General features: G+C 71.4%; 54 protein-coding genes and 1 pseudogene (2 of these 55 cut by a window edge). 33 read left to right on the plus strand and 22 right to left on the minus strand.

What is annotated here, in order from left to right:
• From ACWEOE_RS15875 to ACWEOE_RS15895, 5 genes are all read left to right on the plus strand, one after another.
• Positions 1-724 carry the 3' end of a glycoside hydrolase family 30 protein gene (locus ACWEOE_RS15875; RefSeq protein ID WP_452009120.1) on the plus strand. Its footprint begins 791 nt before the window's first position, so 724 of the gene's 1,515 nt are visible here — the last part of the coding sequence; the start codon falls outside the window, past its left edge; its stop codon occupies positions 722-724.
• Positions 725-811: 87 nt separating this feature from the next.
• On the plus strand, positions 812-1,804 hold the full coding sequence (locus tag ACWEOE_RS15880; protein WP_452009447.1) for a zinc-binding alcohol dehydrogenase family protein: 993 nt from the start codon (positions 812-814) through the stop codon (positions 1,802-1,804).
• Between the two features lie 392 nt (positions 1,805-2,196).
• Positions 2,197-3,411 (plus strand): cytochrome P450, encoded by a 1,215-nt coding sequence (locus ACWEOE_RS15885; protein WP_452009123.1) that lies wholly within the window; start codon positions 2,197-2,199, stop codon positions 3,409-3,411.
• A gap of 216 nt (positions 3,412-3,627) precedes the next feature.
• Positions 3,628-3,888 carry a hypothetical protein gene (locus ACWEOE_RS15890; RefSeq protein WP_452009126.1) on the plus strand — a complete coding sequence of 87 codons (261 nt, stop codon included), beginning with the start codon at positions 3,628-3,630 and terminating at the stop codon, positions 3,886-3,888.
• A 115-nt stretch (positions 3,889-4,003) separates the two neighbouring features.
• Positions 4,004-4,693, plus strand: a complete 690-nt coding sequence (locus ACWEOE_RS15895; RefSeq protein ID WP_452009128.1) for a TetR/AcrR family transcriptional regulator — start codon at positions 4,004-4,006, stop codon at positions 4,691-4,693.
• Between the two features lie 27 nt (positions 4,694-4,720).
• Here the strand turns inward: ACWEOE_RS15895 and ACWEOE_RS15900 are convergent, their stop codons facing one another.
• From ACWEOE_RS15900 to ACWEOE_RS15910, 3 genes are read right to left on the minus strand one after another with little or no spacing between them, the layout of a single operon-like run.
• Positions 4,721-5,029 carry an ArsR/SmtB family transcription factor gene (locus ACWEOE_RS15900; protein WP_452009130.1) on the minus strand — a complete coding sequence of 103 codons (309 nt, stop codon included), beginning with the start codon at positions 5,027-5,029 and terminating at the stop codon, positions 4,721-4,723.
• Positions 5,030-5,084: 55 nt separating this feature from the next.
• Positions 5,085-7,499 (minus strand): glycoside hydrolase family 2 protein, encoded by a 2,415-nt coding sequence (locus ACWEOE_RS15905; RefSeq protein ID WP_452009133.1) that lies wholly within the window; start codon positions 7,497-7,499, stop codon positions 5,085-5,087.
• Between the two features lie 2 nt (positions 7,500-7,501).
• Complete coding sequence (locus ACWEOE_RS15910; protein WP_452009136.1) at positions 7,502-7,912, minus strand: winged helix-turn-helix transcriptional regulator; 411 nt, start codon at positions 7,910-7,912, stop codon at positions 7,502-7,504.
• A gap of 93 nt (positions 7,913-8,005) precedes the next feature.
• Here ACWEOE_RS15910 and ACWEOE_RS15915 point away from each other — a divergent pair, with 93 nt between their 5' ends.
• Positions 8,006-8,818: an NAD(P)H-binding protein gene (locus ACWEOE_RS15915; RefSeq protein ID WP_452009139.1), complete on the plus strand. Its 813-nt coding sequence runs from the start codon at positions 8,006-8,008 to the stop codon at positions 8,816-8,818.
• 4 nt (positions 8,819-8,822) lie between these two features.
• On the opposite strand, the gene ACWEOE_RS15920 is transcribed toward ACWEOE_RS15915, so the two are convergent.
• The 3 genes from ACWEOE_RS15920 to ACWEOE_RS15930 form a co-directional block, all read right to left on the minus strand.
• The gene (locus ACWEOE_RS15920) at positions 8,823-9,716 is read right to left on the minus strand and encodes an NAD-dependent protein deacetylase (protein ID WP_452009142.1); all 894 of its coding nucleotides are present in this window, start codon (positions 9,714-9,716) and stop codon (positions 8,823-8,825) included.
• A gap of 9 nt (positions 9,717-9,725) precedes the next feature.
• Positions 9,726-11,084, minus strand: a complete 1,359-nt coding sequence (locus ACWEOE_RS15925; protein WP_452009145.1) for a sugar porter family MFS transporter — start codon at positions 11,082-11,084, stop codon at positions 9,726-9,728.
• A 472-nt stretch (positions 11,085-11,556) separates the two neighbouring features.
• The gene (locus tag ACWEOE_RS15930) at positions 11,557-11,838 is read right to left on the minus strand and encodes a hypothetical protein (protein WP_452009147.1); all 282 of its coding nucleotides are present in this window, start codon (positions 11,836-11,838) and stop codon (positions 11,557-11,559) included.
• A 59-nt stretch (positions 11,839-11,897) separates the two neighbouring features.
• On the opposite strand from ACWEOE_RS15930, the gene ACWEOE_RS15935 reads away from it, so the two are divergent.
• Positions 11,898-12,236 carry a hypothetical protein gene (locus tag ACWEOE_RS15935; RefSeq protein WP_452009150.1) on the plus strand — a complete coding sequence of 113 codons (339 nt, stop codon included), beginning with the start codon at positions 11,898-11,900 and terminating at the stop codon, positions 12,234-12,236.
• Positions 12,237-12,463: 227 nt separating this feature from the next.
• Here the strand turns inward: ACWEOE_RS15935 and ACWEOE_RS15940 are convergent, their stop codons facing one another.
• Entirely contained in the window at positions 12,464-12,697 is a 234-nt protein-coding gene (locus ACWEOE_RS15940) for a hypothetical protein (RefSeq protein ID WP_452009153.1), read from the minus strand.
• Between the two features lie 518 nt (positions 12,698-13,215).
• Between ACWEOE_RS15940 and ACWEOE_RS15945 the strand changes: the two genes are divergently transcribed.
• The 6 genes from ACWEOE_RS15945 to ACWEOE_RS15970 are packed head-to-tail and all read left to right on the plus strand — an operon-like array spanning position 13,216 to position 18,750.
• On the plus strand, positions 13,216-14,163 hold the full coding sequence (locus tag ACWEOE_RS15945; RefSeq protein WP_452009156.1) for an ABC transporter ATP-binding protein: 948 nt from the start codon (positions 13,216-13,218) through the stop codon (positions 14,161-14,163).
• A 37-nt stretch (positions 14,164-14,200) separates the two neighbouring features.
• On the plus strand, positions 14,201-14,905 hold the full coding sequence (locus tag ACWEOE_RS15950; protein ID WP_452009159.1) for an ABC transporter permease: 705 nt from the start codon (positions 14,201-14,203) through the stop codon (positions 14,903-14,905).
• The gene (locus ACWEOE_RS15955; RefSeq protein ID WP_452009162.1) at positions 14,902-15,885 is read left to right on the plus strand and encodes an ABC transporter substrate-binding protein; all 984 of its coding nucleotides are present in this window, start codon (positions 14,902-14,904) and stop codon (positions 15,883-15,885) included. Before ACWEOE_RS15950 ends, ACWEOE_RS15955 begins: the two co-directional genes overlap by 4 nt.
• Positions 15,882-16,613, plus strand: coding sequence for an isochorismatase family protein (locus ACWEOE_RS15960; protein WP_452009164.1), 732 nt, complete (start codon positions 15,882-15,884; stop codon positions 16,611-16,613). Before ACWEOE_RS15955 ends, ACWEOE_RS15960 begins: the two co-directional genes overlap by 4 nt.
• Complete coding sequence (locus tag ACWEOE_RS15965) at positions 16,610-18,046, plus strand: UbiD family decarboxylase (protein WP_452009167.1); 1,437 nt, start codon at positions 16,610-16,612, stop codon at positions 18,044-18,046. Before ACWEOE_RS15960 ends, ACWEOE_RS15965 begins: the two co-directional genes overlap by 4 nt.
• Positions 18,046-18,750, plus strand: a complete 705-nt coding sequence (locus tag ACWEOE_RS15970) for a GntR family transcriptional regulator (RefSeq protein ID WP_452009170.1) — start codon at positions 18,046-18,048, stop codon at positions 18,748-18,750. The genes ACWEOE_RS15965 and ACWEOE_RS15970 overlap by 1 nt, the downstream gene beginning before the upstream one ends.
• Positions 18,751-18,869: 119 nt before the next feature.
• Here the strand turns inward: ACWEOE_RS15970 and ACWEOE_RS15975 are convergent, their stop codons facing one another.
• Genes ACWEOE_RS15975 through ACWEOE_RS15985 form a run of 3 tightly spaced genes read right to left on the minus strand, consistent with a single transcriptional unit; the run spans position 18,870 to position 21,205 of the window.
• Positions 18,870-19,634, minus strand: coding sequence for a GntR family transcriptional regulator (locus tag ACWEOE_RS15975; RefSeq protein ID WP_452009172.1), 765 nt, complete (start codon positions 19,632-19,634; stop codon positions 18,870-18,872).
• Complete coding sequence (locus tag ACWEOE_RS15980) at positions 19,631-20,539, minus strand: LysR family transcriptional regulator (RefSeq protein WP_366576601.1); 909 nt, start codon at positions 20,537-20,539, stop codon at positions 19,631-19,633. Before ACWEOE_RS15980 ends, ACWEOE_RS15975 begins: the two co-directional genes overlap by 4 nt.
• Positions 20,540-20,575: 36 nt before the next feature.
• Positions 20,576-21,205: a UbiX family flavin prenyltransferase gene (locus ACWEOE_RS15985; RefSeq protein WP_452009175.1), complete on the minus strand. Its 630-nt coding sequence runs from the start codon at positions 21,203-21,205 to the stop codon at positions 20,576-20,578.
• Positions 21,206-21,405: 200 nt separating this feature from the next.
• Here ACWEOE_RS15985 and ACWEOE_RS15990 point away from each other — a divergent pair, with 200 nt between their 5' ends.
• The 7 genes from ACWEOE_RS15990 (at position 21,406) to ACWEOE_RS16020 (ending at position 29,112) form a co-directional block, all read left to right on the plus strand.
• Positions 21,406-22,440, plus strand: coding sequence for an amidohydrolase family protein (locus ACWEOE_RS15990; RefSeq protein WP_452009178.1), 1,035 nt, complete (start codon positions 21,406-21,408; stop codon positions 22,438-22,440).
• Complete coding sequence (locus tag ACWEOE_RS15995) at positions 22,437-23,240, plus strand: alpha/beta fold hydrolase (protein ID WP_452009181.1); 804 nt, start codon at positions 22,437-22,439, stop codon at positions 23,238-23,240. Before ACWEOE_RS15990 ends, ACWEOE_RS15995 begins: the two co-directional genes overlap by 4 nt.
• Complete coding sequence (locus ACWEOE_RS16000) at positions 23,237-24,118, plus strand: FAD binding domain-containing protein (protein WP_452009183.1); 882 nt, start codon at positions 23,237-23,239, stop codon at positions 24,116-24,118. Before ACWEOE_RS15995 ends, ACWEOE_RS16000 begins: the two co-directional genes overlap by 4 nt.
• Positions 24,111-24,629 (plus strand): (2Fe-2S)-binding protein, encoded by a 519-nt coding sequence (locus ACWEOE_RS16005; protein ID WP_452009186.1) that lies wholly within the window; start codon positions 24,111-24,113, stop codon positions 24,627-24,629. Before ACWEOE_RS16000 ends, ACWEOE_RS16005 begins: the two co-directional genes overlap by 8 nt.
• A complete protein-coding gene (locus ACWEOE_RS16010; protein ID WP_452009189.1) occupies positions 24,626-26,971 on the plus strand; it encodes a xanthine dehydrogenase family protein molybdopterin-binding subunit in 2,346 nt (781 codons plus the stop codon). The genes ACWEOE_RS16005 and ACWEOE_RS16010 overlap by 4 nt, the downstream gene beginning before the upstream one ends.
• Before the next feature lie 10 nt (positions 26,972-26,981).
• Positions 26,982-27,671, plus strand: coding sequence for an SRPBCC family protein (locus tag ACWEOE_RS16015; RefSeq protein WP_452009192.1), 690 nt, complete (start codon positions 26,982-26,984; stop codon positions 27,669-27,671).
• 85 nt (positions 27,672-27,756) lie between these two features.
• Complete coding sequence (locus ACWEOE_RS16020; RefSeq protein WP_452009194.1) at positions 27,757-29,112, plus strand: uracil-xanthine permease family protein; 1,356 nt, start codon at positions 27,757-27,759, stop codon at positions 29,110-29,112.
• 6 nt (positions 29,113-29,118) lie between these two features.
• Here ACWEOE_RS16020 and ACWEOE_RS16025 read toward each other — a convergent pair whose 3' ends face one another.
• Entirely contained in the window at positions 29,119-30,468 is a 1,350-nt protein-coding gene (locus ACWEOE_RS16025) for a tannase/feruloyl esterase family alpha/beta hydrolase (protein ID WP_452009196.1), read from the minus strand.
• Positions 30,469-30,623: 155 nt separating this feature from the next.
• Here ACWEOE_RS16025 and ACWEOE_RS16030 point away from each other — a divergent pair, with 155 nt between their 5' ends.
• The 5 genes from ACWEOE_RS16030 to ACWEOE_RS16050 all read left to right on the plus strand — a co-directional run bounded on the left by ACWEOE_RS16030 (position 30,624) and on the right by ACWEOE_RS16050 (position 37,547).
• Positions 30,624-31,577, plus strand: coding sequence for an extracellular catalytic domain type 1 short-chain-length polyhydroxyalkanoate depolymerase (locus tag ACWEOE_RS16030; RefSeq protein ID WP_452009198.1), 954 nt, complete (start codon positions 30,624-30,626; stop codon positions 31,575-31,577).
• 49 nt (positions 31,578-31,626) lie between these two features.
• Complete coding sequence (locus tag ACWEOE_RS16035) at positions 31,627-32,424, plus strand: IclR family transcriptional regulator (RefSeq protein ID WP_452009201.1); 798 nt, start codon at positions 31,627-31,629, stop codon at positions 32,422-32,424.
• A gap of 86 nt (positions 32,425-32,510) precedes the next feature.
• Positions 32,511-34,112, plus strand: coding sequence for a thiamine pyrophosphate-dependent enzyme (locus ACWEOE_RS16040; RefSeq protein ID WP_452009202.1), 1,602 nt, complete (start codon positions 32,511-32,513; stop codon positions 34,110-34,112).
• A gap of 421 nt (positions 34,113-34,533) precedes the next feature.
• Positions 34,534-35,829: an MFS transporter gene (locus ACWEOE_RS16045; protein ID WP_452009204.1), complete on the plus strand. Its 1,296-nt coding sequence runs from the start codon at positions 34,534-34,536 to the stop codon at positions 35,827-35,829.
• A 227-nt stretch (positions 35,830-36,056) separates the two neighbouring features.
• On the plus strand, positions 36,057-37,547 hold the full coding sequence (locus ACWEOE_RS16050; RefSeq protein ID WP_452009206.1) for an alkaline phosphatase family protein: 1,491 nt from the start codon (positions 36,057-36,059) through the stop codon (positions 37,545-37,547).
• Position 37,548: 1 nt separating this feature from the next.
• Here ACWEOE_RS16050 and ACWEOE_RS16055 read toward each other — a convergent pair whose 3' ends face one another.
• From ACWEOE_RS16055 to ACWEOE_RS16065, 3 genes are all read right to left on the minus strand, one after another.
• Positions 37,549-37,947 (minus strand): nuclear transport factor 2 family protein, encoded by a 399-nt coding sequence (locus ACWEOE_RS16055; protein ID WP_452009209.1) that lies wholly within the window; start codon positions 37,945-37,947, stop codon positions 37,549-37,551.
• Positions 37,948-38,063: 116 nt separating this feature from the next.
• Positions 38,064-38,588, minus strand: a complete 525-nt coding sequence (locus tag ACWEOE_RS16060) for a CHAP domain-containing protein (protein WP_452009211.1) — start codon at positions 38,586-38,588, stop codon at positions 38,064-38,066.
• A gap of 137 nt (positions 38,589-38,725) precedes the next feature.
• Positions 38,726-39,613 carry an XRE family transcriptional regulator gene (locus tag ACWEOE_RS16065; RefSeq protein ID WP_452009214.1) on the minus strand — a complete coding sequence of 296 codons (888 nt, stop codon included), beginning with the start codon at positions 39,611-39,613 and terminating at the stop codon, positions 38,726-38,728.
• 119 nt (positions 39,614-39,732) lie between these two features.
• Between ACWEOE_RS16065 and ACWEOE_RS16070 the strand changes: the two genes are divergently transcribed.
• Complete coding sequence (locus ACWEOE_RS16070; protein WP_452009216.1) at positions 39,733-40,755, plus strand: DUF3152 domain-containing protein; 1,023 nt, start codon at positions 39,733-39,735, stop codon at positions 40,753-40,755.
• Positions 40,756-40,797: 42 nt separating this feature from the next.
• Here ACWEOE_RS16070 and ACWEOE_RS16075 read toward each other — a convergent pair whose 3' ends face one another.
• The 3 genes and pseudogenes from ACWEOE_RS16075 to ACWEOE_RS16085 form a co-directional block, all read right to left on the minus strand.
• On the minus strand, positions 40,798-41,175 hold the full coding sequence (locus ACWEOE_RS16075) for a hypothetical protein (RefSeq protein ID WP_452009222.1): 378 nt from the start codon (positions 41,173-41,175) through the stop codon (positions 40,798-40,800).
• A gap of 140 nt (positions 41,176-41,315) precedes the next feature.
• Positions 41,316-42,089, minus strand: a complete 774-nt coding sequence (locus ACWEOE_RS16080; RefSeq protein WP_452009225.1) for a cytochrome P450 — start codon at positions 42,087-42,089, stop codon at positions 41,316-41,318.
• Positions 42,090-42,238: 149 nt separating this feature from the next.
• A pseudogene (locus ACWEOE_RS16085) lies at positions 42,239-43,050 on the minus strand (sigma-70 family RNA polymerase sigma factor); the annotation flags it as partial.
• A 67-nt stretch (positions 43,051-43,117) separates the two neighbouring features.
• On the opposite strand from ACWEOE_RS16085, the gene ACWEOE_RS16090 reads away from it, so the two are divergent.
• Positions 43,118-43,771, plus strand: coding sequence for an FMN-dependent NADH-azoreductase (locus ACWEOE_RS16090; RefSeq protein ID WP_452009227.1), 654 nt, complete (start codon positions 43,118-43,120; stop codon positions 43,769-43,771).
• Positions 43,772-43,839: 68 nt separating this feature from the next.
• Here the strand turns inward: ACWEOE_RS16090 and ACWEOE_RS16095 are convergent, their stop codons facing one another.
• The 4 genes from ACWEOE_RS16095 to ACWEOE_RS16110 all read right to left on the minus strand — a co-directional run bounded on the left by ACWEOE_RS16095 (position 43,840) and on the right by ACWEOE_RS16110 (position 48,707).
• Positions 43,840-46,497: a glycoside hydrolase family 3 protein gene (locus tag ACWEOE_RS16095; RefSeq protein ID WP_452009230.1), complete on the minus strand. Its 2,658-nt coding sequence runs from the start codon at positions 46,495-46,497 to the stop codon at positions 43,840-43,842.
• Positions 46,498-46,717: 220 nt separating this feature from the next.
• Complete coding sequence (locus ACWEOE_RS16100; protein WP_452009232.1) at positions 46,718-47,635, minus strand: acetamidase/formamidase family protein; 918 nt, start codon at positions 47,633-47,635, stop codon at positions 46,718-46,720.
• A gap of 24 nt (positions 47,636-47,659) precedes the next feature.
• Entirely contained in the window at positions 47,660-47,800 is a 141-nt protein-coding gene (locus ACWEOE_RS16105) for a hypothetical protein (RefSeq protein ID WP_452009235.1), read from the minus strand.
• Between the two features lie 70 nt (positions 47,801-47,870).
• The gene (locus tag ACWEOE_RS16110) at positions 47,871-48,707 is read right to left on the minus strand and encodes a DUF4436 family protein (RefSeq protein WP_452009237.1); all 837 of its coding nucleotides are present in this window, start codon (positions 48,705-48,707) and stop codon (positions 47,871-47,873) included.
• 103 nt (positions 48,708-48,810) lie between these two features.
• Between ACWEOE_RS16110 and ACWEOE_RS16115 the strand changes: the two genes are divergently transcribed.
• From ACWEOE_RS16115 to ACWEOE_RS16125, 3 genes are read left to right on the plus strand one after another with little or no spacing between them, the layout of a single operon-like run.
• Entirely contained in the window at positions 48,811-49,866 is a 1,056-nt protein-coding gene (locus ACWEOE_RS16115) for an agarase (protein WP_452009240.1), read from the plus strand.
• Entirely contained in the window at positions 49,859-50,416 is a 558-nt protein-coding gene (locus tag ACWEOE_RS16120; protein WP_452009242.1) for a TetR/AcrR family transcriptional regulator, read from the plus strand. Before ACWEOE_RS16115 ends, ACWEOE_RS16120 begins: the two co-directional genes overlap by 8 nt.
• 36 nt (positions 50,417-50,452) lie before the next feature.
• A complete protein-coding gene (locus tag ACWEOE_RS16125) occupies positions 50,453-51,199 on the plus strand; it encodes a dienelactone hydrolase family protein (protein ID WP_452009244.1) in 747 nt (248 codons plus the stop codon).
• A gap of 39 nt (positions 51,200-51,238) precedes the next feature.
• On the opposite strand, the gene ACWEOE_RS16130 is transcribed toward ACWEOE_RS16125, so the two are convergent.
• Complete coding sequence (locus tag ACWEOE_RS16130; protein ID WP_364058448.1) at positions 51,239-51,502, minus strand: GlsB/YeaQ/YmgE family stress response membrane protein; 264 nt, start codon at positions 51,500-51,502, stop codon at positions 51,239-51,241.
• 234 nt (positions 51,503-51,736) lie between these two features.
• Here ACWEOE_RS16130 and ACWEOE_RS16135 point away from each other — a divergent pair, with 234 nt between their 5' ends.
• The 3 genes in view from ACWEOE_RS16135 to ACWEOE_RS16145 are tightly spaced (at most 55 nt apart) and all read left to right on the plus strand, a layout consistent with a single transcriptional unit that may run on beyond the window.
• A complete protein-coding gene (locus tag ACWEOE_RS16135; RefSeq protein WP_452009247.1) occupies positions 51,737-52,978 on the plus strand; it encodes an ATP-grasp domain-containing protein in 1,242 nt (413 codons plus the stop codon).
• A 34-nt stretch (positions 52,979-53,012) separates the two neighbouring features.
• Positions 53,013-55,028 carry a hypothetical protein gene (locus ACWEOE_RS16140; protein ID WP_452009250.1) on the plus strand — a complete coding sequence of 672 codons (2,016 nt, stop codon included), beginning with the start codon at positions 53,013-53,015 and terminating at the stop codon, positions 55,026-55,028.
• Between the two features lie 55 nt (positions 55,029-55,083).
• Positions 55,084-55,134, plus strand: partial view of a TetR/AcrR family transcriptional regulator gene (locus ACWEOE_RS16145; protein ID WP_452009252.1) — the 5' end (the start) only. The gene runs 525 nt beyond the window's last position; only the first 51 of its 576 coding nucleotides appear in the window; it begins with the start codon at positions 55,084-55,086; the stop codon falls past the right edge of the window.

The raw sequence follows: 55,134 nt of genomic DNA on the forward strand, positions 1-55,134 counted from the left end.
GCCGTGGCAGCAGGAGGCGAAGGTGATCGAGGCCCTCGGCCCGGCCATCCACGCGGCGGGGCTCGACACGAAGATCCTCGGCTTCGACCACAACTGGAGCGAGCACCCCGGTGACATCGCCTCGCACCAGCGGGCGGGGGAGGACCCGCAGCCGGCGTACCCCTACGACCTGCTGTCCACCCCGGCCGCGAAGTGGCTGGCGGGCACCGCCTACCACTGCTACTACGGCTCGTCCGACGCGCAGACGCCGCTCAAGGCGTCGTTCCCCGGCAAAGACATCTTCATGACCGAGTGCGAGGGCGGCGACTCGTCCACGATCCTCGGCGTGATGAAGAACTGGGGCCGCAGCTCGATCGACTGGAACATCGCGCTCGACGAGAACCACGGCCCGCACCTCGGCGGCTGCGGCACCTGCAACGGCACGATCACCGTGAACTCGCAGACGAAGGCCGTGACCTACAACGACCAGTACCGCGACATCGAGCACTTCTCGAAGTTCGTGCCACCGGGCGCGGTGCGCATCGCCTCGTCGGTGGTCTACACCAGTGGGGACAGCACGCCGATCGAGGCCGTGGCGTTCACGAACCCCGACCGCTCGACGACCGTGGTCGCGCTGAACACGGCGAAGGCCGAGCAGAAGTTCACGGTCGTCTCGGGTGAGCGCTCGTTCGACGCGACCGTGGGCGCCGGCGCCACCGCCACGTTCCAGTGGAGCGGCCGTTGACCGATCGCGGGAGAGCGGGGCGGCGGACGACCTGCCGCCCCGCGCTCCACGCGCTACGTTCGGGTCATGACGGGACTGCCGGCCACGATGCGGTCGTGGCGGGTCACGGCGCCGGGGCCGGTCGCCACCGGGCCGTTGCGGCGCTGCTGCGGGCCAGTGCCCGAACCGGCGCCGGGTGAGCTGCTCGTGCGCGTGCTCGCGTGCGGGGTGTGCCGCACGGATCTCCATGTGGCGGAAGGGGATCTGCCGGTGCACCGGCCGGCGGTCACGCCGGGCCACGAGGTGGTCGGCGAGGTCGTCGCCACACCCGGCGCCGGGTTCGCGATCGGTGACCGCGTGGGCATCGCCTGGCTGCGCCACACGTGCGGCACGTGCGAGTTCTGCTTGCGGGGCACGGAAAACCTCTGCCCCGGATCGCGGTACACGGGCTGGGACGCCGACGGCGGCTACGCCGAGTACGCAGTGGTCCCGGCGGACTACGCCCACCGGCTGCCCGCCGGCTACTCCGACGACGAGCTCGCACCGCTGCTGTGCGCCGGGCTCATCGGCTACCGCGCCCTGCTCCGGGCGGAGGTCCCCGAGGGCGGGCGCCTCGGCGTGTACGGCTTCGGCGGCAGCGCGCACCTCGCCGCGCAGGTGGCGATCGCGCAGGGCGCCCGGGTCCACGTGGTCACCCGCAGCCGCGCGGCGCAGCGGCTGGCGCTCGACCTCGGTGCCGCGTCGGCGGGTGATGCGGGGGAGCCGCCGCCCGAGCCGCTCGATTCGGCGATCCTGTTCGCCCCCGCGGGCGGGCTGGTGCCGGTCGCGCTGGCGGCGCTCGACCGCGGGGGCACTCTCGCCATCGCGGGCATCCACCTCACCGAGGTGCCCGCGCTGGACTACGCGCGGCACCTGTTCCAGGAACGGCAGGTCCGCAGCGTCACGGCGAACACGCGCGCCGACGCCCGCGAGTTCCTCGCGTTCGCCGGCCGGCACCGGCTGCACGTGACCACGCGCCCGTACCCGCTCGACCACGCCGACCGGGCGCTGGCCGACCTCGCGGCGGGGCGGTTCACCGGCGCCGCCGTGCTGCGGACGTGACGGGATTTTCCGTCCGGGTCACCGTGGTGGCCGTTGTCGGGTCAGGAGAACCCACGTTACGGTGACCGGGATGTGGATCGACGTCCTACTGCGCGGGCACCCCGCGCGGGTCGAGGAGTCGAGCGGCCGGCCGTTGTCCGACAACTCGGTCTGCCCGGCGCTGAAGCGCTTCGCCGCTTCCGGTGCCGTCGGGCGAGGCTCACTCGAGCCGGCGGATCGGCTCCGGGCGCTCGCTGCGAGGGAAAGCGCTCTTGCGGCGCGGGCCGAACGGTTGACGAAGCCGGCGCAGGCACAAAGAGGACCCGTGGCGCCCGCCGGCCGAGCAGGAACCGAGCCGGCCCGCGAGTGCGTGTGCGGGGCCCGAACCCCCCACCCGACAAGGAGTGTTCGCCATGACCACCACCGAGCGTGCGCCGCGGCTGCCCTTCGACCGGCCGAACGTGCTGGAGATCGCGCCCCTGTACCAGGTTCTGCGCCGTGAGGGCCCGATCTCGCCGGTGACGACGCCGGCGGGTGACCCGGCCTGGCTCGTGACCCGGTTCTCCGAAGCCCGCGCGGTGTTCGGCGATCCGCGGTTCGGCCGTTCGCACCCGAAGCCGGAGGAGGCCTCGGTGGTGTCGGACGCGGCCGTGCTCAGCGGCCCGCAGGGCACCCACGACAACGAGCAGGCCGAGCACGCCCGGCTGCGGCGGCTGCTCGTGCCGGCATTTTCTGCCAACCGCATGCGCAAGCTCGGCGAGCACATCCAGGAGCTCACCGACCGGTGTCTCGACGAGCTCGAAGCCGCGCACGACGCGGCCGGCGGCGAACCCGTGAACCTGCACGAGCACCTGTCGTTCCCGCTGCCGGTGCTGGTGATCTGCGAGCTGCTCGGCGTGCCGTACGCGGACCGTGAGAAGTTCCGCGGTCTGTCCGACCGCATCGGCGTGCTCGACAGCGGGGGCGACGCGAAGCTGGCCATGGACGAGTTCGCGGCCTATCTGGGCGAGCTGGCCGCGAAGAAGCGCGCGGAGCCGGCGCAGGACGTGGTGTCCGACCTCGTCGCCGCGCAGGCCGACGACCCGACCTTCACCGACGACGACCTCGCCCGGCTGGGTGCGGGCCTGCTGTTCGCCGGCCACGAGACCACGTCGAACCGCATCGACCTCGGCGTGCTGTTCCTGCTCGCCGACACCGCCCGCCGCGACGCGCTCGCCGCCGACCCGGACGGCCGCACGCACAGCACGGTCGAGGAGATCCTGCGGATGTCCGCTCCGGGCGGGCTGGGCCTGCTGCGCTACGCCCACGAAGACGTCGAGCTCGGCGGCGTCACCCTCCGCCGCGGCGACGCCGTGATGATCTCCACCGCCTCGGCCAACCGCGACGCGGAGGCCTTCGCCGACCCCGACGAGTTCGACGCCGACCGCAAACCCAACAACCACATCGCCTTCGGCTACGGCGGCTACTTCTGCATCGGCGCGAGCCTCGCGCGCACCGAGCTGCGAGTCGTCTTCAGCACGCTGTTCCGCCGCTTCCCGGGCCTGCGGCTCGCGGTGGACGTCTCCGACCTCGACGTGCGGTCCAACCGGCTCACGGGCGGGGTGGCGAACGTGCCGGTCACCTGGTGACGTGAACGGACGGTGAAACTGCCCTCGCGCGCCGTCGGGGCATGTTTAAGGGTCGGGCGTGAACTTCTTCGCGCGGGCGGTGCTGGGGTCGGGGCGGCTGCCCGAACCGGTGCGGGCGGGGCTGACGGCCGAGGGGGTGGTGTACCTGGCGGAGGGCTCACCGGCTCCGTCCGCTACCGCGGGTACCGCGCCCCGGGGGTGTGGCGGTTCGGCGCCGTGGACGCCACCGCGGGCGCTCTCGTGGTGACGCGGCAGCGGCTGCTGGTGTGGCTCACCGCCGGCGAGCAGAAGGGCAAGCACATCGACGTGCCGCTGCGCGCGGGCCGGCCCTTCGGCGTCGCTGTGCTGGCGCAGGAGCGGCGGCTGGTCCTCGGGTACGAACCGGGGACCTTCCACGCCGACCGCGGCGGTCACGTCGAGGTGCGGTTCAAGACGGCCGAGGCGCCGCGGATCGCGGCGCTGCTCGGAGCCGGCTGAACCACCCGAGCCGCACACTCCCGAACGGGTTATCATCGGTAGAGAAATCCCGTATCAACGCTATGACGTGCGTAACATTGATACGCGAGCGCGATATCCGGAGTACACTGGCGGTATGGACATCCGCACCCAAATGCTGGAGGCCGCCGAGAAACTGCTCGACGCCTCGCCCGATCGGGACATCTCCACGCGCGCCGTGTGCGAGGCGGTGGGGGTGGGGGCGCCGATGCTGTACCGACTGTTCGGGGACAAGAACGGGTTGATGTCGGCGGTGGTGGACCACGGGTTCGAGCGGTACCTGGCGGGGAAGCGGGCGGCCCAGCCGTCGGCCGACCCGGTCGCCGATCTGAAAACCGGCTGGGACAACCACATCGCCTTCGCCCGGGCTCACCCGGCCGTGTACCGGCTGATGTACTCGCCCGCGTTCGCCGAGGTGCCGGGTGCCGCCCAGGAGGCGCTGCGGCTGCTGCGCGAGTCGCTCGTGCGGATCGCCGCCATCGGGCGCCTGCGCGTGGACCCCGACGCCGCCGCGCAGCGCGTGATGTCGGCGAACATCGGCGTGGCGCTCAACATGGTCACCCAGCCCGACATCTACACCGATCCCGAACTGTCCACCCGCGTGCGAGACGCGGTGCACGACAGCCTGCTCACCCCGGAAAACGGCACCGCCACCGCCGGCACCGAAGCGCAACTGCCCACGACGGCGTTGCAGCTCGCCGCGCTGCTGCGGGCCGAGGACGCGCCGCTGGGCGCCGAGGAGACGCAGCTGATGCTCAAGTGGCTCGACGGGCTGGCCAAGGACTGACGCGTCCGAAGTGGACGATCGACCGCGTCACGGCTCCGTGAGCACCAGGTCCAGCAGCCCGGGGAACCGCGCGTCGAACTCCGTGCGCCGCAGGCGGTTGTAGCGGCGGGGGCCGCGGTCGAGCTGTTCGAGCAGGCCCGTGGAGCGCAGCACCGCGAAGTGGTGGCTCGCCGTGGCCTTGGACACCGGCAGGTCGAAGGTGCCGCACGTGCGGGAGAAGTCCGGCTCGTCCGACAGCTCGCGCAGGATGGTGCGGCGCACCGGGTCGGTCAGCGCGTCGAGCGCCTGCTGCAACGTGACCTCGGCCGGATCCGTGTGGGTCAGCGTCCGCGCCATGCCGCCTCCCAAGCGTTTTCTCGTGGCGCTGCCGATGGTACCCGCGCGCGCCGGCTCAGACCGAGGAGATCGTGGCCGTTCCCGTGTCCAGGAACGGGTGCGACGCGGTCACGGTGATCGTCCCGGGCGTGTCGCGCATCGAGCGGACCCACACCGCCGCCGCGCCGCCGAGGGCGCCGAAGTCCAGGAACGGGTCTCCGATCAGGATTCCCGGCCCCTCGACCGCTACGCTGAGCACCCCGCGGGCGTGCGGGCGCGGCGCGCCGTAGCGGTCGACCGACCGGAGCGTGACGCGCGTGGTGTCCTGGCCGTCGGCCGTGATGGCGCCGTCGTCGGCAGCCACGGCGAGCGTGTCGAACGTCGGGTCGGCGCTGAACCGGCGGCGCAGCACCGTCTGCCCCTTCACCCGGCCCTCGATCGTGAGGTCCGGCCGCGCCCGCCCGGTCACGGTGAGGTTCACCAGGAACGGCGGGTGCTTCAGGTGCGGGAACCGCGCGTGGTCGGGCTGCACGGTGACCGGCCGCCGCCCCGCGACCGTGACCACGAGCTGGTCGCAGTTGGACCAGATCAGCGCGTTGCGCCCGGGTCCGCCGCGGGGTGAGCCGGGCCCGAAGTCCCAGTAGAACGCGGGCTCGATCACCGCGCCGCGCGACGGCGCGCGCTGGGCGCGGTAGAACCCCGCACCCAGCTTGGGAATCCGGAAGAAGTCGACCACACCGGGGTACTTCACGCCCCGCAGCGAGTGGTACCAGCCCGACGGGTAGTCGAAGCCGCACCACGCGATCAGCCCGCAGTAGCGCGGGTCGGCCGCGGCGTGTTCGTGCACCCACGCGTGCAGCATGCTCTGCTCGCGCTGCACGTCCGCGGAGTCGGTGCGGCGGAAGTACGGCGCGCCCACGAGCGTGCCGACCGCTTCGCTCACCAGGTACGGCACGCCGTGGCGCGGCGGGCGCAGCGGCGGCGGCGCGTTGCGCGAGGGCGGCTTGCTGTAGTCGTTGAAGGAGAAGACCCCACCGTTCTCCTTGACCGGGTACAACGGTTGGACGTACCCCTTCTGCCCGGCCACCGCTCCGGTGCACGGGCGCATCGGGTCGAGCTCCGCGGCCAGCTGGTCGGTCTTGCCGTAGAGCGTGTACTGGCCCAGGGTCTCGTTCACGCGGGTGCCCCACACGATGATCGACGGGTGGTTGCGGTCGCGCACGATCATGTCGTGCACGTCGCGCACCGCGAGCTCCTGCCACGCCGTGTCGCCGACGTGGTCCCAGCCCGGCAGCTCCTCCCACACGAGGATGCCCAGCTCGTCGCACGCGTCGAGGAACGCGGGCGACTGCGGGTAGTGCGAGCAGCGCACCATGTTGACGTTGAGCTCGTTCTTGAGGATCTCGGCGTCGCGCCGCTGCACGCGTTCGGGCATGGCGCCGCCGACGAACGGGTACCACTGGTGGCGGTTGAGCCCGAAGAGCTTGAGCGGACGGCCGTTGAGGCGGAAACCGTCCACAGTGAACTGGGCATCGCGCAGGCCGGTGCGCACGGGGTAGGTGTGGACCTTGCGCCCCGCCACCGAGAGCGTGACGAGGATGTCGCACATCGCCGGGTCGTCGACGTCCCACAGCTTCACCGCGTCGAGGCCTTCGAGCGTGACGGTGGCGTTCGTCTCGCCCTGGCGCAGCCCGGTGATGTCGGTGACGGCGCCGGCAATCTCGGTGCCGGCCTGGCTCAGCGTCGCGGTGAGCCGCACCGGTCCCTTCACGGCCTTACCGGCGTCGACGGTGCAGTGCACCACCACGGCCCGGTTCGGCGTGAGCACGGCGATCTGCTGGGCGTACACATCGGACAGATGGGCCTGCGGGGTGCCGTAGAGGTTCACCGCGCGGTAGATCCCGGCGGGCTGGTAGAAGTCGATGGCCGTCGGGTTCGGGTACTCCGGCAGGTCGGGCGGCGTGTCCTGCTGCCACCGGCCGTCGACGGCCACGGCGAGCACGTTGTCCTTCTCCGAAAGCAACCCGGTCACCTCGCAGGTGAGCGGCAGGTAGCCACCGCTGCGGGCGGCGACGCGGCGGCCGTTGAGGAACACCGTGGTGGCGCTGAGAACCCCGTCGAACCGGAGGAACGCGCGGTTCTTGCGCAGCTGCGGCGGCACGAGGAAGTGCTGGCGGTACACCCACAGGTGCTGCCAGTCGTTCGGTTGCCAGCTCTGCCACGAAAGCGGCGTGACGCAGTGGGGCACCGACACGAGCGTCATGGACCGGTCGTCGAAGTCCACGTCGGTGCAGCCCGGCACGAACTTGCCGAACAGCCAGTCGGCGCCGAAACCGCCCGTCGCCTCGACCGGAGCCGGGTGGTTCAGCGCGGCCGAGATCGCGCCGGACGCGGCGATGGCCGCGCCGGCGGCCCCGGCACCGAGCAGGAACGTGCGCCGGGCGTGACCGGTTCTCGGAGCCGCGGTGCCCCCGGGTTCTTCCGCCGCCATGCCTACGCGCTCTGCCGGCCGCCGGACTCGTCGTACCCCGCCTGGGTGGCGAGGATGTCGACGGCGTGGTCGCGCAGCCAGGTGAACAGCGTCGAGAGGTGGTCGCCGGTGCCGCGGCCGAGCGGAGTGAGGCCGTAGGTGACCTGCGGGGGTGTGGTGGGTTCGACCTCGCGCCACACGAGGCCGTCGCGGACGAGGGTGCGCAGGGTCTGCGCGAGCATCTTCTCGCTGATCCCGTCGATGCTCCGGCGCAACTCGAAGAACCGCAGTTCCCGCTGCCGCAAGGCGATCAGCACCCACACGCCCCAGCGGCTGGTCACGTGGTCGAGCACCGTGCGCGCCGGGCAGTCGGTGTGAAACACCTCATACCCGTCGCGGCTCGACCGGCCCGCGAACTGCGTCCATTCCTCCATGTCGTGAGCTTACTTAAAGGTGCGTCCTTCCGGCCCCGGGACGCGCACGGCACCTTCGTGACCACTGTGGAACCTGAGAAACGGGGTACGGAGATGATCGTGGTGACGGGGGCGACCGGAAACGTCGGCCGCCCACTGGTGGCAGCGCTGGCGGCGGCGGGCGCGGAGGTGACGGCGGTGTCGCGGACGGTGCCCGCCTCGCTGCCCGCGGGTGTGGCACACCGCGTCGCGGACCTGGCGGCACCGCAGACGCTGCGCGAGGTACTGAGCGGCGCCGACGCGCTGTTCCTCTTCCCGGGCGGCCCGGTCCCGGTCGAGGTGGCGGATGTCGTGAAGTCCGTGCCCCGCCTCGTGCTCCTGTCGTCGCAGGGCGCGGCGACGCGGCCCGACGCGTACGGCTTCTTCACGGCGTACGAACAAGCTGTGCGCTCGGTGGTGCCGATGGCGACCGTCCTGCGCCCGAGCGGGTTCACCACGAACACGCTGGCGTGGGTGCCTTCGGTACGGGCTTCGCGGGTCGTGGCGGCCCCGTTCGGCGACGTCGCCCTTCCGTTCGCCGACCCGGCGGACGTCGCGGCGGTCGCCGCGGCGGCCCTGCTGGACGAGGCGCACGACGGCGCCGAGTACACGGTGACCGGCCCGGAAGCCCTGACTCCGCGCGAACGCGTGGCCGCGCTCGCGGCCGCACTCGGTGAACCCGTCCGCTTCGCCGACCAGACGCCGGCCGAGGCCCGCGCGGCGATGCTGGAGTTCATGCCGCCGCCCATCGCCGACGCGACGCTCGCCGTGCTGGGCTCGCCGCTGCCCGCCGAACGCGCGGTGAGCCCCGACGTCGAGCGCGTGCTGGGCCGCCCGGCCCGGACGTTCGCCGAGTGGGTGGCGGAGTCCGTGGCCGCGTTCCGCTGACGCGTCAGGCGGTCCGGCCGGCGTGGTCGCCGAGGAGGTCGACCAGGTCGGTCAGCGCCTGGCCCAGCGGCAGGTCCACCCGCACGCGCGCGTGGGCGTCGCCGCGGGTTTCCCCGCGGTTGACGATGAGGACGGGTTTGCCGGTTTTCGCTGCGTGGCGGACGAAGCGCAGGCCGGACATGACCGTGAGGGACGAGCCGAGGACGAGGACCGCCGCGGCTTCGTCGACCAGGCGGTAGCAGCGCTCGACCCGCGGCCGCGGCACGTTTTCGCCGAAGAACACCACGTCGGGCTTCAGCACACCGGCGCAGGCCGTGCAGTCGACGAGCGTGAAGGTGCGCACGGCGTCCTCGGCGAGGTCGACGTCGCCGTCGGGGTTGACGCGGGTGGCGGTGCCGCCGAAGTCGGGGTTGGCGGTGCGCAGGCGGTCATCGAGCTCTCCACGCGGGGTGACCCGGCGGCAGCCGAGGCAGATCACGCGGTCGAGGTTGCCGTGCAGCTCGACGACGCCGCGCGTGCCCGCCGCGCGGTGCAGGCCGTCGACGTTCTGCGTGATCACGCCGGACAGCAGGCCGGCCTCACGCAGCGTCGCGACGGCGCGGTGCCCGGAATTGGGCTCGGCGCGCGCGATGGTGCGCCAGCCCAGGTGGCTGCGCGCCCAGTAGCGGCGCCGGCCCTCGGGGCTGCCGGTGAACTCGTCGTACGTCATCGGGGTGTGCCGGCGCAGGCTGCCGGATTCGCCGCGGTAGTCGGGGATGCCGGACTCGGTCGAGATCCCCGCCCCGCTCAGCACCACCACGCGACCGCGGGCGACGACCTCGGCCACCTCGGCCACGCTGGAGGTGCGCGGGAGCGGTTCACCCGTGCCGGTCCAGCTCAGGGTCGGTCGTGTCCGCACCTGATCAGCTTACGCACCCACGAGCTCGCGTTCGAGGTCCTCGAGGCTGCGGCCCTTCGTCTCCGGCATCAGCCGCCACACGAACAGGAACGCCAGCGCCGTCATCACGGCGAAGAACAGGAAGTTCAGCCCGGCTCCGAACGCGTCGAGCAGCTGCGGGAACACCAGCGCGACCGCCAGGTTGAACAGCCAGTTGAACACCACGCACACACTCACGGCCGCCGCGCGGATCCGCAGCGGGAACAGCTCCGGCAGCGCCACCCACTGCACCGGCCCCCACGACACCGAGAACGACGCGATGTACACCGCGATCCCGGCGAGCGTGAGGCCGAGCACCACCGGTCCCTTTCCCGGCCCGCCGAGGTTGACCACGGCCAGCAGCACCATCGCCGCGCACATGCCGAGCGCGCCCACGAGCAACAGCGGCCGCCGGCCCCGCCGGTCGATCAGCCGCATCGCGGGCAGGGTCATGAGCATGTTCACGGCGCCGATGCCCACGTTGGCGAGGATCGCGCCGGACGAGCCGAACCCCACGTTGGTCAGCAGCGTGGGCGCGTAGTAGATGATCGTGTTGATACCCACGAAGTTCTGGAAGAACACCAGCAGCATCCCGATCGTGAACACCTTGCGCAGCCGCCCGCCCGTGAGCATCCGCAGCCGCAACGGCTCCGCGCGCTCGGCCTCGTCGCGGGCGCCGGCGCGGATGTCGGCCAGTTCGGCGTCGGCCGCGTCCTCGCTGCCGCGCAACCGGGTCAGCACGGTGCGGGCCGCGCGTTCGTCGTGCTTGTTGACCGCCAGCCAGCGGGGGCTCTCCGGCTGCGTGTAGATCCCGGCGACCAGCAGCACCGCCGGCACCACTCCGAGCCCGATCATCCACCGCCACGCGCCCCAGCCCGACAGCGCGTAGTCGGCGATGTAGGCGACCAGGATGCCGACGGTGACCAGCAGCTGCATCAGCGAGGTGAGCTTGCCGCGTACCTCCTTCGGCGCCAGCTCCGACAGGTACATCGGCACCACGACCGACGCGATCCCGACGCCGATGCCCATCACGAACCGGAACGTCACCAGCATCGGCGCGGCACCCGACAGTGCCGCGCCGACCGTGCCGACGACGAACACCAGCCCGGAACCGAGGATCATCCGGCGCCGCCCCAGCGAGTCGGCGAGCCGGCCCGCGAGGCCCGCGCCCGCCATCGACCCGGCCAGCAGCCCGGAGACGACCATGCCCTGCACCAGCGGGCTCAACGGGATGTCGTGGCCGATGTAGAGCAGCGCACCGGAGATGACCCCGGTGTCGTAGCCCCACAGGATCCCGCCCAGTGCGCCGAAGAACCAGATGCCGAAGTTCGCTGCCCGCCGCCCGTTCATGATCCGATCGTCGCCCGCGCCGCGAAGATCGGCAGCGCGGGCGGCGAACTTCTGGTGGTTCGTGCGGTTGTCCGGCCCCGCAACGGAAATCCCCCGGACGGGGCAGAAGCGGGTTCGGCCGGGATGTCGCTGGGTACCTCAGGAGGCATGTGGTTCGCGCTGGGAACACCCGTGGTCCTGATGGTCGGTGCCGTGTTGATGGAGCGGTTCGAGCAGCGGTGCACGGGAGGCCCGGCGAGAGCGGCGGCGGACCGGCAGGCGCCGGAAAGGGTTGCGGAGCGCGAGATTCCGCGGCCGAGGGCGCGGGCGGTACCGCTGCCGAGCTGAGCCGCGGGCACCACGGAACGTGGTGCGGCACCGGTCGAGGCCGCGGGCGGCGGCCGGGGACACCGACCGGTGCGGGCACCACCTGCGGGGACAGGGCCGGGCTTCCGCCGTCGGGGTGCGGAAGCCCGGCCCGTCGCGCGCTCGGCTACTGGGCCGCGGCCGCGATGAGCGTCTGGTACCAGGCGTCCCAGGGGTGGTTGGTGGCCGCGTAGCTCGCCGGCGGGTTCGTGGCCAGGCCCGCCGAATCGAAGTCCGAGCCGCGGACCAGGTGCCCGCTTGCGCGTGCCGCCGTGATGAACGCCGATTCCGTGGCCGGCGCGCCGTGGAACAACGCGTCCTGCTGCAGCTCCGCGGGGTCGCCCTTCCGGTACTCGTCGAACGCGACCTGCGGGTAGCGCGCGTTCGCCGGACAAGCGGTCGGTGGCATAACGCAGGGTCTGGGCCGGGGTCGGGCCTTCCGCGCCCGTCGACACGGTCACGCGCCGCGTGCCGAACGTGCCGGTGGCCTTCGGGTACAGCGCGTCCGGCGTCTTCGCGTTGCCGGTCCAGGTCACGCCCGCGCCGTTCGCGTCGAGCATGCCCTGCCACTGCCAGTTCTGGCTGCTGGACTGGCTGCGGTGGATCGCCCGCACCCCGGTGCCGGTGAAGGCAACGGTGGGGGACACGCCGTTGTCGTACTGCCGGCTCGGCGACCAGGTCAGCTCGCCGTCGGCGCCGAGCTTCGCCGTGTGGGACCGGAGCGTGGTGGCGGCCTGCGACTGGTGCACCTCCACGAGCCGGCCCGAGTCGTCGAGCGCGATCGCCGGGGTGTGGCCGCTGTCGTAGCGGCCGTGGCGGTTCCGGGTCACGCGGCCGTCGGCACCGTACGTGCCGGTCCAGTACCAGAGCGCGCCGGCGCCGGAGTCGTGCACCTCGACGACCCGGCCGTGGCCATTGATCGCCACCGCCGGGTGGTAGCCGAGGTCGCGGCGGTATTCGGCGCGCGTGCCGCTGTCGCCGGAGAGCAGGGGGAGTACCTTGCCGCGCAACGAGTCCGTGGTCGCACCGGCCGACTAGTCCTTCGCGAGCAGCAGCCGCGGGCCGAACGCGGCCTGGAGCTCCTGGTTCACCGCGGCCAGGGAGGTGATCGAGCCCTTCGCGCCGTCCACGTTGCCGCAGTAGCTGTTGTGGATGGCTTTGAAGATCGTCGAGGTGAACGGCGCGGCGGCGGCGTCGGCGGGTGCGGTGACCAGCGCGAACGCGGTGGCGGCCGCGGCGAGCGCCACGGACGCGCGGAAGCGGTGCATGAGGGTGTGACCCCCAGGCCGGCCCGGAAACGGGCGAAAGCGTAGCGATCATCCGCCGCGTTCATGGCAAGTTCGGGCGATGGCGGACACGGCGGGGAAAACTTTGCCGATCGGGTGGCCGACGAGCTCGGGCACAGAACCGAGACCGCCAAGGTGCGTTCGCCACGGCCGTCACGTTGCTCCGAACGGCCCAGTGAGGCAGCGTTGATGCCGCTCGGAAGTGGCTAGTGTCGACAGTTTGCCGAGCGAAGCTGGTGACACGTCGGTAACGAGGCGATCGGTACCGAAAGGAATCGAGGCGCGCCTTCGCTGGTGTGACCAGGAATTTTCCTTCTTGTGGAAGATCTTTTTCCGCTTCGATCATGGCGACTGTCTCACTGCGACCCTTGACACATTTGGGGTCGGAGCAGAGACTCTCCCGAAGTGTCGACACCTTGCGAATCGCAGTGCAGCCATCAGCAAGGAGGAGTAGTAGTGAGCAACCCGGAAGTCCGACCGGTTGGGGTGGCGGTCGGCCGATGACGTCGTCGAATGTATGTCTGGACGCGCGTGACCTGCTGCTCGGCCACAAGGCCAGGCGCGGCAACGCGTTCTCCACGGCGGTCCTCGACCTCAACCTCCAGATCATGGACGAGGAGTTCGTGGTCATCGTCGGACCCAGTGGGTGCGGCAAGACCACCTTCCTCGAAGCCGTCGCCGGGCTCGTCCCGGTCGCCGGTGGTGCGCTCGAGGTGGGCGGCAAAGCCGTCAAGGGACCCGGCCCCGAGCGATCGCTGGTGTTCCAGCACGCCTCGCTCTACCCGTGGCGCACGGTGCTGGACAACGTCCTCTTCGGACCGCAGGTCCAGGGCCGCCTCACGGCCCAGGTCAAGGAACGGGCGCAGGAACTGCTGGAGATCGTGGGCCTGGCGCACGTGACCCACAAGTACCCGCACGAGCTCTCGGGTGGCATGAAGCAGCGCGTGAACCTCGCGCGGGCCCTGGCCACCGACCCGACCCTGCTGCTGCTCGACGAGCCCTTCGGCGCGCTCGACGCGCAGACGCGGGAGAACCTGCAGGACGAGCTCCTGCGCATCTGGCAGGCCGACACCGTCAGCTCCAAGAAGACGGCCATGTTCGTGACCCACGACGTGAACGAGGCCGTGTTGCTGGCCGACCGCGTGATCGTGTTCTCCCAGTCCCCGGCCCACGTCGCGCTCGAGGTCAAGATCGACGCGCCCCGTCCCCGGGACGCGGCCTGGCGGCGCAGCGCCGAGTTCCTCGCCTACGGCGACAGGATTCTCGAGGCGCTGCACCACAAGCCCGCCGGCGCGAGCGCGAACCCCAACCCCACCCAGGAATCCGCGGAAGACTCAGCGAGGAACCATGACCACGGCGTCAACACTGACCAGGCCGCCGACAACGCCCGGGCAACCAGCGGCACTGGAGTCCAAGGGGCTGTCCGCCTGGGTACAGCGCAGGCGTAGCGGTCTGCTCGGCACGCTCGGGATCGTCATCGTCCTGGTGCTGTGGCAGCTCTTCAGCGCCACCGGCATCGTCGACGTCTCCTTCAGCAGCAGCCCGACGCGCATCGTCTCGTCCGAGATCGACTTGTTCGGCTCGGGTGACATCTGGCCCGCGCTCGGCGCGACCGGCCTCGAACTGTTGTGGGGACTGCTGATCACGTTCGTCGTCGGCATCCCGGTGGGTCTCGTGCTGGGCCGCAGCAAGATCCTGCACGACATGACCGAACCGATGGTCAACATCCTCTACTCCGTGCCGTACGTGATGTTCCTGCCGATCATCATCTTCTGGTTCGGCATCGGCGACGTCTCGCGCATCCTCGTCATCATCTGGGCGGCGATCCTGCCCTTGATCATCAACATCACCGCCGGCGTGCGGAACCTCGACAGCGACTACACCCGCGTGGCCACGGTGTTCTGCACGCCGCGGCTGAGGTTCTTCTACGCCATCGCGTTGCCCGCGACGCTGCCGTACATCCTCGCCGGTGTGCGCCTGGCCGTCGGCCGCGCACTCGTCGGTGCGATCGTCGCGGAGCTGTTCCTCGCGAGCCAGGGCCTCGGGTACTTCGTCCAGACCCAGACCTCGAACTTCAACATGGACAACGCCATGGCCGGCATCGTCATCCTCGCCGTCGTCGCGCTGCTGCTCAACGGCGCCGTGCGGATGATCGAACGCCGCTTCACCCACTGGGCAGGTTCTCAATGAACAAGAAGCTCCTTTCGACGGTCGCCGCGACGGCGGCCCTGGCGCTCGGGCTCTCCGGCTGCGCCGGCAAGGGCGGTGGCACCGACCCGGTCAAGGCCGACGCCAGCGGCGCCCTGCCGATCACGATCGGCTACACCGCGCTCGGCGCGGGCTACTCCGACCTGTACGTGGCCCAGGACGAAGGCATCTTCGCCAAGCACGGCCTCAAGGTCACGCTCAGCCGGCTCAACGACAGCTCGCAGCTCGTCGCGGCGCTGTCGAGCAACAGCGTGAACATCGGCGTCGGCGTCGCGGCCGACACCGCCGCCGCGATCATGAAGGGGTCCGACCTGAAGTACGTGGCGATGTCGGAGCCGCACTACAACCTCGAGATGTGGGCCAGCCCCGACGTCAAGACGATCAAGGACCTCAAGGGCAAGAAGGTCGCGATCTCGTCGCCGGGTTCGCAGAGCGACTTCGGGCTGACCGACCTGCTCGAGGCCAACGGCATGAAGCGCGAAGACGTGCAGGCGGTGTTCGTGAAGAGCGTGCCCGCGGAGGTCGCGGCGCTCGGCAGCGGTGCGGTGTCCGCGCTGCTGACCCAGCCGCCCAACGGCACGCAGAGCCGGGAGAAGGGCGCGCACCGCCTGGCTTCCCTGGCCGATCTGCAGTTCCCGCTCGGCGCCTACACCGTGCAGAACAAGTTCCTGCAGAACAACCGCGAAGCGGTGAAGCGGTTCTACGCCGCGGAAGCCGAGTCGCTGCAGTACCTGCGCGGGCACAAGGCCGAGACGGTGAAGGCCATCAAGAAGTACAGCGGGGTGCAGAGCGACGACCTCGCGCAGTACGCCTACGACTTCTTCCTCACCGTGTGGTCGCAGACCCCCGAGGTCGACCCCAAGGTGATCAAGCAGGCGTTCGACGAGGCCGCGCACAACGCCAAGAAGACCCCGCCGGCGGACGTCACGCAGTACATCGACAGCACGCTGGCGGCGGCGTGAGCGTGCCGACGACCGCGGCGGCCGTGTTCGAGGACGGCTGGGCGCCCTACCTGACGGACCGCGACCGGGCCGTGCTCGCGGCCACGTCGTGGGCCAAGCAGGCGCCCTTCGGTCTCGGTTCGCGGCCGTTCGTGGTGGCTGTCGACCTGTACTACACGGCCCTGGGCCTGCCGCGCGCCGACATCCTCGACTCGGTCGCCGACTGGCCGAGCTCGTGCGGCGCGCAGGGCTGGGAGGTCGTCGACCGGACGGCACCGTTCCTGCAGACGGCTCGTGACGCCGGCGTGCGCGTGGCGTACTTCCACGCCACGCCGGCGGAATACGGGCGCTGGAACCGCAAGCCGGCGCCCGCGCTGGCTCCGAAACCGCGTGCGGTGGACGGCAACGCCATCGTGGCGGAGGTGGCCCCGGCCGACGGGGACATCGTGCTGGAGAAGATCGGCCCGAGCTGCTTCTTCCAGACCCCGCTCGACACCATCCTCCGCGCGGGGGGTCACGACACGCTGCTCGTGGTCGGCGAAGCCACCAGCGGGTGCGTGCGCTCGACGGTGGTCGACGCGTGCAGCCGCGGCTACCGCGTGGGAGTGGTCGGCGACCTGTGCTTCGACCGGTTCGAGTCGTCGCACTGGCTGAGCCTGTTCGACCTCAACCAGAAGTACGCGGACGTGATCACCGCCGACGCGGCCACCGAGTACCTGCAGGCCGACACGCGACGAGGAGTGGCATGAACGACACCGGTCCCGACCTGCGGCGCTGGCTCGCCGAAGCCGAGCGCGAAGGCGAGGTCCAGCCCATCGACGGCGCCCACTGGGAGCTGGAGATCGGCGCGCTCTCGCAGGTCAACTACCGGCGCAGCAAGCCGAAGGCGATGCTGTTCGACAACATCAAGGACTACTCGACGGGCTCACGGGTGCTGTCCGGCTCGGTCAGCAACCCGCGCCTGCTCGGCTCGGTGCTGGGCATGGGCTGGGACAACACCGACGAGGACCTGATGGAGAGCCTCGCGGTGAAGCCCGGCCAGTGGGCCGCGAACGCCGCGGAGTTCCGGGCGGTCACCGTCGCCGACGGGCCGCTGCTGTCCCATGTGGACGACGAGGTGGACCTGCTGAAGTTCCCCGTGCCGCGCTGGCACGAGGGCGACGGCGGGCGCTACATCGGCACGGGCTGCGCCGTGGTCACGCGCGACTACGACACCGGCCGGATCAACCTCGGCGCCTACCGCATGCAGGTGCAGGACGACGGCCGCTCGGCGACCGTGAACATCGAGGCCGGCAAGCACGGCGCGCAGCACCTGCGCCGCTGGTTCGAGGCCGAGGGCCGCGCGCCGATCGCCGCTTCGCTCGGGCACCACCCGGCGTACCTGGTGGCGGCCGGCGTCGAGGTGCCCGGCGACGTGTCGGAGTACGACTACGTCGGCGCCATGACCGGTTCGCCGGTGCGCACGATCGCGGGGCTGGCCACGGGCCTGCCGCTGCCGCACGACGCGGAGATCGCGATCGAGGGCTGGGTCCGCCCGGCCGACACGCGCCCCGAGGGCCCGTTCGGCGAGTGGACCGGCTACTACTCCGGTTCGCAGGACCCGATCCTCGCGATCGACATCGAGAAGGTCTACTACCGCGACGACCCGATCCTGCTCGGGGCGCCTCCGGGCAAGCCGCCGCACGACTACTCGTACATGCGCACGGTGATGAAGTCCGCGATCATCACCGACTCGCTGCGCAAGACCGGGCTGCCCGGCGTGCGCACTGTGTGGGCGCACGAGGCCGGTGGCGGGCGGTCGCTGCTGATCGTGGCGATCGAGCAGAAGTACCCGGGGCACGCGCGCCAGGCCGCGTACCTCACGGCGCAGCTGCCGAACGCCGCCTACATGAACCGCTTCACGGTGGTGGTGGACCACGACGTGAACCCGCGTGACCTCGGCGAGGTCGTGTGGGCGATGTGCGGGCGCACCAACCCGGAGCTCGACATCGAGGTCATGAAGCGAACGTGGGGCAGCCGGGTCGACCCGCTCACTCTGCCGGGCGACATCCCCTTCAACAGCCGCGCGGTGATCGACGCGTGCCGGCCGTTCGAGCGGCTCAAGGACTTCCCGGCGGTGGCCGAGTCGACCGAGGACCTGGTGGCTTCGGTGACCAGGCGCTGGCCCGAGGTGCTCGGCTAGTGACCGAGGCGGGCGTCGAGGATCTGCGGAAGGAGCTGTTGTTCAGCGCGTTGCGCGGGTCCGACGGCGACTCGTCGCTCGCGGTCGCGATCTTCCGCGAGCTCGCCATCAGCATCGTGGAGGGCCGGCTGCGGCCCGGCCACGAGGTGAACTCGGCCGAGCTCGCCCGGCGGTTCAGCACCTCCCGCACCCCGGTGCGGGAGGCGCTGCTCCTGCTGGAACGGGAGTCGCTGGTGATCGTGCCGCCGCGCCGGCGGCCCTACGTGTCGCCGGTGGACATGCGGCAGGTGCGCGAGATCTACGAGATCCGGGGCAGCCTCTACGCGCTCGTCAGCGAGCTCGTGGTCGCGCGCGCCACGGACGAGGAGATCGATGGCCTGCGCGCGTGGCAGAAGGTGCTCGCCGACGACGCCGAACGCGGTGACGTGCACGCCTACTTCTGGCACAACGTCGGCTTCCGCAACGCCGAGGCGAGCCTTTCGCAGAACGGCGAGCTGCAGCGTCGGCTCTCGTCGCTGGGCCTGCAGATGCACCGCTTCCGGCACCTCAGCCTGTCGCTGCCGGGCCGGCTGCTGCACTCGGTCGCCGACCACGAGCGCCTGGTCAACGCCTACGCCGATCGCGACGCACCGCTCGCCGCGGCGGTGAGCCGGTCGCTGGTGCTGCGGGGTTACCGGGCGATCGAACGGTCCGGGCAGGTGTGAGGCACCCGGATCCGGCCCGGGCGCGCGTAACCGCCGTCTGTGCGCGTGAGGCCCCGACCCGCGCACAGGCGCCGGTCACCCGTGTCCGGGCCGGATTCGGGTGACCGGCGCCGGCGCGGTCAGTCTTCGAGCGGATCGGGGTCGACCGGCCCGGGGGAGCGTTCCACCGACAGGCCGGACCAGCCGGACTCCTCGATCGCCTGCAGGCCGGCGGTGATGATGGACTTGGTGAGCGCCACGGCCAGCGGCGCGTCGCGGTCGCGGTAGGCCTCCAGGAGGCGTTCGTGGTCGTCCACCGACCGCGTGAGGCGGCCGGGCAGCGACAGGCTCACGTGGCGCAGCTGGAGCGTGCGCAGGCCCAGTGAGCCGAGCAGGCGGGTGAGCTGGTGGTTGCCCGCGACCTCGGCTTCGGCCTGGCGGAACGTGACGTTGTGCCAGAAGTAGGCGTCCACGTCGCCGCGTCCGGCGTCTTCGCGCAGGTGGGCTTGCCAGGTGTCGAGCACGTCCAGTGCGTCGTCGGGGGCGTTGCGCACGATCAGCTCGCTGACGAGGCCGTGGAGGCTCGCGCGGATCTCGTACATCTCGCGCGCCTGGCTCAGTGTCACCGGTGCCACGCGCGGGCGGCGGCGCGCGGGGATGTCCACGAGACCTTCGCGCTGCAGCGTCAGGAGCGCCTCGCGCACGGGCGTGCGGCTGCTGGCGTAGCGGCGGGCGAGCTCGACCGAGTTCACATCGGCGCCCGGCGGCAGGCGGCCGTCGATGATCTGCACGGCGAGGTCTTCGACGATGCGGTCCACGAGAGAGACGTCGGTGCGCCCGTCGCGGAGGATGCGGCGCAGGACGTCGGTGCCGGGCCGGTCGCCGGTGTCGTCCGGCACGGTCACGGGGTCTCCTCGGGGGTCGTGGCCGCGCGCAGGACGTCGAGCATCTGCTGGGCGGCGGGGGGATGGCTCGCGTTGAGCAGCCGCACGGCCGCGATGCGCCGCCGCGGCGCGGGACCCGCGATGTCCACGGCGACGACGTCGGGCCGCAGCGCCACCAGGGCCAGCCGCGGCGCCGCGCTGATGCCGACGCCCGCGGCGACCAGGCCTTGCGCCGAGAGGTAGTCCTCCGTGGCGAAGCCGATGTCCGCTTCGAACCCGGCGAGCCGGCACAGCGTCGTGAACGCCTCGTCGTAGGGCGGGCGGTGGCTGCGCACGACCCAGCTCTCGCCGGCCAGCTCGCGCAGCTCCACTTCGGACTCGCCGGCCACGGGGTGGTCCACCGGCACGAGCACGCACAGCGGGTCGTCGGCGAGGTGGATCCACTCGATGTCGGCGGGCACCGAGCGGGGGTCGAAGTCGTAGTCCCAGGCCAACCCGAGGTGGATCGACCCGTCACGCAGGTTCGCGGGCATGTCCGACGCGTGGGCCGAGCGCAGCACGATCTTGGTGTCCGGATAGCGTTCCTGGTAGGTCCGCACCACGCGCGGGATGAGGTCGGCGCCGGCGGTGGGGAACGCGCCGAGGCGCACGTAGGACTGCTGCGCCTTGAGGTCGGCCATCTCCTGCTCGATGTTCGCGATCGTGCCGAGCAGGCCCGTGCTGCGTTCGGCGAGGATGCGCCCCGAGTCGGTGAGCTCGATGCCGCGCGGGCCGCGGATCATGAGCGTGACGCCGAGCTGCCGTTCCAGCAGCGCCATCTGCTGCGACACGGCGGAATGGGTCATGAACAGGGCTTCGGCGGCCGCGGTGAAGGAGCCGCGTTCGGCCACCGCCGAGAAGATCTGCAGCCGCCGAGCTTCGAGCACCCGAGTCCTTTCCCGACCGCTCGCGCGGTCCCGCCGTCAGCCACCTTGGATGAGCGCGTCTTTGCGTCCGGTCACGTCACCGTCCCACGGCGCCGGAGCGAGCTCCCACAGGCCCACGCGGGCCAGCGCACGGCGGGCGGTGAAGTCCACCATCTCGTCGATCGTGCCGGGTCGAGAATAGAAGGCCGGAACCGGGGGCGCGATGATGGCGCCCGCTTCGGCCGCGGCGGTCATCGAGCGCAGGTGACCCAGGTGCAGCGGCGTCTCGCGCACCATGAGCAGCAGCGGCCGGCCCTCCTTGAGGCACACGTCGGCGGCGCGGGCGACCAGGTCGTCGGTGTAGCCCGTCGCGATCGCCGAGAGCGTCTTGATCGAGCACGGCGCCACCAGCATGGCTTCCACGGGGAACGAGCCCGAGGCGATCGTCGCGCCGATCTCGCCGGGCCGGTAGGTGACGTCGGCCAGCGCGCGCACCTCCTCGGCGGACAGGTCGCACTCGTGGCGCAGGGTCACGATCCCCGCCTTCGACAGCACGAGGTGCGTCGAGAAGTCCGGGCGCTCGCGCAGCAGTTGCAGAATGCGCACGCCGTAACACGCACCGCTCGCCCCGGTGATGGCCACGACGACGTTGCGCCGGGGTAGTCCTGTCGCCGCTGTACCCGTCAACGGGCTTCCGCCTTTCGTAGTGGCCCGGACGTGGCGCCGGGCTCCGGTCATCGCATCACGCCGCCCCCCGCTCGCGCGAGGGGGCCGCTGTAAGAACTGCTTACCGGGGCCGACAGCAAAGCGCGCTGGTTGCCCCTGTCCAGGGGACCTAGCGTCGGGGACCAGCGAGTTTTCCCACACGTGGTCTTCGGCACTGAGAGGTGAGTCGGACGGACACCGACGAGATCGTCCCCTACCCGGTTCTCGACACGCACGCCCACATCGTCCCCCCGTCGCTGCTCACGGCGCTGGAGAAGGCGCCGGCGTGCGGGTTCAGCGCCCGGCGCACGGAGAAGGGCTGGGTCGTCGACGTGCCCGGCATGGGCGAGACGCGGCCGATCGGCGCGCGCATGAACGAGACCGGCCCCCGGGCCGGCTGGCGCAAGCAGACCGGGGTGGCCACGCAGGTCATCTCGCCGTGGATGGACATCCAGTCGGCGTTCCTCGAGCCGGCGGCCGCGCGCGACTGGGCGCAGCGGGTCAACGACGCGATGGCCGAGTCCGTGGCCGAGTTGGGCGGCGGCACGACCGCGCTGGCGTCCGTGGCCACCGACGACGGCGAGCAGGCGGCCGCCGACCTGCTCCAGGTGTGGAAGCGCCCGGAGTTCACCGGCGTCATGCTGAGCACCGACCCGCTCACCGGCTCTGCGCCGCACGAGGAGAACTTCGAGCCACTGTGGACGGTCGCGGCCCGCGAGGAGATCCCCGTGGTGCTGCACCCGCCCACCTACGGGCCCTCGGGTGAGCTCGCCACGCTCGGCACGATGGGCAACGTGCACGGCCGGCTGATCGACAACACGGTCGCCGTGACCGAGCTGATCCTGCACGGCCTGCTCGACCGTCACCCCGGCCTCAAGGTGATCCTGGTGCACGGCGGCGGGTTCCTGCCGTACCAGGCGAGCCGGCTCGACGGCGGCTACCGCACCAAGGAGGCGTTCGCCGGCGAGCTGCAGCGCGAGAAGCCGTCGGACTACCTCGGCGACTTCGTCTACGACACCGTCGCGCTGTCCGCGCCCGCCGTCCGCTTCCTCACCGACCTCGTCGGGGCCGACCACGTGGTGCTGGGCAGCGACTACCCGTTTGCCCTGGGCGACCCGCGCCCGGTGCACACCGTCCTGGCGGCCGGACTGTCCGAAAGCGACACCGAGGCGATCCTGCGCGCCAACGCCGAGAAGATCTTCCGGAGGCCCGAATGACCCCGTCCACCTCGACCGCGGGCCCGCTGGCCGTGCGCCGCTGGGGCGCGGGCGACCCCGTGGTGCTGCTGCACCCGCTCGCGACGTCGGGCGAGCTGTGGACGCCGCTGGCCGAAGCGCTCGCCGACGAGTTCCAGGTGTTCGCCTTCGACCTGCGCGGGCACGGTGAGTCCTCGTGGGACGGCAAGCCGTTCTCCATCGCCGACCTGGCCGACGACGTCGGCGTGGCGCTCGACGCGCTGGGGCTGGAGACCGTGTCGCTGCTCGGCCTGTCGATGGGCGGCAGCGTGGGCGTGAACTTCGCCGGCCGCTTCCCGGACCGCGTGCGCTCCCTCGTGCTCGCCGACACCACCGCCTACTACGGCGACGACGCGCCGCAGGTGTGGGCCGAGCGCGCGGAGAAGGCCGTGTCCGTGCCGCGCTCGAAGCAGGTCGCGTTCCAGCTCGACCGCTGGTTCTCCCCGGAGTTCCGGGAGAACCACGCGACCGAGGCCGACCGGATCGTGAAGATCTTCCTGCGCACCAACAGCGAGGCGCACGCCGCCGCGTCGATCGCGATGGGCGAGATGGACTCGCGCGCGCTGCTGCCCTCGGTCACCGCGCGCACGCTCGTGCTCGTCGGCGAGCACGACTACGCGACACCGCCGGAGATGGCGGCCGCGCTCGCCGACGGGATCCCGGCCGCCGAGCTGGAGATCCAGACCGGCCTGCGGCACATGTCCCTGATCGAACGGCCCGCGCTCGCCGAGCGCGTGCGGGCACACCTGAAGACCGGCGTGACCGGCACGGAGACCGCATGAAACCCGGGAAGTTCACCTACCACTCGCCGCGCTCCCTCGAGGAGGCGCTCGCCGCGCTGCAGGTTCACGGCGACGACGCGAAGGTGCTGGCCGGCGGCCAGAGCCTGATGCCCATGCTCAACTTCCGCCTGGCCCGCTTCGAGCACCTGGTCGACGTGAACCGGCTCGGCGCCGAGTACGGCGAGCCGGTGTTCGGCGACGACCGGATCACGATCCCGCTGCTGGTGCGCCAGCGGCGCATCGAGCGTTCGCCCGAGGCCGCGCGGATGCTGCCGGTGCTCACCGAGGCACTGGCCCAGGTGGCGCACCCGCAGATCCGCAACCGCGGCACGATCTGCGGCAGCCTCGCCCACGCCGACCCGGCGGCCGAGCTGCCCAGCGTGCTCTCGGTGCTCGACGCGACGTTCACCATCGCGTCCTCGCGCGGGGTGCGCGAGGTGCCGGCGGAGGAATTCTTCCTCTTCCACCTCACCACCTCGCTCGAACCCGACGAGCTGCTGCTGCAGGTCAGCGTGCCGCGTCCGCCGTCGAACCAGTTCTCGGCGTTCCGCGAGTTCGCGACGCGGCGCGGGGACTTCGCGCTCGCCGGCGTGGCCGCGGTGTGCGAGGTCGACGACGCGGGCGTGGTCACCACCTGCCGCATCGCCGCCGCCGGCGTGGCGCCCACGCCGCACCGGCTCACCGACGTCGAGGCGCTGGTCACCGGCGCGTCGCTCGGCGAAGACCTGTTGCCCGAGGCCGAAGCCGCCGCCCGCGCGCAGGTCGAGCCGACCGGCGACATCCACGCGAGCGCCGAGTACCGCAGCCGGCTCACCGGCGTGCTGGTCAAGCGCGCGCTCGCCGACATCCGAGGAAAACTGGAGGCCACCCGTGCGTGACAACGCGACGGAGTTCCCCACCCGCACCCAGGACGAGACGCACACCGTCGGCCTGACGGTGAACGGCCAGGCGCACGAGGCGGTCGTCGACCCCCGGATGACGCTCGCCGACTTCCTGCGCGAGAAGCTGCGCCTCACCGGCACGCACCTCGGTTGCGAGCACGGCGTGTGCGGCGCGTGCACGGTGATCGTCGATGGCTCGGCCACGCGCTCGTGCCTCATGCTCGCCGTGCAGGCCGACGGCGCCGAGGTCGAAACCGTGGAGGGGCTGGCGGAGGACGGCGAGCTGTCGCCGCTGCAGTGCGCTTTCAAGCGCAACCACGCGCTGCAGTGCGGGTTCTGCACGCCCGGTTTCCTGATGAGCGTGACCGCGGCGCTGCGCGAGCAGACCGTGACCGACGAGGAACAGGCCCGTGAGGTGCTCTCCGGCAACATCTGCCGCTGCACCGGCTACACCGGCCTCGTGAAGTCCGTGCTGGAAGTCGCGGCAGGAAAGGACGGCGAAGCGTGAGCGACACCCTGGTCCCCGAAGGCACGATGATCGGCCGGCGCCTCGAGCGCCGCGAGGACGAGCGCCTGCTGACCGGCCACGGCGGCTACCTCGACGACCTCGACCTGCCCGACGCGCTCGCCGCGGCATTCCTGCGCTCGCCCCACGCCCACGCGAAGATCCTGTCGTTCGACGCGTCCGAGGCGCTCGCGCTGCCCGGCGTGGTCGCGGTGTTCTCCGGCGCCGACCTGATGGAGATCCAGAAGCCGCTGGCGCCGAAGGTGCAGCACCCGCAGCTGCGCGACTACCCGCGCCTGCCGATGCCGCCGGCGGAGCTGCACTACGTCGGCGAGCCGCTGGCCGTGGTGATCGCCGAGTCGCGTTACCTCGCCGAGGACGCGATGGAGCTCATCGAGGTCGAGTACGAGGTGCTGCCCGCGGTGGCGTCCACCGCCGTCGCGCTGCAGGAGAACGGCCCGCTGGCCCACTCCGGCGACGAGACCAACGTGGCCGTGCTGCTGAGCCAGAGCGCGGGCGACGCGGCGAAGGCGATCGCCGAGGCGCCGAACGTGCTGTCCGACGAGTTCTTCGTGATGCGCGGCGGCGGTCACTCGATGGAGACCCGCGGCGTCGCGGCGCGCTTCGAAGCGGCGACCGGGCAGGTCACGATCTGGGACACCACGCAGGCCCCGCACTACGCGCGCCAGCAGCTCTCGGTGATCTACGAGATGGCCGAGGACGACATCCGCGTGATCGCGCCGGCCGACGTCGGCGGCGGTTTCGGCCCGAAGGCGCAGTTCTACGGCGAAGAGGTCGTGATCCCGTGGGTCGCGATGAAGCTGGGCCGCGCGGTGAAGTGGGTCGAGGACCGCCAGGAGAACATGGTCACCTCGATGATGGAGCGCTCGCAGACCCACCGCGTCGACGTCGCGTTCGACAACGACGGGCGGCTGCTCGCAGTCAAGGACGTGATCGAGCACGACCAGGGCGCCTACTGCGCGGGCCTGCAGGTCCCGTCGATCACGACCTCGACCGTGCCCGGCCCGTACCACGTGCCGAACATCGCGATCGAGCTGCGCGCGTGCTACACGAACATGGTCCCGACCTCGTCGGTGCGCGGCGCGGGCCGCCCGCAGGCGGTGTTCGTGATGGAGCGGATGATCGACCGGATCGCCGAGCACCTCGGGCTCGACCCGGCGGAAGTGCGGCGCCGCAACCTGATCCAGGCCGACGAGTTCCCGTACAAGGTCGGCATCATGTTCCGCGACGGCAGCCCGCTCACCTACGACAGCGGCGACTTCCCGACACTGCTGGAAGGCACGCTCGAGCGCATCGGCTACGACGAGGCGCGGGCGCTGCAGGCCAAGTTGCGCCAGGAGGGGCGTTACCTCGGCATCGGGCTCTCGGTGTACATCGAGGGCTGCGGCCTCGGCCCGTACGAGGGCGCGAAGATCCGGCTGACCAACAAGGGCCGCATCCTCGTCACGCTCGCGGCGGCCGGGCAGGGCCAGGGCTACGAGACCGTCTACGCGCAGATCGCCGCCGACGGCATCGGCCTCGACATGGACCTCATCGAGGTCAAGACCGGTGACACGAGCCGGATCCCGTTCGGGCAGGGCACGTTCGCCTCGCGCATCACCGCCACCTGCGGGCCGGCCGTGATGGACGCGGCGAAGCAGATGCGCGAGCGGCTGCTCGACACCGCGGCGATCCTGCTCGGCTGCGACGCGTCCGAAGTGGACTTCGTCGGCGACAAGGCCTGCCTCGGCGGTGACCTGGAGAAGTCCGTTTCCCTGCAGCAGCTCGCGCAGACGGCGAACATCGGCAAGCACGGCATCACGATGCCGCGCGGCATCAAGGCCGGCATCGAGACGCAGAGCTACTTCTCGCCGGAGCGGGCCGCCTACGCCAGTGGCGCGCACGCCGCGCTCGTGGAGGTCGACCCGGAGACCGGCGAGATCGAGATCCTCAAGTACGTGATCGGCCACGACTGCGGCAACGTGATCAACCCGCTGCTCGTGGACGGCCAGGTGCTCGGCGGCTTCGCCCACGGTGTCGGCAACGCGATGTACGAGGAGCCGGTGTACGACGCCGAAGGCCAGCCCCAGGCGACGAGCTACCTCGACTACGCGCTCGTGTCGGCCACCGAGGTGCCGCCGGTCGAGCTGTTCCACATCCAGACCCCCAGCCCGCTCAACCCGCTCGGGGTGAAGGGCGCGGGGGAGGGCGGCACGATCCCGGCACCGGCCACGATCGCCAACGCCGTGGAGGACGCGCTGCGCCCGCTGAAGGCCCGCGTCACCCGGGCACCCATCACCCCGGCGCGCATCGTCGACGCCATCGTGGCCGCGGGCCAGGACTGAGAGGCACCGGATGCTCATCGAAAACTCCTTCGACGTCGCCGCCGACCCGGACGAGGTCTTCGCTTTCCTGCAGGACGCGCACAACGTCGCCGCCTGCTTCCCGGGCGCGGAGCTCGTGGAGGACCTGGGTGACGACTCCTACCGAGGCAAGGTGAAGATCAAGGTCGGGCCGGTCACCGCGGCCTACCAGGGCGTCGCGAAGATCGTGGAGAAGGACGCCGCCGCCCGCGTGGCGGTGCTGGAGGCCGACGGCAAGGACACGCGCGGGGCCGGCACGGCGAAAGCCAAGGCGACCATGCGCGTGACCCCCGCCGCGGAGGGCTCGCACGTCTCCCTCGAGACGGACCTGACCATCTCCGGCAAGCTCGCGCAGTTCGGCCGGGGCATCATGTCCGACGTGTCCGGGCGTATGGTCGGCGAGCTCGCTACGCGGGTGCGGCAGCGGATCGAGAACGGGGAAGAGGCCCCGGCGCCCGCCGCCGCCGCGGCAGCGGCTCCGGCGACCAACGGCTCGGCGGCGGCCGCCCCGACCGCCGCCGCTGCCACATCCGCGAGCGCCACTGCCACGGCGACCGCACCCCGTCCCGCTCCCCAGTTCGACGAAGCACCGCCGATGAAGGCGTCGGTGCTGATCCGCATCGTGCTCGCCGGGTACCTCGAACGCTGGGCCGCCCGCCTGCGCAAGTCCACCGAAGCCTGACCCGTTCTCCGCGCCCCGCCTCCCTCTCCCCGTCCCCCCGCTCGATGGCCGCCACAGCCGTCCGTCATCGCTTGGAGCTTCCCCCATGGCCGTCACCGCCGCCGCCACGGCTCCTGCCCGCTCGGAAACCGATTCGGTCCCGATCTTCGACGTCGGGATCGACGACAAGGTCAAGATCTCGAGCTCGATCGGGCTCGGGGTCCAGAACATCCTCGGCATGGCCGGGCTGCTGATCTTCCCGGCGCTCATCGGCACCGCGTTCAAGCTCTCGGCCACCGACACGGCCTACCTCTACGGCGTCACGTTCATGACCTCCGGCCTGGTGGTGATCCTGCAGTCGGTGTTCCTGCTGCGGCTGCCGATCGTGCAGGGCCCGTACGCCGGTTCGCTGGCCGCGCTGCTCGCGGTGGGCCACGGCAAGGGCGGGCTGGGCGCGGCGTTCGGCTCGATGGTCGTGGCCGGGCTGATCTGGTGCGTGCTCGCGATCCCGATCAAGAAGTACGGGCTGGTCACGTACCTGTCGAAGTTCGTGCGCGACCCGATCATCTGCGGTGTGCTGGTGCTGATCCTCGCGACGCAGCTCACCAGCACCGCGTTGCCCAACGTGCTGGGGGCGCCCGGCAGCCCCGGGTTCCCCGGCACGAACCTGGTGTCGGGCGTGGTCACGGCGCTGGTGGTCATCCTGCTCACGTTGCTGCCCAAGGGAACCATCCTGCGCCGCGGTGCTGTGCTGGTCGCGGTGGTCGTCGGCACGGTGGTCTACGCGATCTTCGAGCCGACGCACTTCGCGGGCGTGGTGCACAACGTGGGCTTCACCGTGCCGCGGATCTTCCCGTTCGGTTTCTCGGTCGACGGTGACCTCGTGCTGATCTTCTTCATCACGCTGTTCCCGGCGATCGCGGAGAGCATCGCGACCTACGACATCGTGGCGGGTTGGGGTCGGCAGGAGCTGTCGGGTTTCCGCGTCTCCCAAGGGGTGTTCGGCGAGGTGCTGGGCAGCACCGTCGGCGCGATCTTCGGCGGGATGTCCACGCTGGCCTACCCGGACAACATCGGCCTGCTGCGCGTGACCAAGGTCGGTTCGCGTTACGTCACGCTGGCGACCGGGATCATCCTGCTCGTGCTGGGCGGGCTCGGCCCGTTCGACCACCTGCTGCAGGCCGTGCCGCTGCCGGTGCTCGCCGCGGCCGGCACGGTCCTGTTCGGCGTGCTGTTCGCGAGCGCCATCGACACGCTGTCCGGCGTGCACTGGTCTCGCGACAACCTGATGCTCGCGGGGTTCCCGTTCATCACCGCGATCGGCGGCCTGTTCGTGCCGCCGGCCACGATGAAGGTGCTGCCGCAGGTGGTGCAGCTGGTCCTGCAGCAGCCGCTGATCCTCGGCACCGTGCTGCTGCTCCTGATGAAGGCCGGGTACGGCTTGCGCCGCAGCGCCGCCTGAGCCGGGTCAGAGTGAGCAGGAGGTGGCCAGCTCCGCGGGAGTCGCACCCGCGGAGCGGGCCACCGTTTCCGACGCGGGCGGTTCGGTGCCGCGCAGCCAGCCCGCGAGCGCGGTGAACGCCGTGCGGAAACAGGGCGCGATGGGCCGGAGCCGGTCGGGGAACGTGTCGACCAGGCCGTCGACGTGGTTGCCGCCGTCGATGCGGTAGTAGCGGTGCAGCGCGCCGCGTCCGGCGTGCTCGACCATCCGGGCGTAGACGTCGGAGTCGCGGCTGATCGGCAGCAGGCTGTCGAGCGTGCCGTGCAGGGTGATCAGCGGCCGGCCGAGACGTCCCGTGAGCGCGATCTTCGCGACCGCCCGGTGCACGGCGGCGGGGCGGGCCGCGTAGTCGTAGTCGGCGTCGCACGCCGGGGTTCCGCTGGCGCAGAAGGGAGTGCCCGCCGCCAGGTCGCCGTCGAACGCGGGGTCCACCTCGGCGCGGTAGGTGCGTTGGGTGAGGTCCCAGTACACCTGGTCGTGGTAGAGCCAGAGGAACTCCGAGCCCGGCGCGAAGCCCGCGTCGAGGATCGCTTGGTGCGCCTGGGGATCTCCGGCGGCGTACGCGGGGTAGTTGCGCAGCGCGGGCGGCAGGAAGGTCAGCAGGTTCGGACCACCCGCGGTCCAGAGCGTGCCTTCCCAGTCGACGCCGCCGTCGTAGAGCCACGGCCGGTTCTCCAGCTGCCAGCGCACGAGGTACCCGCCGTTGGACAGCCCGGCCGCGATCGTCCGCGTGGGCGCGCGGCCGTAGTGGCGGGCGGCGGCGAGCTTCGCGGCCACGGTCAGCTGGGTCACGCGGTCGTTCCATTCGGCGATGGCGTCGCCGGGTGCGCGGCCGTCGGCGTAGAAGTCCGTGCCGGTGTTTCCCTTGTCGGTGGCCGCGAACGCGTAGCCGGCGGCGAGCACCTGGTCGGCGATGGCGCGGTCGCCTGCGTACTGGCGGCGGGTGCCGGGGGAGCCGGAGACCACGAGCCCGCCGTTCCAGCGGTCCGGCAGCCGCAGCACGAACTGCGCGTCGTGGTTCCAGCCGTGGTTGGCGTTGGTCGTGGAGTAATCCGGGAAGTACCCGTCGACCTGGACGCCGGGCACGCCGCTCGGTGCGGGCAGCCCGGCCGAGGTCAGTCCCGCCCAGTCGGCCTGCACGGTGTGCCCGGTCGCGAGCGTGCCGGTGGTGGTGAGGTCGGCCAGGCACGCCTGTTCCTGGTGCGCCGCACCGGGAACCGCCACCGGCGCGCACCCGGGGGCCGCCGTCGCGGAAGGGGCGAGGAGGGTGCCGGCGAGCAGGCCGGCGAGGACGAGGGGGAGCCGCCGCGTACGCATGTCGAGGACGGTAGGACCGGACCACCGCCCGGCGGTATCCGGCGAGCCCACACAAACCGGGCGCCGGTTGTGGTGGCCGGCACCGTGGGCACGCCGCGTCCGCGTTCCTACGCTGAGCGTGACGGTGTCACCGAGGTCACAAGGAGGTGGTCGGTGTGCGGAAGGTCCTCATCGGAGCGCTGGTGTCGGCTCTGCTGGTGCTCCTGCCCGGGTTCGCGTCGGCGGCGGCGATCAGGGAGGTCACGGGGTTCGGCACCAACCCCGGGGCGTTGAAGATGTACGAGTACGTGCCCGACGGGCTGCCCGCCGGGCGACCGGTCGTGGTGGCGTTGCACGGTTGCACGCAGAACGCGACCGGCTACGGCCAGGGTGCCGGCTGGGTCGAGCTGGCGGACCGCTGGCACTTCGCGCTCGTGCTGCCGCAGCAGCAGCCGGCGAACAATTTCACGAGCTGCTTCAACTGGTTCCAGTCCGCAGACACCGCCCGCGGATCGGGTGAGGCCGAGTCGATCGCGCAGATGACGCGGCGCGCGGTCGCGGACACGGGTGCCGACGCGTCGCGGGTGTACGTCACCGGCCTGTCGGCGGGTGGGGCGATGACGTCGGTCATGCTCGCCGCGTACCCGGAGCTGTTCGCCGGCGGCGCGGTGGTGGCCGGGCTGCCGTACGGGTGCGCTTCCTCGACGCTCGACGCGTACTCGTGCATGTACCCGGGCAAGGACCTCACGCCGGCGCAGTGGGGCGCGAAAGTCCGTGCGGCGGCACCGTTTTCCGGCGCACGGCCCACCGTGAGCCTCTGGCAGGGCGCGGCCGACTTCACCGTCGCACCGGCGAACCTGCGTGAACTCACCGACCAGTGGACGAACGTGACCGGGACGCCCGCCACACCGTCCACAACGGACACCGTCGGCGGATTCCCGCACGCGGTGTACCGCGACGGCGCGGGCCGCGCGGTGGTCGAGACCTACTCGATCACGGGCATGGGCCACGGGCAGCCGGTCGCGCCGGGGACCGGACCGGACCAATGCGGGCACGCCGGCGCCTACCTGCTTGCGGTCGGCGTCTGCGCCGCGGCACAGGTCGGAAAGGCCTGGCACCTGGCGGCCTGAGGGAGAACCGAGCCGCCCCCGCTTGCCTCCGCCGCCTCACCGGCGGAACATGGGTGGCTCGGTATCCCCGAGGTCAGGGAGGCGCGCGATCGCCGGCAACGCTGCCGAACCCGGGCGCACGGTGCTCAGCCGTGCGTTCGCGATCCTGGATTCGTTCCTCGACGGCCGCTCCGAGCAGACGCACGGCGAGATCACGCGGGCCACCGGGTTCGCGCCCGCCACGGTGTACCGGCTGCTCGCGGAGCTGGTCGCCTGGGGTGCGCTCGAGCGCACCGGCCGCGGCCGCTACCGGGTCGGCCTGCGGATGTGGCAGCTCGGTTCGCAGGCGCCGAGCGGTCGCGAGCTGCGCGACGTCGCCCTGCCGTTCCTGCAGGACCTGCTGCAGGTGACGCACGAGGTCGTGCACCTCGTGGTGCTCGACGAGGGCCGGGCCCTCTACCTGGAGAAGCTCGAGGCGCACCCGGACGTGGTGGTCACCTCCCGCGTCGGAAAACGCTTGCCGCTGCACGCGACCGGTCCCGGCAAGGTGTTGCTCGCGCACGCGCCCACCGAATGCGTGGACGAGGTCGTGGCGGCCGGGCTGGACCGCCGGGCCAGCGGCACCATCACCGATCCGGCGCGGTTGCGCGGGGTGCTCGCGGAGATCCGCCGCTCGGGCTTCAGCATCTCCCGCGACGAGATGACCGAGGGCGCGTCGTCGGTCGCCGCGCCGGTGCGCGGGCTTTCCGACGAGGTCATCGCCGCCATCTCCGTGGTCGTGCCGAGCAGCACGCCGAACCTCTCGCCGTTGATCCCGGTCGTGCGGATGGCCGCGCTCGGCGTGTCGCGGGCGCTGCAGGCTGGCTGAAGTTTTCCGTCCAGTGCGAGCCGGGGTGGGCTCGCGCACCGGAGGTCCCGGACACTCCTGAGCTATCAGACGCCAGGGAGGTTTCGTTGCCCGCCACCGTCCGAGACGCCGCGTTCGCCGTGCTGCGCCACTACGGCGCGACGAGGCTGTTCGCCAACCCCGGTTCGACCGAGATCACGCTGCTCACCGATCTGCCCGGCGACTTCGAGTTCGTGCTGGCGCTGCACGAGGGGTCGGTGGTCGGGATGGCCACGGGCTGGGCGATCGCCGCGGACCGGCCGGCGGTCGCGATCCTGCACACCACCGCGGGCCTGGGCAACGCCGTCGGCGCGCTGGCGACCGCGCGCGTGAACCGGGCTCCGCTGGTCGTGCTCGTCGGGCAGCAGGACCGCCGCCACCTCGCGCTCGAGCCGTTCCTCGCGGGCCACCGGCTCGACGACGTCGCCGCGCCCGCGCCCGTGTGGGTGGGCGAACCCGCGCGGCCGCAGGACGTGCCGGGCGCGCTGGCCCGCGCGTGGCACGAGGCCCGCGACCACCGCGGCCCGGCACTGGTGATCGTGCCGATGGACGACTGGCTCGCCCCGGCCGACGACGAACCGCTGCCCGCGCCGGCCCGGCTGGTCCGGACCACCGCCGCGGAGCCGGAGGTCGTCGACGAGCTCGAAAAGTTCGTGGCCGGCGCGGAAAAGCCGGTGCTCGTGGTCGGCGCAGGCGCGGACGACGCCGAGTCCTGGCAGGCGCTGGAAGCGCTCGCCGAGCGGCTGCGGTGCCCGGTGTGGCAGGAGGCCTTCGGCGCCCGCGCCGGCTTCCCTCAGGACCACCCGCAGTTCGCGGGGCACCTGCCGCCGGGCCGCGCGGAACTGCGCAAGGTGCTCGCCGGCCACGACGCCGTCCTCGCGGTGGGCGCGCCGGTGTTCCGCCAGTACCCGCGCGAACCCGGCCGGCTGATCGGGCCGGGCACGCGCGTCGCGGTGGTCACCGACGATCCCGGCGAAGCCCACCGCAGCCCGGCCGATCTCGCCGTGCTCGCCCGACCCTCCGCCGTGTGCCGGCCGCTCGCCCAGCGGCTGCCGGAGCGACCCGCATCCGTCGAGTCGGTGGGCCGCACGATCGACCTGCCGCAGCCGTCCGGCGCCGGATTGGCCCCGGAGCACGTGTTCGCCGCGCTGGCGCGCCGGCTTCCGCGTGATGCGGTGCTGGTGGAGGAGACGCCGTCGAGCCGGCCGCTGCTGCACGCGCTCGTGCCGGCCCGTGCGCCGCTCGGTTTTCTCAGCGCCGCCATGGGCGGTCTCGGGTTCGCGGTGCCGGCCGCGCTCGGCGTGCGCATGGCGCGCCCGGATCGCCCGGTGGTCGCGGTGGTCGGCGACGGCTCGTCGCTGTACGCGATCCAGGCACTGTGGAGCGCCGCCCACTACGACGTGGGCGTGCTCGTGATCGTGCTCGCCAACGGCCGGTACGCGATCATGGACGAGCTGGCCACCCGCCACGGCAACCGATCGGCGGGCCGCGGCGCCGCACCGTGGCCCGCGTTCGACGAGATCAGCGTCAGCGGCCTCGCGCACTCCCTCGGCTGCCCGGCCCGGCGAGTCTCGACCCACGCGGAACTGGAGTCCATTTTGGACGAGTTACTGCCCGGGCTGGCGAACGCCACCCGCCCGCTCGTACTCGACGTGGCAGTGACCTCGTGACCGCGCAGGACGGCCCGCTGCTCGACCCGCGCAGTGGCGAGGCACTACCACTCGACTTCGCAACGGGCCGCACCAACGCAGGTCCGCATGAACCCAGGCCTTCCCCGGCACCCCGATCCGAAGCCTCCTTGTCGTCGACACAATCCAGCTTCGGGGTGCAGACTCAACGCAGGCCGCGCCGCGAGCCCTGCGGTGTTCGGCACAGCGCACCGGCCTGCCAATCCGGCCTCGGGGTGCACGCCCAAGCCGCGCCGCGAGCCCCACGATGCCAACCGATGTCCCGCTCACCACGCCGGCCCACCAGCCTGAGATCTTCGCCCCGGTCGCGCCCGTCGTTTTGGGTCACCGTCCGCGGTGAACCCCCGCTGTACCCATTCCGCCGACCCGTTCCCCAATCCCCTCCGACGACGTAGGTGATGACATGACGGTTCCCTCCCCGGCCGACCCCCGCGCCCGCTACGCGCGCTGGGTCGCCCCACTGTGCTGGACCGCGGTGGCACTGGAAGGTTTCGACCTCGTGGTGCTGGGCGTCGTGCTGCCCGCACTGCTCAAGATCCCGAGCTGGGGCCTCGACCCGAACTCGGCCTCGCTGATCTCCGTGGTGGGCCTGCTCGGTGTGGCCGTGGGCGCGCTCACCGTCGGCCCGGCGAGCGACCTGTTCGGCCGGCGCGGCATGATGCTGCTGACGGTCACCAGCTTTTCGCTGTTCACACTGCTCTGCGCGGTGGTCGACGACCCGTGGTTGTTCGGCGTGCTGCGCTTCCTCGCCGGACTCGGGCTGGGCGGTGTGCTGCCGACCGCGCTCGCGCTGATCACCGAGTACGCCCGCGTGGGCCGCGGGGGCAGCTCCACCACCGTGTTGATGACCGGCTACCACGTCGGTGCGGTGCTCACCGCGCTGCTCGGCATCCTGGTGGTCGAGCGGTTCGGCTGGCAGTGGATGTTCGTGATCGGCGCGGCGCCGGCGGTGGTCCTCGTGCCGCTCATGGTGAGGTTCCTGCCGGAGTCGGCCGAGTTCCTGAAGGTGCGCGGCATCCCGGCGGCTCGCAAGACCCGGACCGCGCGGGCGCCCCGCGAGCGCAACCCGGTCGCCATCCTGTTCCGCCACGGCTACGGACGGGTGACCATCGCGTTCTGGGTGACCTCGTTCATGGGTCTGTTGCTCGTGTACGGCCTCAACACCTGGCTGCCGCAGATCATGCGTGAAGCGGGGTACGAGCTCGGCGCGGCGCTCGCGCTGTTGCTGGTGCTCAACGTCGGCGCCGTGATCGGCCTGCTGATCGGCGGCCGCGTCGCCGACCGCGTGGGCTACCGCCGGTCCACGATCATCTGGTTCACCGCGGCGGCCGTGTTCCTGGCGTTGCTGAGCATCAAGCTGCCCGGCTTCAGCGTGTACGTCGGGGTGCTGCTGGCCGGGATCTTCACCTTCAGCGCGCAGGTGCTCGTGTACGTCTACGTCGCCCGCGTCTACCCGGCCGCCGCCCGCGGCACCGCCCTCGGCGCGGCGAGCGGCATCGGCCGCTTCGGCGCGATCTCGGGCCCGCTCGTCACCGGGTTCCTGCTCACCGCGGGGCTGGCGTACCCGTGGGGCTTCTACCTCTTCGCCGTGGTCGCGGCCATCGGCGCGGTGGCGATCACGATCGTCAACCGCGACCCGGCGCCCGACGCGCCCCTGGAGGTGACGGCGAACGACGAACCGGCCGCGCGGCCTGAGTGAGGACCGGGTTCAGGTGCGACCGAGGGAGCTGCCGGGGTACTGAGCGAGTCCTCTGTGGATGGTGCGCCGTCCAGGCATGGAACGGGAGGAATCACCCATCCGCGGGACTTTCGCGCAGGCGTTCAACCGAAGTTCAATCGGTGGCCACCGGCCGGATCACCCGGGGCTCAACCGCGGCCGAAAGCCTGTCGGAGCTCCCCGCCGTGCCCGAAGCCGGAAGGATTCCGATGACCGAGACCCCGGAGAACGACAGAACCGGTTTGACCCGCCGCAGGTTGTTCGGCGCCGCGGCCGCCGGTGGGCTGGCCGCCGCCGCGGCCGTGTTGCCGCCGAACGTCCGCTCTGCCCTGGCATCCCCGCCCCCGGCCGGCGGGCACCTGCGCGACATCAAGCACGTCGTGATGCTGATGCAGGAGAACCGCAGCTTCGACCACTACTTCGGCACGCTGTCCGGGGTGCGCGGGTTCGACGACCCGCACGCCCTGCGGCTGCCGGGCGGGCGTTCGGTGTTCCACCAGCCCGACCCGACGCACCCGGACGGCTACCTGCTGCCGTACCGCCTGAACACGAAGATCACCGCGGCGCAGGCGATCCCGTCCACGAGCCACGCGTGGAGCGTGCAGCACTCGGCGTGGAACGACGGGAAGATGGACAACTGGCTGTCGGCGCACCTCGCGGCCGACGGCGCCACCAAGGGCCCTTACACGATGGGCTACTTCACGCGCGAGGACATCCCGTTCCAGTACGCGCTCGCGGACGCGTTCACCATCTGCGACGCCTACCACTGCTCGGTCCTCGGCCCGACCTGGCCGAACCGCTACATGTGGCTGTCGGGCACCATCGACGCCGACGGGCAGTTCGGCGGCCCGTCGCTGGAGACCGGCAAGGTGCCCGACGGGCACTTCACCTTCAAGACCTACCCCGAGCGCCTCACGGAAGCGGGCGTCAGCTGGAAGGTCTACCACTCGCCGGGCGGCGCCACCGGGCTGCCGCCGTTCAACGCGATCAAGGCCTACGCCGACGCCGAGCCGGGCGAGCCCCTGTACGACCAGGCCATCGCGCCGTCGCCGCTGGGCCAGTTCGAGTACGACGCGCTGCACGACCAGCTGCCCACCGTGAGCTGGCTGCTGCCGCCCAGCGCCATGGACGAGCACCCGGCCAACCTGCCCGCGGCCGGCGCCACCTTCGTCGCCGGCAAGATCGACGCGATCGCCGCCAACCCGGAGGTCTGGGCCAAAACGGTGTTCATCCTGTCCTACGACGAGAACGACGGCCTGTTCGACCACGTCGTGCCGCCGACCCCGAAGCCCGGTACCCCCGGCGAGTTCGTGACCGGCACCTCACCCAGCGGCGTCAAGGGCGCGGGCCTGCCGACCGGCCTGGGCTACCGCGTGCCGTGCATCGTCGTCTCGCCGTGGACGGCCGGTGGGTGGGTGAGCTCCGAGACCTTCGACCACACCTCGCAGCTGCGCCTGCTGGAGCACGTCACCGGCGTGCGCGAAACGAACATCAGCGACTGGCGCCGCCGCACCGTCGGGGACCTCACGTCGGTGTTCCGCTTCCACGACGCGAGCAAGCACGCGTCGGTGCTGCCGGACACCCAAGGGCAGTACACCCTCGCGCAGTACGAGGTCGCGCAGCTGCCCAAGCCCGCGGCGCCCACCGGCGGACAGGAAGTGCCGCACCAGGAACGGGGTCACCGCCCGCAGGTGCGCTGACTCAGGCGCTGACCGCGTCTCCGTGACGGTGGGCCACGCGCCACACGCCGTGTTCCCGGCGGTACACCTGCGTCGCGCGCAGGGTGTAGGTACGGGGCTCACCGTCCACGGTGGCCGTGATGTGCTCGAACCCGCTGGTGTAGGCCAGCTCGCCGGACACGCCCGAGGCGACGAGTTCGAACTGGTAAGCCGTGCAGGCGGAGAAAGTCTTGCCCAGGGCCGTGAAGAGGGTTTCGACCTCGCCTCGGCCCTGGGCGTTGCGCCAGGCGCCCAGCACGCTCACCGGCTCCGTCCGCGACCAGATCCTGAGCCGGAGCGCCGGATCGCCGTTGTGCAGGGCGACTTCCGCGTCGTGCAGCGTGGTCTCGACCCACACGAGGAACTCGTCGTGATCGCTCATGGAAGTCATGATGCGCCCAGCGCCGGGGGAAAGCGCCGACGTGGATTTCAGAGCGCCGACGGACTCGGCCGGACAACGGGAAGGCGTTGTCCGGCCGAGAGACTTCGTGCGCGGGATCAGTCGGTGAAGTGGATGTAGCGGAAGTCGCCCTTGTTCAGGTCGTGCACGAGGTAGTGGCCGTCGCCGTTCCAGTTGTAGTCCTCGACCGTCACGGTGGAGCCGTGGACGCTGTCGACGACGGCGACGTGGCCGTAGCGGCCCGCGTCGGTCTGGGCGATGGAGCCCGGGGTGGGGGTGTTGTCGACGCGGTAGCCGTGGCTGCGGGCGTTGTCGTCCCAGTACTTCGCGTCGCTGTAGTTGCGGGTGTTCACGCCGTGGGCGGCGACGGTGTAGGAGGCCCACGAGACGCACTCGCGGTTCCACATGTTCCAGTCGTCGAGGATCGAGTCCTGGCGGGCGTTGCGCCACTTCGCGGGGTAGTTGTCGCCGATGAGGTTGCCCGAGGCCGACGGCGCGGCCGTGCCGAACTGCGCGGCCATGGTCAGCGGCGCGGCCGGGGCGGCGGTCGCGGTGACCGCGCCGGTGGCGGTCAGGACGGCCGCGGCCGCCAGGATGGTCAGGATCCGGGGAAGTCGGCGCATGGCCTGCCTTTCCGAGGCGCGGTGGGGACAGGGCGGAAAATAACCGGCGCCGGCGCGGTGGTTCCAGATCCGAGTGGACGGCGGGCGATCACCGCTGTGGACGCGCAGGTCGGGGGGTCGTGTTCACAGAATTGACGTCACCACGTCCAGCACGCGCCGCAGATGCCCGGCCGCACGTCGCGGGTCGCGAAGGTGGTGGCGTGGGTCGTGCCGACGCGCAGCGGGTCGCCGGTGTGGCGGGGCCCGTCGGGGCCGCGGCGTTCGAACGAGCGCACCTGCCGGGGCAGCCGCAGGCCGAACTGCGCCTGGCACACGTACTCGCGCACCGGCCGCGTGAAGCGCCGGCCGTACTCCTGCGCCGGTGCGCCCGGCGGCAGCACGATCTCGTACTCGACGGCCGTGACCTCGCCGGCGGCGAGCACGCGGTCGAGCAGCAGCTCACCCGCCGTCATCCCGGTCTCGCGGTTGACCCGCACGCGCCCGACGCGCGCGAACCGCACCCCCTGGTACCGCGGTTCGGCGGCGAGCGGGCCGTCGGCCTGGTGGTAGGTCATCATGCGGTCGACGCCGTCCATGGTGGCCTCGGCGACGAGCCGCACGTGCAGGGCGCGCTCGCAGCCGTTGTCGTCGATGGCCACGCGGTCGTGCACCGACCAGAACGCTAACTGCCCGTCGGGCGGCGGCTTGAGCTCCGCGGTCAACGGGCGCAGGTCCGGCCACAGCCGGCGGCGCTCGACGCGGTCGGGCGGGTGCCCGAGCCAGCGTCCGCGGGGCGCGCGCGGGCCGAGCAGCGACGTGAGCGAGCCGGGGGAGAGCTCCAGCACGGCTTCGAGCTGGGTCACGGCGTGCAGCGACGTCTCGCGCTCGGGCCGAGAGCGGCCGCGGCGCCAGTACGACAGGGCGGAGCGCGAGAGCGTCACGCCCCGCGCGGCGAGGTGGTGGCGGACCCGGTCGAGGGAGAGCCCGGAGTCTTCGATCGCGGCGTCCAGCGTGACCGCGAACGAACCGGGGTGCTGCGCAGACACGCGAACAGCATGATCAACAGCCCGCACGAGCGGAACCGACGAAAGTCGGGCGCACCCGCCGTGACCCACGCCGCTTGGTCTCAACCTTTCCGCCGTCCCACCCGTCGGACGGGGTGGAGATGTCGCCACCAGAGCTGGGGAAGTGCGTGCCGCAGGACGACCGGCGCAGTGGGGAACCGCTGTGCGCCGTGTGGAAACCGTTGCCGGAGCGAAAATCCGCGCCACGGAAGGAGGTTTTCCCGCGCACCTCCGGCTGGTGGGTCTACGCCCTGGCGATCATGGTCGTGCTCACCGTGCTGGTGCTGGTCGACACCGCCACGACGGCAGTCCCCTCGACCGCGGCCCAGCAATCGGCCCAGCAACCGGCCCAGCAATCGGCCGAGCAGCCGGCCCCGCCCGCGCCGGCCGCGTCCGGCGCGCTGGACGACGTCACCGAGCCGGGCGTGCCCGAAAACCCCGCCAAACCCGCCGACCCGAACGTGCCCACCGCGGAACTGCCCGCCGGCGGCGCGTTCACGCAGACCGGCCGCGGCACCTGGCACGTGATCCCGGGTTCCGGCCCGAAGATCGGCACCGGCCGCCTGTACCGCTACACCGTGGAGGTCGAGGACGGCATCGACGCGGCCGCCTACGCCGGTGACGACAGCTTCGCCGCGGCCGTGCAGGGCATTCTCTCCGACCCGAAGAGCTGGACCGTCGACGGAAAGGTCTCGCTGCAGCGCGTGGACTCCAGTGACCCGAACCCGGACTTCCGCGTGAGCCTGTCCACCCCGGACACGACCCACCGCGCCGACGCCTGCGGTTTTTCCATCACCTACGAGGCTTCCTGCTACCGGCGCAGCCTGCACCGCGTGCTCATCAACCTCTCGCGCTGGGTCCGCGGCGCGAAGGCCTACGGCGCGAACATGACCGGCTACCGCGAGTACGCGATCAACCACGAGGTGGGCCACGCGCTCGGCCACTCCCACGTCGGCTGCGGCGGCACGGGCCAACCCGCGCCCGTGATGATGCAGCAGACCTTCGGCGTTGCCGACGACTACGTCGCCCGCCTCAACAACGTGCCCGGTGGGGACCAGGGCGCGGTACCGGCGGACGGGCGGGTGTGCGTGACGAACTCGTGGCCGTTCCCCGACGGGCACTGAACCGCACGCTCACTCGAGGCGTATAACGCTCTATACCGCTGGTCAGAACGGCGCTGTGGTGCATGCGGCCGGACCGATCTCCTTCCACTTCCCGCTTTCGAACGCGAAGAAGCGCAGGCACACCAGCTCGCCCTTCGCCACCTGCTGCCCGATGTGGATGACCTCCGCCGCGGTGGTGCCCGAAGACGTCGGCGGACGGTTCCAGCCGCGGCCGAAGACCTGGAAGTAGCCGTACTTCGCCTTGATGGGGTCGTTCCGCAGCGCGATGACCTGGTTCACGTAGAGCTTGCTGCCGTCGGTGCTGTTGCAGAAGGCCGCGGTGCAGACCTTCTCCAGCTTCGCCGAAGCCGTGCCGGCGAACAGCGACGCGGCCAACGCGGACAGCACGCCGACGACGGCGATCCTCCGGGTGGTGTTCATGGTTCCCTCCAGATGTCGTGGTCCGCTTCGAGTGCGAAGCGGGCCTGGTGGAGGCAACGTAAATGATCATTCTCGCCAATGTTGCACTTTGGCTCGAAGTGTCACACCATCGAGCGATCACGCGAGAACGCCGGCCGTGCTCAGTCGAGCTTGCAGCGCACCGGCAGGTACTTGAGACCACCGACGAAATGCGTCTCCGTCCACGCGGGCTCACCGGCGAGCTCGGCGGACCGGAGCCTCGGCAGCAGCTCGTCGAAGAACGCGGCGAGCTCCATGCGTGCGAGCGCGGCGCCGAGGCAGTAGTGCACGCCGAACCCGAAAGCGAGGTGCTTGTCGGGGGTCCGGGCCACGTCGAACGCGAACGGGTCGGTGAACACGTCCTCGTCCCGGTTGGCCGAGGGGTAAGCGAGCAGCAGCGAGTCGCCCTCGTCGATCGCGACGCCGCGCAGCTCGCAGGGCTCGGCGGCGGTGCGCATGAACGACTTCACCGGCGTGACCCAGCGGATCATTTCGTCGACCGCGGCCGGCATCAGGCTCGGGTCCGCGGTGAGCCGGGCGAGCTGCCCGGGGTGCTCGATCAGGGCGTGGAGGCCGCCGGCGAGCGTGGCGCTCGTGGTGTCGTGGCCCGCGGTCGCGACGAGCACGTAGTAGCTCAGTGTGTCCATTTCGGACAGGTATTCGCCGTCGACCCGCGAGTTCGCGATCTGGGAGGCGAGGTCGTCGGTCGGGTGGGCGCGCCGCTGCGCAGTGAGCTCGGTGAAGAACGCGAACAGCTGCCGCTGCACCTCGACGAACCCCTCCGGGCCGAGGTTCTCGCCGGCTTTGTCCGCGTCGGCGGTCCCGAACAGCTCCTGCGTGAGCCGGAGCATCAACGGGAAATCGGACTCGGGAATGCCGAGCAGCGACAGGATCACCTACAGCGGGAAATGGAGGCTGATGTCGGCGACGAAATCGCACTGTCCTCCGAAGTCGTCGCGCATCCGGTCGACGTACTGCTTCGCGAGCTCGCGCACGCGCACCTCCAGCTGTCGCATCGCGCGCGGCCGGAACCAGTCGGAGCGGCGACCACGACCCCCGCCAGCCGCTGCGGATCGGCGATCACCTCGTACGCGGTGACGCGCCCGTCGGTCACCGTCACCTTGAGCACACCGGTCAGCCGGCCCGCGGGCGCGAGCACCAGCCCGACCGTGCCGTCGACCAGTGCGAGCTCCCCGAGGCGCGCCCGGCCGGCGAAGGTGGTGGCGCCGCGCGCGACCGCCTCGGCACCGCGGAGCACGGCTGCGGCACCGGGTGCCAAGGCGGCCGCGTCGGCGTGCCGGACGACGTCGGGGGCGAGCAGGTCGAGCAGCGTCGCGAGATCACCACCGCGGGCAGCCGCGAGGAACGCGGCCACGACCTCCCGGTGGTATCCGAGATCCGCGCCGGGGTGCCGCGCACGCGCAGGCGGGCCCGGCTGGCGAGCTTCTTCGCCGTTGCCGGTGTGCAGTCCAGGATCGGCCCGATCGCGTCGAACGGGACCGCGAACAAGTCGTGCAGCCCGAACGCCACACGTTCGGCGGGGGCGAGCGCCGCCAGCACCATGAGCAGCGCGCGGCCGACCTCGTCGGCGAGCGCGACGTCGTCCTCCGGGCCCGCGACCCCGCGGTCGGGCAGCTGCTCGACCGGCGTTTCGCGCCGCGCCCGCAGCACGTCGAGGCAGATGCGCGAGACCACGGTGGTCGGCCAGGCCGCGAGGTTGTCCACCTCGGGGGCGGCGGCGAGCCGCAGCCAGGACTCCTGCACGGCGTCCTCGGCTTCGGCCGCCGAGCCGAGCATCCGTCGCGCGAGCGCGCGCAGCCGGGGGCGTTCCGCTTCGAACCGGGTGGCCAGCGCCATCGGTCACCTTTCCTCTTCGTGGTGGGTCGGGTGGGTGAGTGGACCCGACCGGAGAAAGAGGAACCGGATGACCGACATGGTAGCGCCACTGCTGCGCGTCGATTCGAGCGCCGACGGCACGGAGTCCGTCACGCGGCGGCTGACCTCGTTGTTCGTCGAGCGGTGGCGGGGTGAGGTGCGCCGGCGCGACCTGGTCGCCGATCCCGTGCCGCCGATCCGCGAGGCCTACGCCCGGCTCGGGCGCCGTGTCGAACGCCGGGGGAGTGTCGCGCTGGAAGACATCGTCGCGCTGGCCGCCGATGAAGCCGAACGCCGCGAATGGGAGCGGACCTTGCCGCTGGTCACCGAGGTGCGGCAAGCCGGCACCGTGCTGCTCGGGGTGCCGATGTACAACTTCTCGGTCCCGGCCGCCCTGAAGGCGTGGATCGACCGCGTGACGTTCCCCGGCGTGTTCGCGGATGCCTTGGGCGGCACCAGGTTCGTGGTCGTGACCGCGCGCGGCGGCGCGTACGGACCGGGCACTCCACGCGAGGGCTTCGGCTTCCAGGAACCGTACCTGCGGGTCTACCTGACGAACTTCGGCGTGCGGCCGGAGAACCTGGCGTTCGTGCACGCGGAGCTCACGCGCGTCGGGGACATTCCCTCGCCGGCGGGCCTGGAGGACCTCGCGGAGAAATCCCTCGCCCAAGCCCGGGAGCGGATTCTCGAACTGACGGCGTGACCGTCGCCTGATCGAAAACCGGGGCGCCCGCGGGAAAGTCCCGCGAGCGCCCCGGCGAGCTCACTGCCTCACGTGAGATCCGAACACTTCAGCGCGTCCGGATCCTTGGCTCCGCCCGGTGACCACCGCACGTTCGCGAACGACGCCGAGAACGCGGCGTCGGTGTAGACCAGGAACGGTGTGTTGACGTTCTCGAAGTCGAGACCGTTCGCGAAGCACGACAGCGGGATCTTCACCGTCGACTTCTGTCCGGCCGGCAGGTCGGTGAACAGCTTGGTGGCGTTGACCTCCGAGAAGCACGGGTACATGCAGTGCATGCTCACCACCGTCCGGTTGACCGGCGGCGAGTTCACGATCACGTCGAACTCGAGCGCCCCGTCGGCGTTGGGGTACCCGCGAAGGTCGGCGGTCTGTGGGCTCTGCAGGTACAGCTGTGCGGCACCCGTGCCAGTCCACGTCGCCTTGAGGCCGTCGGCCTGCACGTTGACGTCGGCCGGGGTCACCGTGATCTCGGGGTGCGCCGCCGTGCCGTCCGGGCCGATCTCCGTGCCGCCCCAGTTGGACGCCGAGCCGATGTAGCTCTTGTACGGCGCGATGTCCGTGCGGTCGAAGATCGAGAGGTCCTCGGTCGCGGTGCCCCCGCCGCCGGTCGAGCCGCAGGTGGTCGGGCCCTCGGTCTCGTCGAGCTTGCCCACGGTGGCGCGCTGGCCCGTCTTGAGGCCGTAGCCCAGCGCGAACTGCGGGTCGTAGTCCTGGCTCCACGGGTTGAGCGGCGTCTGGCACGCGCTCTTCGGCCACGAGTACGACAGCTTGCCGGAGTAGCCGGTGCCGTCCTTGCCCTTGACCATCATGTCCGCGACGCCGCCACCCTCGGTGCCGGGCAGCCAGGCCGCCACGAACGCGTCGGAGCGGTTGATCTCCTTGTTCAGGTACAGCGGCCGACCGCCGACGTAGGCGGTGATCACCGGAACGCCCTTGCCGCTCACCTTGTCCAGCACGGCGAGGTCCTCGGGGTAGAGCTTCGCGGCCTCCAGCGACTTGCGCTGCAGGTCGCCCACGCCCTCGGCGTACGGTGTCTCACCGATCACCGCGATCACCGCGTCGTACCCGGTCGGGTCGACGTCGCCCTTCTCGCTGAAGGTCACGTTGGCGTCGCCGAGGTCTTCCTTGAGCCCGCCCAGGATCGAGGTGGCGTTGGGGAAATCGGCGTTGGTGTTGCCGGTGCCCTGCCACGACAGCGTCCAGCCGCCGGTCTGGTTCTGGATGCTGTCGGCGCTCTTGCCGACCACCAGCACCTTCGACTTCGGCTTGAGCGGCAGCACGTTGCCGTTGTTCTTCAGCAGCGTCTGCGACTCGCGCACGGCGTCGCGGGCGAGCCACTTGTCCGTGAGCGCCTCGTCGGAGTTGGCGTAGGAGCGGTCCGAGGGCTTCTGCTCGTCGAGGATCCCGGCACGCAGCTTCACGCGCAGGATGCGGGTCACGGCGTCGTCGATGCGCGACATCGGAATCTGCCCGTCGTTGACCTGCGCGACGGTGTTGGTGATGAAGGCCTTCCAGTCGGCCGGCACCATCACCACGTCGACGCCGGCGTTGATCGCCTGCGGGCAGCTCGCGTTGGTGCAGCCGGGAACCTGGCCGATGCCGTTCCAGTCCGACACGACGAGGCCGTCGAAGCCCATCTTGCCCTTGAGGATCTGGTTCAGCGCCTTGTCACTGCCGTGCAGCTTGCCCTCGTTGATGCCGAGCTCGGCGTTGGTCCAGCTGTTGAACGACACCATCACGGTCTGGGTGCCGGCGGCGAGCGCGCCGTAGTAGCCCTGGCCGTGGATGTTGATCATGTCGGCCTCGGACGAGGGGTTCACGCCCTGGTCCTGGCCCTTGATCGTGCCGCCGTCGCCGATGAAGTGCTTGGCGGTGGCGATCACGCCGTTGTAGGTGATGCGCTTGGTGGCGCCGTCCTGCAGGCCGTTGATGGCCTCGTAGCCGTAGGCGCGGGTGATGCGCGGGTCCTCGGAGAAGCCCTCGTACGTGCGGCCCCAGCGGTCGTCCTGCACCACGGCGAGCGTGGGCGCGAAGGCCCAGTCCTGGCCGGTGGCGCGGATCTGGCGCGCGGTGGCGTTCTCGACGTCGCGGACCAGGCACGGGTCGTGGGCGGCGCCGAGCGCGATGTTCTGCGGGAAGACGGTGGCGCCGTAGACGTTGTTGTTGCCGTGCACGGCGTCGATGCCCCAGATCACGGGGATCTTCGTGCGGCTGGTCTTCGACGCGGTCCAGTAGGCGTCGGCGAGGTTCAGCCAGTCCTGCTGCGTAGCGTGCTTGTTGCCGCCCGGCCACGAGCCGCCGCCGTTGAGCACCGTGCCGATGGCGTACTGCTTGACCTCGTCGGGGGTGATCGCGTTGATCTCGGGCTGGGTCATCTGCCCGACCTTCTCTTCCAGCGTCATGCCGGAGAGGATCTTCGCGATGCGGGCCTCGTCTTGCGGGTTCTTCTGCATCCTGCTGTCGACCTTCGGCCAGTCCGAAAGGGTCGGCAGGGTTTTCTCGATGCGCGCGCAGCCGTCCTTGTCGAGGGCGGGCTGCCCGATCTCGGGCTGGGCCGCGGCGGGGGTGGCCGGCGCGGCGGGGGCGGGCGCGGCGTTCGCGACGCCGCCCAGCAGGGTGAGGCTCGCGAGTGCGGCGAACGTGGTCCTTCGGGCCCGGGACCACCCGGGGGATCTTCTGGCCATCGACAGTCCGTTCTGCGGAGGGCGGCGGGGACGGGCCCCAAGCGGGCCCTCGCGATCCTGACCGGACAAAGAGGATGGCGTCAAGAGGTCCGGACCCTACGGAAGTCTGTTATTTCTCGACTCGAATTAAGGTCTGATCGCACGAGGCTCACGGATGGACCAGACCAGTGGCGGCCGGGGGCACACGCGGGTGGCCGCGAAGGCAGACTTGCGCGGAACCTCAGCGGATCGCGCCGGTGGGGAGTAGCGCGTGCACACCCCAGGTCTGGTTCGCCACCTGGGTCACGCGCAGGTCCACCACTGGGCTCGCGAGCGCGAGCGCGGTCGGGCGGTCGAGCTCGTGCAGCGTCTGCAGCCACGTGAGCATCGCGCCGAGCGCCTCGGCGGTGGCCTCGTTGAGGTCGGTGTGGAAGCCGAACGTGACGCGGCCGGCGGGGGTCTCGGCGTGGATGCCGGGCACGGGCCGGCCGGAGGTGACCTCAAGCGTGAGCTCGGTCGTCATCGGGCATTCGATGGCCGTGCCGCCGACCTCGCCGTCGCCCTGGGCCGCGTGCCCGTCGCCGACGAGCAGGTTCGCGCCCGGCACCGTCACCGGCAGGTACAGCGTGGAGCCCGCCACGAGCTCGCGGCAGTCGATGTTGCCACCGCCGGCCGGGCGCGGCGGCACGGTGGAGTGGTCACCCGGCTCGGCGGGCGGCAGGCCGATCACCCCCAGGAACGGTGCCAGCGCCACCGAATGGCCGAGGTGGTCGGTGCCGGTGGTCCCGTCGAGCTCCCACAGCAGCTGCCCGCGCGGACCGTCGGCGACACCCAGCTTGCGGGCGAGCCAGTTGTCCTTCGACGCCGACACGGTCCAGCCCCAGTCGCCGGGCCGCAGATCGTCGAGGTGCACGGCCAGCACGGCGCCCGGCTCGGCGCCCCGCACGGCGATCGGGCCGGTCAGGCAGTGCCCACGGCTCGGCTCGATCATCCGCGGCCGCTGTTCGCCGGGCGTGCGCTGGCGCTCCAGGAACCCGTGGCAGTCCAGCGATCCGACCACGACCGTGTCCCCGTCGTCGACGGTCAGCACGGGTGCGGTGTCCCGATTGAAGACGTCGATCGTGGTGTCGGCGGTCGGGTCGAGGTGGTGCCGGGCCATGTGCGCTCCCTGGGGTCGGTGCTCTCACCGGATCTTGGCACGGCCGCGGGCCCTCTGGCGGCGCCACGTGAGCAAGGCCGCGACGCGGCCACGGCGGTCGTCGGCTTCGAGCCGGTCGCGGCGCGTCTGGTGCTCGAGCTGCCAGGCCAGGTTCGCAGTGATCACGGTGGGCTCCCTCGTCGTCGGGTCGTCTCGGAGACGACTCGCGACCGAGCCCGGAATCGACACCGCGTGGCTAGTTTTTCGGGTTCGCCCGCTCCACGACCGCACCCGCGACCACCGAGGCGAACACGCTGAGCGCCACGATCAGCTCGGCCCACAGGAACGCCGTGTAGTCGAGCAGCGAACCGATCGGCGGCGACCCCGGCGCGGCGTTGCGGAAGGACGCCAGCGCGAACAGCGACGCCGCCATGAACCCGAACGCGGGCCACACCAACCCGCGCCGGCGCGAGATCAGGTGCCGCGCCCCGAGCGCCACCGCCACGGCGATGGCCCACATCGCGAACATCATGAACAGCGCGAACACCAGCACGCTCGTCGCGCGGGTGAAGCGGAGCTTGAGCCCGCCGTCGTCGTCGGAGCCGGTCACCGCGAGGCTGAAGAGGCTGTCGACCTTGTCGAGCGTCAGCAGCACCGGCACCGGCTTGCCGTCCTGCACGGCGGCGAACCGGATGTCGCTGTCGTAGCCGTCGAACGGGTAGTCGGTCACCGCGCCGACCGTGAGCGGGATCGGCAGGTCGCTGCTCGCGATGCGCTCGTGGGCGGGGAACGTCTGGTCTCCGCGCAGGCTCGAGGAGTTCAACAGCGTGAGATCCCCGGACGGTGCCACGCCGCCGTCCTCGCCGAGCCGCCCCCGCGGCTCCACCAGCACGCGCAACGTCACCTCCCGCGCCACGGCGTCGACCTTCTGCACGGTGGCGAACACGTCGATCCGGTCGGGCGCCTCGACGCCGATGGAGTGCCAAGTGTCGCCCGCCGTCCGCTCGGCCGAATGCACCCACACCCCGACCCCCGCCGCGCCCGCGATGCCCACCAGCACGACCGCGGCCCACACCACGACCTTCCACCTCATGGCGGTGATGGTGGCACCGGAGGGGGTGCGGCGCCCGGGCTCTCACGCAGGCGGGTGACCCCGGGTTTTCAGGGGAGACGAACCGGTTCGTATCCTCAAGCGCATGACGTTCTTCACGGTGGCCCGGCAAGGCCGGTGGACTTTCCTGGATCCGCACGGCGAGCCGTTCGCGTCGATCGGGGTCGCGCACGCCCACGACACGAATCTGCGCTACGGGCACAACCAGGACATCTGGCGCGAACGCTACGGCGGCGACCGGCGCCGGTGGCTGCGCGAGGGCCTCGGCGAGGACCTGCGCGACTGGGGTTTCACCACGGTCGGCGCGACGGGGGAGTACATCAGCGGCACCGGGCTCGGCGTGACCGGCACGGTGGTCGACCTGGGGCACGCCGAAGACCTGCCCGGGGCCGACGTCGCGGAGGCGGGGCTGCCGTACGTGCAGGCGCTACGGGTGGCGGAGATCGAGTCGTGGAACGGGTTCCCGGCCTACCGCGACCCGCGCTCGCCCGCGTTCGCCGAGTACTGCGACCACCTGGCGCGCACGCTGTGCCGGCCCGGGGATCCGTTGCTGCTCGGGTACTTCCTCGTCGACGGCCCCGCGTGGGCGCGCCACCCGACGGGCGCGGGCTGGCCCGGTCCGCTCGCCGAGACGGCCGAGGCCTACTACGCCACCGTCACCGCGGCGATCCGCCGCCACGACCCGGACCACCTCATCCTCGGCGACCGGTACGGGACGAAAGCGGGAGCTCCGGACGAAGTGCTCGACGCGGCCGCGAACCACGTGGACGTGTTGTCGGTGCAGACGTTCCCCGCCCCGGGCGCGCTCGACGCGGCGCTGGAGACCCTCGAACGCTGGCACACCCGGACCGGGCTGCCCGTGCTCGTCGCCGACACCGGCAACTGGTGCCCGACCCGCCTGAGCCCGCACCGCACCGGCAGCCGGCGCGACCAGGCGGACCGCGCCGCCGGGTACGTCGAGGCCGCCGAGGCGTTCGCCGCGCTGGACTGGTGCCTGGGCTGGCACTGGTGCGCCTACGTCGAAAACCCGCAGCGCGGCTGGGGGTTGAAGGACCCGTGGGACGAACCGTACGAAGACCTCGTGGGCCCGGTCACCGCCGTCAACCGGCGCGTGGCCGCGGCCTGGACGCGCGATGCCTGACCCCGCCCGCCGCAACCCCCACACGCACCGCGCGATCCTCGACGCCGCCTGGGACCTCACCGCCACGGGCGGCTGGGCCGCGGTCAGCGTCGACGCCATCGCCGCCCGCGCCGGCGTCGGCAAGCGCACCGTGTACCGCTGGTGGCCGAGCAAGGCGGCCGTGGTGCTGGAAGCCTTCCTCGACCACGCCCGCGCGACGCCGGTGCCGACGCGCGCCACCACCGCCGAAGGACTGCTGCGGGCCCACGCCCGCCACTTCGTGGACCTCTACGTGGACACCGAACTCGGCCGCGTGCTCACCGGCCTGCTCGGTGCGGCCCAGCAGGACCCCGACCTCGCCGCCCGCCTCGGCGAGCACTGGTTCGAGCCACGCCGCGAGCCCGTCCGCGCTGCGGTGCGCGAGGTGCTGCCCCCGGACGTCGACACCGAGCTGCTCCTGGACCTCGTGTTCGCCCCCCTGCACTACCGCCTGCTCACCGGACGTCGCCCGCTCGACCATCGCTGTGCAGACGCCGTTGTCACGGCGGCCCTGCACGGGGTACTAGGTTGAGATCGAGAGCCAGCAAGCTTGATCGACAGGAGTGACATGCGCAAGGAGAAGGTGGACGTCCCGGCCGCCGACGGGGTCGCCGACTCGTACCTGGTCGTGCCCGAAGGCGGGCCGCACCCCGGAGTACTGCTGTTCATCGACGCGTTCGGGCTGCGGCCGCGCATCGAGGAGATGGCCGACCGCATCGCCGAGGCCGGTTATGCCGTGTTCGTCCCGAACCTGCTGTACCGCGGTGGTCGCGCGCCGCAGATCGACGTGGCGGAGCTGGGTGACCCGGAGAAGCGGGGCGAGATCTTCGGCAAGATCATGCCCCAGATCCAGGCGCTCGGCGCGGACAACGCGATCCAGCGCGACGCCGAGAAGTACCTGGACTTCTTCGCCGCCCAGGAGGGCGTGGCCGAAGGTCCGGTCGTGATCACCGGGTACTGCATGGGCGGCACGAACGCGCTGCGCGTCATTGAGGCGTTCCCGGAGCGCGTGAAGGCGATCGCGGCGTTCCACGCGGGCGGGGTGGTCACCGACGGGTCCGACAGCCCGCACCTCGGTGTCGGCTCGATCACCGGCGAGGTGTACTTCGGGCACGCCGACCAGGACCACTCGATGTCGGCCGAGCACATCAAGACGCTGGAGGCCGCGCTCGACGAGGCGGGCGTCACCTACCGCTCGGAGGTGTACGAGGGCGCGACCCACGGCTACACCATGACCGACACCGCCGCCTACAGCGAAGCCGGCGAGAAGCGGCACTGGGAGAACCTGTTCGCGCTGCTGGAACGCGTGAAGTGAGCCCCTGGCGGGGTGGCGACGAGCCACCCCGCCATCGCGTCAGTCCCGGCTGCGGTGGAAGATCATCCGGTACGCCACCAGGATGATCAGCGCGCCGAGGATCGCCAGGCCCCAGGTGCGCAGGTCGAAGAACGTGCCGAGCTGCACGTGGAACAGCGTCTTGCCGACCCAGCCGCCCACGAAAGCGCCGCCGATGCCGAGCAGGATCGTGATGATGCAGCCGCCGGGGTCCTTGCCCGGCATGAGCGCCTTCGCGATCAGCCCCGCGATCAGGCCCAGCACGATCCAGCTGATGATTCCCATGTCCGTCCTCCCGGCCGCGGTGCGGCGTCGTTCCCGGCGCGAACCGCGCTTCTTGAGCGCACAGGATGGCAGGCACCCGAACGGGTGGCGCGGCGAGCACGCCGGACGTGACCTGGATCTCAACCCGAGAGTGTCCACAAGGGACTGGCCGGCCCCTCGATCGGCGGGCGGCGCTCACCTCTGGGACCGTGGAGGGACGAGACCCAGCACATCCGCCGAGAAGAGGAGCGGTCCATGGCCCAGCCCGCGCCGGTCACCAAGAATCCCGACAAAGGATATCTGGCCGTGCTCGGCTGGAGTCTCAACGCGGTCGAGGCGCTCGACCGCTTCGACCGCCGCTACGTCGTGGTCGCGCCCGACTGGGCCGAGCCGTACTGCACCGAGCACGAAATTCCTTACCTGCCCTGGAACTTCGAGAGACTCAACGACCGGTCCATGGAGATCGCCGAGACCCTGAAGCAGGAAGGGGTCGACGTCGCCATCCCGCTGTTCGAGGAGACGGTGGAGTGGGCCGGTGCGATCAACTCCGTGCTGATGGACAACCCCCGCTTGTTCGGGCAAGCGATGTTGTTGCGGGACAAGGCTTTGATGAAACGGCGCGCGCAGCTGGGCGGCATCCGCGTCGGCATCTTCGAGGAGGCCCACGCGCGCGACGACGTGGTGCGCTTCCTCAAGCGCGTGAACCAGACGCTGCTCAAGCTCGACGGCGACCCCAACGACCCGATCCACCTCAAGGCGTTCGACAAGGCCGGCTGCCTGGGTCACCGGGTGATCCGCACGCCCGACGAGATCGACATGATCCCGGACGAGGAGTTCCCCGTCCTCATGGAGTCGCACCTCGACGGCTGGGAGTTCGCCGTGGAGGCGTGGATCCACGGCGGGAAGATCAAGTTCCTCAACATCTCCGAGTACGTCACGCTCGGGTACTCCGTGTTCGTGCCGGCGACGCCGGAGCTGGAGCGCTACCGGCCGCAGATCACCGCGCAGATCGAGAAGCTCGTGAAGACCTTCGACATCGAATTCGGCTTCGTGCACCCCGAGTACTTCGTGACCAGCGACGGCGAGATGTACTTCGGCGAGGTCGCCTACCGCCCGCCCGGCTTCAAGGTGTTCGAGCTGCTGGAGCGGGCGTACGGCTTCAACGCCTACCAAGCGCTGGCCCTCGCGTTCGACCCGAAGACCACGGAGGAGGAGATCGACGCGTTCTTCCCGCGTGAGGTCGTCGACGCGTCCGGGGTCGCCGGGTGCTTCGGGGTCTACCCTCGGCGGCGGGTCGTCAGCGAGCTGCGGATCCCCGAGGAGACCGAGGACGACGACTACTACGAGTCCCACGACCTGACCGCGCCCCGGGAGGAGACCGTGACCAAGCGGACCGCGTTCGGGACCCACTGGGGACTGCTGTACTTCTTCGGCGACGACGCCTACCGCATGCGCGACCTGCTGAAGAAACAGGAAGAGCTCGACTTCTACGTCTGAGTACCCAGGCGGGACAGCGGAGAAGAGTACGCCAGTGAAACCGAACGCCACGGGTGACACCACCCTCGCCAAGCGGGTGGCTTCGCTCGACGACGCCGTGCAGGCCATGGCCGAGACCCGCGAGTTCGGCAAGCACACCAAGCTGCGCCGAGTCCTCGAAGCCCTGCGGCGCGTGCTGCTGCAGCCCGGCGGAGCGGCCGCGGTGCAGGCGCGCGCCCAGGCCATCGAGGAAGCCGGGCTGTACCTGGGTACCGACTGGGCCTCGCCGGAGATCCTGCTGCCGGCGCTGGTCGGACCCGGGCTGCACAGTGGGGAAGCGGACACGGTCGTGATCGAGGCGGCCAGCGAGCTGCGGCTGCTCGCGGTGGCGCTGGGGGAGTACTGCCACCCGACGCTGTCCGCGGACGACGCGCGCTCGTTCCTCTCGCAGGTGCTCGCGATGAACCTGGAGCTGCTGTTCACCCCGCCGACCGAGGCCGAACGCGCGCACGAGGGCCGCACCGCGCAGCTCATCCGCGCGCTGTTCCGCCACGTCGCCGACGGCATCGGCTACGCCAGCGTGCTCGACAAGCTGGTGGAGGAGATCTGGCGGATCCTGCGCCAGCGCCCGATCCAGGTCGAGCAGGTGCAGTCGCTGATCACGCGGATCGCGGTCTACCGCGGCGATCCCGAGGTGGATCTGGGCCCGAACTCGGGCCAGGGGCTCGACCGGCTCATCACGAGCCTGTTCGGCACCACCGAGGCGTGCCGCGAGGACCCGGGGCTCGAGGTGTTCCGCTCCCGACTCGAGGCGATGGACGCCGGCGGCCTGCAGTACGAGGCGAGCGGGTTCGCCCGCGCGATGCACGACACCGGGCTGGTTTCCCCCTACCACGCGGAGCTCCTGCGGATCGTGCGCCACGAAGGCGACTACCTCGTCGCCGAGGCGCTCGGGTTGTCGGAGACCGGGCGCAACTGCCTGCTGCGCTACCGCGACCTCGTCCACGCGCTCATCGAGGAGGCCGTGCGCCCGGAGACCGCGCAGTGCGTCTACGGTCTCGCGCTGCTGCTCGACCGCGGCATCCTGCACGAGCCCCCGGTGGTGCCGGCGCTGTGGCGGCAGCTGGGGCTGAGCCTCGGCCCGGCCGCGCGCGAACGGCTGGTGACCGTGTTCGGCCCCGAACCCGACGCGAAGGCGCGGCTGACGGCCGGTGTGCTGTCGATGCTGGGCCTGCCGCTGGGCGTCGGGCAGGGCGACAACCCCACGTGCCAGTCGGCCCGTGCCCTGTCGATGTGGGCGGCCAACGACCCGGATTACCTGTTGCAGATGGTGGTCTGGGCCGCGCGCGACGACGAGGTCACCATGCACTTCGAGGGCCGGCCGATCTCGTCGCGCGAGAGCGAGGGCGGCGTCGCGGGCAAGCTGCCCGTGGACCTCGACCCGGTGTCGCTGCTCGTGGTGCCCCACCTCGACCGCATCTACGCCGAGATGGGCCGCCGCTGCGCCGGGCGCCCCGGCGACCCGCACCGCTGGGTCAACCCGGAGTTCCACGGCTGGTGGGCGTTTCGCGGGTTCCACATCAACGTCGACGTCGCCACCGGGAAGATCATCGACCTCGACGAGTTCCTGCGGCAGTTCCACGCGAGCTACCACCCGGCGTTCAACGGCGACCAGCCGCTGATCCACCCGCAGCCGGCCGGCGTCGCCGTGACCGACAGCGCGGCCCGCTACGTCGGCTGGCACGCGATCACCATCCTGCGGGTCGCGCCGGACCCGCAGGATGTGATGCGCGTGTACTTCTTCAACCCCAACAACGACAGCGGCCAGGACTGGGGCGACGGCGTGGTCGTGTCCACCGCGGGCAACGGCGAGCGCTTCGGCGAGGCGTCGCTGCCGTTCGACCAGTTCGCCTCGCGCCTCTACCTCTTCCACGTCGACCCGCTCGAACACGGCGAACCGGAAAAGGTGCCCGCCGAGGACGTCGCGCGGATCGTGGGTTACCTCGAACGCAGCTGGGGCGCCGACCGGCTGGCGCCGGAGAGCCTCCAGGCCGAGCCCCCGCCACACTGAGCCCGTGGCATCATGGGCAGCCGGAACGGTGTTCCGCCTGTGGAGGGGACCTGTGGTGAACGAGGAACGCACCGGGCGCACGAAGCGCGCGGACGCGCGGCGCAAC

Source organism: Amycolatopsis sp. NPDC004368 (assembly GCF_053602515.1).

Coding starts and splice junctions, on each gene's coding strand:
- ACWEOE_RS15895 (WP_452009128.1), top strand. CDS start 4,004: ATGGACATCCGCACCCAAATGCTGGAGGCCGCCGAGAAACTGCTCGAC.
- ACWEOE_RS15940 (WP_452009153.1), bottom strand. CDS start 12,697: ATGCACCGCTTCCGCGCGTCCGTGGCGCTCGCCGCGGCCGCCACCGCG.
- ACWEOE_RS15910 (WP_452009136.1), bottom strand. CDS start 7,912: ATGGAGGAATGGACGCAGTTCGCGGGCCGGTCGAGCCGCGACGGGTAT.
- ACWEOE_RS15995 (WP_452009181.1), top strand. CDS start 22,437: ATGACCCCGTCCACCTCGACCGCGGGCCCGCTGGCCGTGCGCCGCTGG.
- ACWEOE_RS16100 (WP_452009232.1), bottom strand. CDS start 47,635: ATGGCCCGGCACCACCTCGACCCGACCGCCGACACCACGATCGACGTC.
- ACWEOE_RS16110 (WP_452009237.1), bottom strand. CDS start 48,707: ATGAGGTGGAAGGTCGTGGTGTGGGCCGCGGTCGTGCTGGTGGGCATC.
- ACWEOE_RS16060 (WP_452009211.1), bottom strand. CDS start 38,588: ATGCGCCGACTTCCCCGGATCCTGACCATCCTGGCGGCCGCGGCCGTC.
- ACWEOE_RS16050 (WP_452009206.1), top strand. CDS start 36,057: ATGACCGAGACCCCGGAGAACGACAGAACCGGTTTGACCCGCCGCAGG.
- ACWEOE_RS16125 (WP_452009244.1), top strand. CDS start 50,453: ATGCGCAAGGAGAAGGTGGACGTCCCGGCCGCCGACGGGGTCGCCGAC.
- ACWEOE_RS16135 (WP_452009247.1), top strand. CDS start 51,737: ATGGCCCAGCCCGCGCCGGTCACCAAGAATCCCGACAAAGGATATCTG.
- ACWEOE_RS15905 (WP_452009133.1), bottom strand. CDS start 7,499: ATGGCGGCGGAAGAACCCGGGGGCACCGCGGCTCCGAGAACCGGTCAC.
- ACWEOE_RS15885 (WP_452009123.1), top strand. CDS start 2,197: ATGACCACCACCGAGCGTGCGCCGCGGCTGCCCTTCGACCGGCCGAAC.
- ACWEOE_RS16130 (WP_364058448.1), bottom strand. CDS start 51,502: ATGGGAATCATCAGCTGGATCGTGCTGGGCCTGATCGCGGGGCTGATC.
- ACWEOE_RS16055 (WP_452009209.1), bottom strand. CDS start 37,947: ATGAGCGATCACGACGAGTTCCTCGTGTGGGTCGAGACCACGCTGCAC.
- ACWEOE_RS16120 (WP_452009242.1), top strand. CDS start 49,859: ATGCCTGACCCCGCCCGCCGCAACCCCCACACGCACCGCGCGATCCTC.
- ACWEOE_RS16115 (WP_452009240.1), top strand. CDS start 48,811: ATGACGTTCTTCACGGTGGCCCGGCAAGGCCGGTGGACTTTCCTGGAT.
- ACWEOE_RS15955 (WP_452009162.1), top strand. CDS start 14,902: ATGAACAAGAAGCTCCTTTCGACGGTCGCCGCGACGGCGGCCCTGGCG.
- ACWEOE_RS16075 (WP_452009222.1), bottom strand. CDS start 41,175: ATGAACACCACCCGGAGGATCGCCGTCGTCGGCGTGCTGTCCGCGTTG.
- ACWEOE_RS16020 (WP_452009194.1), top strand. CDS start 27,757: ATGGCCGTCACCGCCGCCGCCACGGCTCCTGCCCGCTCGGAAACCGAT.
- ACWEOE_RS16015 (WP_452009192.1), top strand. CDS start 26,982: ATGCTCATCGAAAACTCCTTCGACGTCGCCGCCGACCCGGACGAGGTC.
- ACWEOE_RS16090 (WP_452009227.1), top strand. CDS start 43,118: ATGACCGACATGGTAGCGCCACTGCTGCGCGTCGATTCGAGCGCCGAC.
- ACWEOE_RS16095 (WP_452009230.1), bottom strand. CDS start 46,497: ATGGCCAGAAGATCCCCCGGGTGGTCCCGGGCCCGAAGGACCACGTTC.
- ACWEOE_RS16000 (WP_452009183.1), top strand. CDS start 23,237: ATGAAACCCGGGAAGTTCACCTACCACTCGCCGCGCTCCCTCGAGGAG.
- ACWEOE_RS15915 (WP_452009139.1), top strand. CDS start 8,006: ATGATCGTGGTGACGGGGGCGACCGGAAACGTCGGCCGCCCACTGGTG.
- ACWEOE_RS16035 (WP_452009201.1), top strand. CDS start 31,627: ATGGGTGGCTCGGTATCCCCGAGGTCAGGGAGGCGCGCGATCGCCGGC.
- ACWEOE_RS16045 (WP_452009204.1), top strand. CDS start 34,534: ATGACGGTTCCCTCCCCGGCCGACCCCCGCGCCCGCTACGCGCGCTGG.
- ACWEOE_RS15965 (WP_452009167.1), top strand. CDS start 16,610: ATGAACGACACCGGTCCCGACCTGCGGCGCTGGCTCGCCGAAGCCGAG.
- ACWEOE_RS16025 (WP_452009196.1), bottom strand. CDS start 30,468: ATGCGTACGCGGCGGCTCCCCCTCGTCCTCGCCGGCCTGCTCGCCGGC.
- ACWEOE_RS15880 (WP_452009447.1), top strand. CDS start 812: ATGCGGTCGTGGCGGGTCACGGCGCCGGGGCCGGTCGCCACCGGGCCG.
- ACWEOE_RS15900 (WP_452009130.1), bottom strand. CDS start 5,029: ATGGCGCGGACGCTGACCCACACGGATCCGGCCGAGGTCACGTTGCAG.
- ACWEOE_RS15930 (WP_452009147.1), bottom strand. CDS start 11,838: ATGCCACCGACCGCTTGTCCGGCGAACGCGCGCTACCCGCAGGTCGCG.
- ACWEOE_RS15925 (WP_452009145.1), bottom strand. CDS start 11,084: ATGAACGGGCGGCGGGCAGCGAACTTCGGCATCTGGTTCTTCGGCGCA.
- ACWEOE_RS15945 (WP_452009156.1), top strand. CDS start 13,216: ATGACGTCGTCGAATGTATGTCTGGACGCGCGTGACCTGCTGCTCGGC.
- ACWEOE_RS16070 (WP_452009216.1), top strand. CDS start 39,733: ATGTCGCCACCAGAGCTGGGGAAGTGCGTGCCGCAGGACGACCGGCGC.